This window comes from Arcanobacterium bovis (assembly GCF_004331995.1).
Classification (GTDB): Bacteria; Actinomycetota; Actinomycetes; order Actinomycetales; family Actinomycetaceae; genus Arcanobacterium_A; species Arcanobacterium_A bovis.
On the sequence record NZ_SJDT01000001.1, the window covers coordinates 403,701 to 460,220 of the forward strand.

Annotated in this window: 50 protein-coding genes, 3 tRNA genes and 1 pseudogene (1 of these 54 cut by a window edge); 31 read left to right on the forward strand and 23 right to left on the reverse strand. The window is 52.3% G+C overall.

The window, feature by feature from the left end:
- Positions 1-698, reverse strand: partial view of a prephenate dehydratase gene (pheA, locus tag EZJ44_RS01690; RefSeq protein WP_131279473.1) — the 5' portion only. Its footprint begins 301 nt before the window's first position; only the first 698 of its 999 coding nucleotides appear in the window; the start codon lies at positions 696-698; its stop codon lies beyond the left edge, outside the window.
- 263 nt (positions 699-961) lie between these two features.
- Between pheA and EZJ44_RS01695 the strand changes: the two genes are divergently transcribed.
- Positions 962-3,298 carry a hypothetical protein gene (locus tag EZJ44_RS01695; protein ID WP_131279475.1) on the forward strand — a complete coding sequence of 779 codons (2,337 nt, stop codon included), beginning with the start codon at positions 962-964 and terminating at the stop codon, positions 3,296-3,298.
- Between the two features lie 74 nt (positions 3,299-3,372).
- Here the strand turns inward: EZJ44_RS01695 and EZJ44_RS01700 are convergent, their stop codons facing one another.
- The 3 genes from EZJ44_RS01700 to upp all read right to left on the reverse strand — a co-directional run bounded on the left by EZJ44_RS01700 (position 3,373) and on the right by upp (position 5,942).
- Positions 3,373-4,158: a glycosyltransferase family 2 protein gene (locus EZJ44_RS01700; RefSeq protein ID WP_241658546.1), complete on the reverse strand. Its 786-nt coding sequence runs from the start codon at positions 4,156-4,158 to the stop codon at positions 3,373-3,375.
- Positions 4,159-4,325: 167 nt separating this feature from the next.
- The gene (locus tag EZJ44_RS01705) at positions 4,326-5,183 is read right to left on the reverse strand and encodes a DUF5926 family protein (RefSeq protein ID WP_131279477.1); all 858 of its coding nucleotides are present in this window, start codon (positions 5,181-5,183) and stop codon (positions 4,326-4,328) included.
- 120 nt (positions 5,184-5,303) lie between these two features.
- On the reverse strand, positions 5,304-5,942 hold the full coding sequence (gene upp / locus EZJ44_RS01710; RefSeq protein WP_131279479.1) for a uracil phosphoribosyltransferase: 639 nt from the start codon (positions 5,940-5,942) through the stop codon (positions 5,304-5,306).
- Positions 5,943-5,991: 49 nt separating this feature from the next.
- On the opposite strand from upp, the gene tadA reads away from it, so the two are divergent.
- The 3 genes from tadA (at position 5,992) to EZJ44_RS01725 (ending at position 7,780) form a co-directional block, all read left to right on the forward strand.
- Entirely contained in the window at positions 5,992-6,483 is a 492-nt protein-coding gene (gene tadA / locus EZJ44_RS01715; RefSeq protein ID WP_241658547.1) for a tRNA adenosine(34) deaminase TadA, read from the forward strand.
- Between the two features lie 34 nt (positions 6,484-6,517).
- A tRNA-Ser gene (locus EZJ44_RS01720) sits at positions 6,518-6,606 on the forward strand.
- Positions 6,607-7,036: 430 nt separating this feature from the next.
- Positions 7,037-7,780: a CPBP family intramembrane glutamic endopeptidase gene (locus EZJ44_RS01725; RefSeq protein ID WP_131279481.1), complete on the forward strand. Its 744-nt coding sequence runs from the start codon at positions 7,037-7,039 to the stop codon at positions 7,778-7,780.
- A gap of 129 nt (positions 7,781-7,909) precedes the next feature.
- Here the strand turns inward: EZJ44_RS01725 and gndA are convergent, their stop codons facing one another.
- From gndA to EZJ44_RS01735, 3 genes and pseudogenes are all read right to left on the reverse strand, one after another.
- On the reverse strand, positions 7,910-9,379 hold the full coding sequence (gndA, locus tag EZJ44_RS01730) for an NADP-dependent phosphogluconate dehydrogenase (RefSeq protein ID WP_206661831.1): 1,470 nt from the start codon (positions 9,377-9,379) through the stop codon (positions 7,910-7,912).
- A gap of 75 nt (positions 9,380-9,454) precedes the next feature.
- Positions 9,455-9,934 (reverse strand): annotated as a pseudogene (locus EZJ44_RS08815) (gluconokinase); the annotation flags it as partial.
- 36 nt (positions 9,935-9,970) lie between these two features.
- Positions 9,971-11,407: a GntP family permease gene (locus EZJ44_RS01735; RefSeq protein WP_131279483.1), complete on the reverse strand. Its 1,437-nt coding sequence runs from the start codon at positions 11,405-11,407 to the stop codon at positions 9,971-9,973.
- A gap of 277 nt (positions 11,408-11,684) precedes the next feature.
- On the opposite strand from EZJ44_RS01735, the gene EZJ44_RS01740 reads away from it, so the two are divergent.
- From EZJ44_RS01740 to EZJ44_RS01750, 3 genes are all read left to right on the forward strand, one after another.
- Positions 11,685-12,434 carry a FadR/GntR family transcriptional regulator gene (locus tag EZJ44_RS01740; protein WP_131279485.1) on the forward strand — a complete coding sequence of 250 codons (750 nt, stop codon included), beginning with the start codon at positions 11,685-11,687 and terminating at the stop codon, positions 12,432-12,434.
- A 63-nt stretch (positions 12,435-12,497) separates the two neighbouring features.
- On the forward strand, positions 12,498-12,764 hold the full coding sequence (locus tag EZJ44_RS01745; protein WP_131279487.1) for a MoaD/ThiS family protein: 267 nt from the start codon (positions 12,498-12,500) through the stop codon (positions 12,762-12,764).
- A 2-nt stretch (positions 12,765-12,766) separates the two neighbouring features.
- The gene (locus tag EZJ44_RS01750; protein WP_206661828.1) at positions 12,767-13,552 is read left to right on the forward strand and encodes a HesA/MoeB/ThiF family protein; all 786 of its coding nucleotides are present in this window, start codon (positions 12,767-12,769) and stop codon (positions 13,550-13,552) included.
- Here the strand turns inward: EZJ44_RS01750 and EZJ44_RS01755 are convergent.
- Positions 13,536-15,542 carry an ATP-binding cassette domain-containing protein gene (locus tag EZJ44_RS01755; protein WP_131279491.1) on the reverse strand — a complete coding sequence of 669 codons (2,007 nt, stop codon included), beginning with the start codon at positions 15,540-15,542 and terminating at the stop codon, positions 13,536-13,538. The genes EZJ44_RS01750 and EZJ44_RS01755 overlap by 17 nt on opposite strands.
- Positions 15,543-15,575: 33 nt before the next feature.
- Positions 15,576-16,361 carry a molybdate ABC transporter substrate-binding protein gene (gene modA, locus EZJ44_RS01760; protein ID WP_165496070.1) on the reverse strand — a complete coding sequence of 262 codons (786 nt, stop codon included), beginning with the start codon at positions 16,359-16,361 and terminating at the stop codon, positions 15,576-15,578.
- A 267-nt stretch (positions 16,362-16,628) separates the two neighbouring features.
- Between modA and EZJ44_RS01765 the strand changes: the two genes are divergently transcribed.
- Positions 16,629-17,129 carry a MogA/MoaB family molybdenum cofactor biosynthesis protein gene (locus EZJ44_RS01765; RefSeq protein WP_131279495.1) on the forward strand — a complete coding sequence of 167 codons (501 nt, stop codon included), beginning with the start codon at positions 16,629-16,631 and terminating at the stop codon, positions 17,127-17,129.
- Positions 17,130-17,213: 84 nt separating this feature from the next.
- Here EZJ44_RS01765 and EZJ44_RS01770 read toward each other — a convergent pair whose 3' ends face one another.
- On the reverse strand, positions 17,214-18,494 hold the full coding sequence (locus EZJ44_RS01770; protein WP_131279497.1) for a molybdopterin molybdotransferase MoeA: 1,281 nt from the start codon (positions 18,492-18,494) through the stop codon (positions 17,214-17,216).
- Between the two features lie 90 nt (positions 18,495-18,584).
- Positions 18,585-19,097 carry a cyclic pyranopterin monophosphate synthase MoaC gene (moaC, locus tag EZJ44_RS01775; protein ID WP_465251206.1) on the reverse strand — a complete coding sequence of 171 codons (513 nt, stop codon included), beginning with the start codon at positions 19,095-19,097 and terminating at the stop codon, positions 18,585-18,587.
- A 67-nt stretch (positions 19,098-19,164) separates the two neighbouring features.
- On the opposite strand from moaC, the gene EZJ44_RS01780 reads away from it, so the two are divergent.
- Positions 19,165-19,599 (forward strand): molybdenum cofactor biosynthesis protein MoaE, encoded by a 435-nt coding sequence (locus EZJ44_RS01780; RefSeq protein WP_131279499.1) that lies wholly within the window; start codon positions 19,165-19,167, stop codon positions 19,597-19,599.
- Positions 19,600-19,621: 22 nt separating this feature from the next.
- Here EZJ44_RS01780 and moaA read toward each other — a convergent pair whose 3' ends face one another.
- On the reverse strand, positions 19,622-20,659 hold the full coding sequence (gene moaA, locus EZJ44_RS01785) for a GTP 3',8-cyclase MoaA (protein WP_206661829.1): 1,038 nt from the start codon (positions 20,657-20,659) through the stop codon (positions 19,622-19,624).
- Between the two features lie 551 nt (positions 20,660-21,210).
- Here moaA and EZJ44_RS01790 point away from each other — a divergent pair.
- Positions 21,211-21,894 (forward strand): helix-turn-helix transcriptional regulator, encoded by a 684-nt coding sequence (locus EZJ44_RS01790; RefSeq protein WP_131279503.1) that lies wholly within the window; start codon positions 21,211-21,213, stop codon positions 21,892-21,894.
- 86 nt (positions 21,895-21,980) lie between these two features.
- Positions 21,981-24,356, forward strand: coding sequence for an HAD-IC family P-type ATPase (locus tag EZJ44_RS01795; protein ID WP_131279505.1), 2,376 nt, complete (start codon positions 21,981-21,983; stop codon positions 24,354-24,356).
- 429 nt (positions 24,357-24,785) lie between these two features.
- Here EZJ44_RS01795 and EZJ44_RS01800 read toward each other — a convergent pair whose 3' ends face one another.
- From EZJ44_RS01800 to EZJ44_RS01825, 6 genes are all read right to left on the reverse strand, one after another.
- Positions 24,786-25,052 carry a GlsB/YeaQ/YmgE family stress response membrane protein gene (locus EZJ44_RS01800; protein ID WP_131279507.1) on the reverse strand — a complete coding sequence of 89 codons (267 nt, stop codon included), beginning with the start codon at positions 25,050-25,052 and terminating at the stop codon, positions 24,786-24,788.
- Between the two features lie 288 nt (positions 25,053-25,340).
- Positions 25,341-26,210, reverse strand: a complete 870-nt coding sequence (locus EZJ44_RS01805) for an electron transfer flavoprotein subunit alpha/FixB family protein (RefSeq protein WP_131279509.1) — start codon at positions 26,208-26,210, stop codon at positions 25,341-25,343.
- Between the two features lie 2 nt (positions 26,211-26,212).
- Entirely contained in the window at positions 26,213-26,977 is a 765-nt protein-coding gene (locus tag EZJ44_RS01810) for an electron transfer flavoprotein subunit beta/FixA family protein (RefSeq protein WP_131279511.1), read from the reverse strand.
- A 152-nt stretch (positions 26,978-27,129) separates the two neighbouring features.
- Positions 27,130-27,203, reverse strand: a tRNA-Pro gene (locus tag EZJ44_RS01815).
- A gap of 64 nt (positions 27,204-27,267) precedes the next feature.
- On the reverse strand, positions 27,268-28,311 hold the full coding sequence (locus tag EZJ44_RS01820) for a metallophosphoesterase (RefSeq protein WP_131279513.1): 1,044 nt from the start codon (positions 28,309-28,311) through the stop codon (positions 27,268-27,270).
- A complete protein-coding gene (locus EZJ44_RS01825; RefSeq protein WP_131279515.1) occupies positions 28,308-30,725 on the reverse strand; it encodes a penicillin-binding protein in 2,418 nt (805 codons plus the stop codon). The genes EZJ44_RS01820 and EZJ44_RS01825 overlap by 4 nt, the downstream gene beginning before the upstream one ends.
- A 288-nt stretch (positions 30,726-31,013) precedes the next feature.
- On the opposite strand from EZJ44_RS01825, the gene EZJ44_RS01830 reads away from it, so the two are divergent.
- From EZJ44_RS01830 to EZJ44_RS01835, 3 genes are all read left to right on the forward strand, one after another.
- Complete coding sequence (locus tag EZJ44_RS01830) at positions 31,014-31,340, forward strand: WhiB family transcriptional regulator (RefSeq protein ID WP_131279517.1); 327 nt, start codon at positions 31,014-31,016, stop codon at positions 31,338-31,340.
- 154 nt (positions 31,341-31,494) lie between these two features.
- Entirely contained in the window at positions 31,495-31,653 is a 159-nt protein-coding gene (locus tag EZJ44_RS08680) for a Sp36 family protein (protein ID WP_165496071.1), read from the forward strand.
- On the forward strand, positions 31,646-32,104 hold the full coding sequence (locus EZJ44_RS01835) for a RidA family protein (protein ID WP_131279519.1): 459 nt from the start codon (positions 31,646-31,648) through the stop codon (positions 32,102-32,104). Before EZJ44_RS08680 ends, EZJ44_RS01835 begins: the two co-directional genes overlap by 8 nt.
- Positions 32,105-32,343: 239 nt before the next feature.
- On the opposite strand, the gene EZJ44_RS01840 is transcribed toward EZJ44_RS01835, so the two are convergent.
- Complete coding sequence (locus EZJ44_RS01840) at positions 32,344-33,021, reverse strand: Crp/Fnr family transcriptional regulator (protein ID WP_131279521.1); 678 nt, start codon at positions 33,019-33,021, stop codon at positions 32,344-32,346.
- 206 nt (positions 33,022-33,227) lie between these two features.
- Between EZJ44_RS01840 and nth the strand changes: the two genes are divergently transcribed.
- Positions 33,228-33,926 (forward strand): endonuclease III, encoded by a 699-nt coding sequence (nth, locus tag EZJ44_RS01845; RefSeq protein ID WP_131279523.1) that lies wholly within the window; start codon positions 33,228-33,230, stop codon positions 33,924-33,926.
- 82 nt (positions 33,927-34,008) lie between these two features.
- On the opposite strand, the gene EZJ44_RS01850 is transcribed toward nth, so the two are convergent.
- Together EZJ44_RS01850 and EZJ44_RS01855 are read right to left on the reverse strand one after the other, a co-directional pair.
- Complete coding sequence (locus EZJ44_RS01850; protein WP_131279525.1) at positions 34,009-34,923, reverse strand: alpha/beta fold hydrolase; 915 nt, start codon at positions 34,921-34,923, stop codon at positions 34,009-34,011.
- Positions 34,920-36,212 (reverse strand): hypothetical protein, encoded by a 1,293-nt coding sequence (locus EZJ44_RS01855; RefSeq protein ID WP_131279527.1) that lies wholly within the window; start codon positions 36,210-36,212, stop codon positions 34,920-34,922. Before EZJ44_RS01855 ends, EZJ44_RS01850 begins: the two co-directional genes overlap by 4 nt.
- Positions 36,213-36,373: 161 nt before the next feature.
- Between EZJ44_RS01855 and EZJ44_RS01860 the strand changes: the two genes are divergently transcribed.
- From EZJ44_RS01860 to EZJ44_RS01890, 7 genes are all read left to right on the forward strand, one after another.
- Positions 36,374-37,411: a cellulose synthase operon protein YhjQ/BcsQ gene (locus tag EZJ44_RS01860; RefSeq protein ID WP_131279529.1), complete on the forward strand. Its 1,038-nt coding sequence runs from the start codon at positions 36,374-36,376 to the stop codon at positions 37,409-37,411.
- Positions 37,408-38,667 (forward strand): TadA family conjugal transfer-associated ATPase, encoded by a 1,260-nt coding sequence (locus EZJ44_RS01865; protein ID WP_131279531.1) that lies wholly within the window; start codon positions 37,408-37,410, stop codon positions 38,665-38,667. Before EZJ44_RS01860 ends, EZJ44_RS01865 begins: the two co-directional genes overlap by 4 nt.
- A gap of 5 nt (positions 38,668-38,672) precedes the next feature.
- Positions 38,673-39,377 (forward strand): type II secretion system F family protein, encoded by a 705-nt coding sequence (locus EZJ44_RS01870; RefSeq protein ID WP_131279533.1) that lies wholly within the window; start codon positions 38,673-38,675, stop codon positions 39,375-39,377.
- Positions 39,374-39,991 carry a type II secretion system F family protein gene (locus tag EZJ44_RS08895; RefSeq protein ID WP_241658548.1) on the forward strand — a complete coding sequence of 206 codons (618 nt, stop codon included), beginning with the start codon at positions 39,374-39,376 and terminating at the stop codon, positions 39,989-39,991. The genes EZJ44_RS01870 and EZJ44_RS08895 overlap by 4 nt, the downstream gene beginning before the upstream one ends.
- Before the next feature lie 259 nt (positions 39,992-40,250).
- Positions 40,251-40,445, forward strand: coding sequence for a DUF4244 domain-containing protein (locus tag EZJ44_RS01880; protein ID WP_241658549.1), 195 nt, complete (start codon positions 40,251-40,253; stop codon positions 40,443-40,445).
- A gap of 99 nt (positions 40,446-40,544) precedes the next feature.
- Entirely contained in the window at positions 40,545-40,907 is a 363-nt protein-coding gene (locus EZJ44_RS01885; RefSeq protein WP_165496072.1) for a TadE family protein, read from the forward strand.
- Positions 40,907-41,305, forward strand: a complete 399-nt coding sequence (locus EZJ44_RS01890; RefSeq protein ID WP_131279537.1) for an Rv3654c family TadE-like protein — start codon at positions 40,907-40,909, stop codon at positions 41,303-41,305. The genes EZJ44_RS01885 and EZJ44_RS01890 overlap by 1 nt, the downstream gene beginning before the upstream one ends.
- Here EZJ44_RS01890 and EZJ44_RS01895 read toward each other — a convergent pair.
- Positions 41,283-43,721: a DEAD/DEAH box helicase gene (locus EZJ44_RS01895; protein WP_165496073.1), complete on the reverse strand. Its 2,439-nt coding sequence runs from the start codon at positions 43,719-43,721 to the stop codon at positions 41,283-41,285. The two genes, EZJ44_RS01890 and EZJ44_RS01895, sit on opposite strands and share 23 nt — an antisense overlap.
- Positions 43,722-43,864: 143 nt before the next feature.
- Here EZJ44_RS01895 and topA point away from each other — a divergent pair, with 143 nt between their 5' ends.
- From topA to EZJ44_RS01920, 5 genes are all read left to right on the forward strand, one after another.
- Positions 43,865-46,696, forward strand: a complete 2,832-nt coding sequence (gene topA, locus EZJ44_RS01900; RefSeq protein ID WP_131279541.1) for a type I DNA topoisomerase — start codon at positions 43,865-43,867, stop codon at positions 46,694-46,696.
- A gap of 5 nt (positions 46,697-46,701) precedes the next feature.
- Positions 46,702-47,307, forward strand: a complete 606-nt coding sequence (tmk, locus tag EZJ44_RS01905; protein ID WP_131279543.1) for a dTMP kinase — start codon at positions 46,702-46,704, stop codon at positions 47,305-47,307.
- Positions 47,304-48,539, forward strand: coding sequence for a DNA polymerase III subunit delta' (locus EZJ44_RS01910; protein WP_131279545.1), 1,236 nt, complete (start codon positions 47,304-47,306; stop codon positions 48,537-48,539). The genes tmk and EZJ44_RS01910 overlap by 4 nt, the downstream gene beginning before the upstream one ends.
- A 117-nt stretch (positions 48,540-48,656) precedes the next feature.
- Positions 48,657-50,204: an alpha/beta hydrolase gene (locus EZJ44_RS01915; RefSeq protein ID WP_165496074.1), complete on the forward strand. Its 1,548-nt coding sequence runs from the start codon at positions 48,657-48,659 to the stop codon at positions 50,202-50,204.
- Positions 50,205-50,500: 296 nt separating this feature from the next.
- A tRNA-Thr gene (locus EZJ44_RS01920) sits at positions 50,501-50,573 on the forward strand.
- Here the strand turns inward: EZJ44_RS01920 and EZJ44_RS09010 are convergent.
- Positions 50,529-50,870: a helix-turn-helix domain-containing protein gene (locus tag EZJ44_RS09010; RefSeq protein WP_131279607.1), complete on the reverse strand. Its 342-nt coding sequence runs from the start codon at positions 50,868-50,870 to the stop codon at positions 50,529-50,531. The genes EZJ44_RS01920 and EZJ44_RS09010 overlap by 45 nt on opposite strands.
- 121 nt (positions 50,871-50,991) lie before the next feature.
- On the opposite strand from EZJ44_RS09010, the gene EZJ44_RS01930 reads away from it, so the two are divergent.
- The 4 genes from EZJ44_RS01930 to EZJ44_RS01945 all read left to right on the forward strand — a co-directional run bounded on the left by EZJ44_RS01930 (position 50,992) and on the right by EZJ44_RS01945 (position 56,290).
- A complete protein-coding gene (locus EZJ44_RS01930) occupies positions 50,992-51,228 on the forward strand; it encodes a helix-turn-helix domain-containing protein (protein ID WP_131279549.1) in 237 nt (78 codons plus the stop codon).
- Between the two features lie 276 nt (positions 51,229-51,504).
- Positions 51,505-52,803, forward strand: coding sequence for a hypothetical protein (locus EZJ44_RS01935; RefSeq protein WP_131279551.1), 1,299 nt, complete (start codon positions 51,505-51,507; stop codon positions 52,801-52,803).
- Between the two features lie 122 nt (positions 52,804-52,925).
- Positions 52,926-53,924 (forward strand): hypothetical protein, encoded by a 999-nt coding sequence (locus tag EZJ44_RS01940; protein ID WP_131279553.1) that lies wholly within the window; start codon positions 52,926-52,928, stop codon positions 53,922-53,924.
- A gap of 89 nt (positions 53,925-54,013) precedes the next feature.
- Complete coding sequence (locus EZJ44_RS01945) at positions 54,014-56,290, forward strand: VaFE repeat-containing surface-anchored protein (protein WP_131279555.1); 2,277 nt, start codon at positions 54,014-54,016, stop codon at positions 56,288-56,290.
- The last annotated feature ends 230 nt before the right edge of the window (positions 56,291-56,520 follow it).

Here is a 56,520-nt window from a genome sequence, read left to right on the forward strand (position 1 = left end):
TCGAGCAGCGTAAGCAAAGCACCAGCTTCATCTGTAGGTAGCTGCACCATCAAAGTCGTTTTATCAGATCCGGTACGCGGCGGCACTGCGCCAGCCGCGCCTATCATCACGAAGCGAGTGACGGCGTCGGGATTATCGGCCACATCCGCACTCAACACCTCGAGACCATACTGTTGCGCTGCGAGAGGTGAGACGAGCGTGGCGTCGTATGCGGCGTCGTCGTAAGGAAGCGTGAGGCCTTTGGCACCTGCTGCGGTTGACGTCGCCGGAAGATGGACGACGTCGGGCAGGTGGGTGAGGAGCCAGTTTCGGCACTGCGTCCAGGCGGCGTTGTGAGTGGAGAGCCGCTTAATGCCCGCAAGCTTCGTTCCAGGGCGAACAGCGAGCACGAAGGAAATCTGTTGCAGTACTTCGGCACCGATAATCAGGTCGGCGCTTTGTGCGAGGGTGTCGAGAGTTGCGTTGATGCCACCTTCGACCGAATTTTCAATAGGGACGACGGCGAAATCAGCCTCGCCCTCGCGCACCATTTTTATTGCGCGGGGAGCGTCAATTGCAGGAATATGCGTGGTATTGGAGTCCTCAGGAGCGATGGCATTGAGCGCCTGCTGGCAAAAAGTGCCGCGCGGACCGAGAAATGCGAAACGGGTTGGGCTGGTTGTGGCAGCCGCGTGCGCCGATGTAGTTACGCCATCCATATATTCTCCTCACAGTGCTTAGCTTTTTACCACTGTAATGCTTTTAGAAACGAAGCGCTCCCAGTGAATACTATGCGGAAAGTGAATGAGATCGGGAAACAGTAGTTGAGTATCGTAGGATTGGATTGGGAAATATGATCCAAGTGTGCGTATTAAACTGCAAAGCTACCTTCGTGGTTGACAATGCCGCAGCTAGATTATGATGTTTTCCACCAAAGCCTGTTTTCCGCTTAGAAATCCGCTTAGAAAGTAGACTCCCGCACGTGAGCCAACCAATACTTAGCCGAAAATCGCCAGCAATGCTCCTTATTGCTGTTGTAGTAGCAATTTGTGCGATTTTTGGTGCGCTATTATTGCGCCCGACGAGCGAAACTCAAGCTTTGAGCGCGGCGAGCAATACTAAAGGTTCGAAAGAAGCAAACCACTCGCCCGTCGTCTTCATCGGTTTTTCTGGTGTGCAGTGGTCCTACGTCAATCCGCAAACCACGCCTCACCTCGCCGAATTTGCCGGTAAAGCCGCGAGCGCAAACAATGTTGTGCGCACGCTCGATACAACTACTTGCCCTGACGACGGCTGGCTCACCGTTAATACTGGTATGCGCACTACCTCGGCGCGTGCGAATGGCGATTCGTGTGCGCTTCTTCCTGAGCCTAAAGCCACTGGTCAATTAGGGCGTACACTGGCGATTAGCAACTGGGCTGATTACGTTGGCGCAAATGAGTCAAATGCCTACAATCCGACACTTGGATTATTTGGCAAGCAGCTTAAGAGCGCTGGAAAACGTGTTGCAGCGGTAGGCACAGGCGCTGCTCTTGCTGTAGCAGACGAATCTGGGCAGGTAACTGGCGATTATTTCCCGCGTGTGGAAGATATGAAGGCGCCGTTGTCGCAGTATGACATCGTAGTTGTGGATCTCGGCGACGCCCGCCACCCTGATTGGCCACTCGGTCAGGAAAATCATGCCGAAGCGGGATCTGAGCTTAAAGCTGCTTTTTCCCAGCCTCAACAAGCTCCCGAGCAGCTCATGGCCAGCGTGAAGCAGATTGACAAAGCTTTGGGAACCGTTCTTGCCAAGATCGATCCGGCCGCTACCGTGCTGATTGCCTCTGTTGCCGACTCAGATCAGATCACCGCGCAAATGCAATATTTCGCGGTGCGCACGCCACAGACGGAGCAGACTGGTGCCGGCGCGCTTGCTCATGCCAGTTCAACCCGCCAACCAGGAATTGTCCAGCTCACCGACGTATTGCCGACCTTAGGCAAGCTATTGGCACTGCCTAATATATCGAGCCTCACCGGTAGCCCGATCCGCTTCGCTATCGACGACCGTTCTGCGCAAGAACGCCTCACCTACTTCACCGATGTTGAGGCACGCGCGACGGCAGTTCGCCCTGCTGTAGGGCCTTTTTATATTTTGTTTTCGGCAATATCGTTGTTGTTCATTTCCGTAGCGCTATTTTATGTGCGACGCCGGAGCTCACGTTCAACAAAGCTTGCTAACGAGATTCAACCATCATCAGAAGAACCAAGCGAAACGGCACCGGAACTGGGAGCACGACGCTGGCGCGCGCCGTCGTTTGTTGCGTTCGGATTGCTTATAGTTGCGGCACTGCCGATTTCCACGTTCTTGCTCAATTTAGTCCCGTGGTGGCGCCTCCCCCATGCTCACATATTTTTGATCTTATTCGTGGTGCTTCTGGCCGCGTTGCTAGGAACAATCGCTTTATTCATCACGAAAAGGGATCTTTGTGCTGGTTCGTTCTGTATCGCTGCTGTTACCACAGTGGTTCTGAGCGTTGATGCGGTGCTGGGTTCGCCTTTGCATTTTTCTTCGATCATGGGTGACCAACCGCAGTCCGGCGGACGTTTTTACGGCTTAAGCAACGCACCATTTGTACTTTTCGCCACCTCGATATTGTTCATTACCGGGTATTTGTTTGAAAAAATGCGTGCCCGCTCAGCGCCGTCATGGATACGAATTGCGGTGCTGTTATCTATCGGATTTTTTGCCGTGGTAATCGACGGCGCGCCAAGTATTGGCGCTGATTTTGGCGGACCTCCGGCATTGTTTGTAGCTTTTGTGCTGATTGCGTTCTTAGAGGCACAGCGGAGAATGAGTTGGGTCTCCTTGCTGCTCATTGGCGGCGCCGGACTCGCTGGCATGTTCGGTATTTCCTACCTCGATTGGCGTCAACCGGAGGAGGACTGGTCACATTTTGGCCGATTCTTTGATTCGATCGTATCCGGCGACGTTTTTAAGGTGATCGCTCGAAAATTCGAATGGATGACGACGTCGGCGCCAACTTTCGTGTGGATTATTGTGATTCCGTTGGTGCTGGTTGGCGTATGGTTTGCAGTGCGGCACCGCTCAGGCATTGCTTCTCTCATCCGCCCAGATAGCGTAGATGCCGGTGGCGCTATGACTAATGCGGCTGAACGCTCCGCCATTTCCGCCGACCTGTGGATAGCTTTTATGGCTACCGTCGCCATGGTGTTTGTTGGATTGTTGATTAATGATTCTGGACTCGTGCTACCAATGATGGGAATTTTCTTTGGCGGCCCACTATGGTTGGTACCGGCAGTGAGCGCACGGCGCTAACTTGTGCAACTAAGCTAGCACGCCCGCAAGCAAGCGTAACCTGCCAGGATCACGCAGCGCTTCGCGATGCCCGATTAATTCTCCTGGTAGGAGTTATAGGGCTCGCCCGCGATGCTTGGCTTAGAATTGCGCTGTGATTTGCTAACTCCAACTCGTCGCAATTTGCGGCTATTTACAGCAAGCAGCACATCTTTATACTGCATAGCGCGGTGAATCTGCCCTGAGAGGTCGTTTGCCGTCGCACGATGCTTAAGATTACACGGCACTTCTTGTACTGTGAAACCTGCCGTGAGGAGGTCGATGGTCATACCCACTTCGACACCCCATCCGGTGGCTAGCGGCTGAACAGCGTCAAAAGCAGCACGCGTGATGCACCGCTGACCAGAGAGCGGCTGCTGTGGTGACCACCCAGTAAGTTTTTCAATCGCCTTGCGCCCAAGACCCGTCACAAACCCATGACCTCCCGCGCCTGCCTGCGGTGGTAAATATGCGATTGTGCAGTCCACATTACCAGTGAGAATCGGATCGATCAGCGGTGCACATTCAGCGGCGGAGTCACCCAAATCGGCATCTAAAAACAGCAACGCACGTGGCGGCGCACCCTTGGCGTCACGCATTCCAGCCACCGACGCACCTGTGCCCATCGCGGAAGCTTTTCCGCGGTTATGGGAATGTCGCACCACTGTGGCGCCTGCAGCGCGTGCCACCTTCTGCGTATCGTCCTCGGAACCGTCGTCGACGACGATCACCAAATCAACTCGTGGAAGCGCCCAAGCAGCGCGAATAGTTGCACCTATTCTTTCGGACTCGTCTTTTGCAGGGATGACGACGGCGATGCGCTGGTTTTCTTGTACGTTCACACATCAAATTATACGGATTTTGCAAAGAGTTTCCCTAAAATGTGCAAGGTTTCGCAATTGGAGAATGGAAACTCACATATTACCGCTGCGGGTGACTGGGTAATAACAATGGCAGGCGACGCGACTAACGTGCACCTGCCATTGTTATTGTTTATCTATGTGATCGATTAGCGAAGAGTTACTTGACGAGAAACGATGCCGGCCTTTGCACGGCGCTCATCTGGTGTCAAAGCTGCACTCGAATCGATCTCGGCCGTCAACACTTTGTCGAACTCAGCCATTGGCTGTGAAAGTTCGCTGGCTTCAGTTCCTGGCTCCAGCTCAAACACCGGAATAAGCAGACCTTGCGCCCGGAATGCACCTACGAACCGTGCGCCGTCAAAAGTAAGTTCACGGCGAGTTTGCAAGCGAGCCAAGGCGTTAAGAATCGAATCTTCGTCCTCTTTGCGTACCCAACGTACAAATTCGCGCTGCATACGAGTCCAGAACGCACCTTCCACTCCCTCTACCAGCGCAGTTGGAATGATCTGGTCTTTAGTCTGCTTAATCGCCTCAGCCACATCTGGCTTAGAAGCTTCGTCTTCACCAATCCAGAAACCAAAATCTTCTTCGAGTTGCAGCTTTGATTCGAAGCTCAGATCCAAAATATCTTGCAGACGCGAGCCAGGCTCAGGCTGTTCCGTCTGGTTGAAAGTCTCGCCATTTTCCAGCTCAAGACCCCACAAGATTCGATCTGCAATATCAGTGGACGCAGCACCAGAACTCATTACCGTCTGCGCAGCCACCAGCAGTTTTCCATCCGAACGACGAATAGCTCCCACCATTTGTGGCAACATCGTGACCAGCAAAATCTCTTCCGCTCCGTGCTCCTCAGTGGTTCGCACTGGCAGTGTTGCTGCCGGAATGATCTCACTCATGGCCACGAGATCAGCTTCGAAAGGTAGCCCCTCAAAAGGACGATCCACAAATTGCACGCGAGCGCGCTTTGGCTTGTTTTCCTTAATACGACGGCTCTTCTTACCCATATCTACTCCATAAATAGTCAAATTAAAAACGATTAGTCCACTGCGCACCTAGTCGTCGACGCTGCTGATCCGCAGTGCTGCGAGTGCGCGCCCTGCCAGGCGCCCGCTACCAGTCCGCTATCAGTCCACCACACCGTAAAGACGATCGCCGGCGTCACCCAATCCTGGCACAATGAAGCCTTTTTCGTTGAGATGATCATCTACTGCGGCAACGATGATCTTCACATCTCCCCGATCCCCGATATGCTCTTCAAGCGTCTTTAGACCTTCAGGAGCAGCAAGAATACAGATCGCGGTAACGTCCTTCGCTCCACGTTCGATGAGATAATCGATAGCTGCAATGAGCGTATGACCAGTGGCAAGCATCGGATCAAGCACGAAACACTGACGATCGGTGAGGTCATCAGGCAAACGGTTGGCGTACGTGATCGCCTCAAGCGTCTCTTCGTCACGCTTCAGTCCAAGGAAGCCGACCTCCGCCGTCGGCATCAGACGCGTCATACCCTCAAGCATGCCGAGACCTGCGCGCAGAATCGGAACCACGATCGGACGTGGTTTCGAGAGCTTAGCGGCCGTCATCGGCGCTACCGGGGTGTTAATAGCTTTGGGCGTGATCGATACGTTGCGCGTGGATTCGTATGCGAGCAGCATAATCAGCTCTTCAACGAGCTGGCGAAACACTGGCGACGGCGTATTTTCGTCACGAAGCACAGTCAGTTTATGGGTTACGAGAGGATGGTCAATCACCTGAAGTTTCATACCTTAAATGTACCGTGTTCTAGGCCGCTAAGGGTAATACCATAGAGATATGTTTGAAAATGAATCCAAGCTCATGGCATATGCTATGACTCTCGCAGAACGCGCCGCACAGCTTGGCGACGTGCCGGTGGGCGCCGTCGTCGTCGATAGCAATGGCCTGGTGGTGGGCGAGGGGTTCAATACTCGCGAGGCCGACGCCGATCCGGTAGGTCACGCTGAAGTCAATGCGTTACGAGCTGCGGCGACGACGCTCGGAGGGTGGAATCTCAGTGGCTGTACGCTTGTGGTCACCTTGGAGCCGTGTACGATGTGTGCCGGTGCGATTATAAATTCGCGCATTTCGCGTGTGGTTTTTGGCGCTTGGGACGCGAAGGCTGGTGCGGCAGGTAGTGTGCGCGACGTGTTGAGGGACGCACGTTTGCCGCACAGGGTTGAAGTGATTGGTGGAGTATGTGAGACGCAGACCAGCGACCAGGTAAAAGATTGGTTCCAACAGACGTTGCGTGTGAAGTCGATAGCATCTGAGATGCCAGAGTTGTAGATTGCGGGAAATTACCGATAGGATTACAAGCCGAGGTGACGTGTCCGAGCGGCCGAAGGTGCAGCACTCGAAATGCTGTGTAGTTAATAGCTACCGTGGGTTCAAATCCCACCGTCACCGCCATTTTCCCTCAGAATACCGCTGTGTTCTGAGGGAATTTTTGTATCTCTGTAAGCCCTACGCTCATGGGCTAGTGGCGAGCTGTCGAGTAAGGACTCGGGGTTAGATGCAAAAAGTTTTGACTCGAGTAAGTTTGGCATTATTCTCTTTTAATGGTTACTCAGCTTGTGCTACCAAGATTCTGTATTTCATTGACGCACACTATTGCGGTTATCGATGTGGGCGATCACACTTAGTAAGCTTGACAAGTGATGAAGCACCGATAGACATTAGCTCTTATGTGGAACTGTCCACCCCTCATCAATGCGACATCTAGCTCACCATAAAACATGAGTATGTGAGTATATGAACAAGTTCATTATAACAGTTTCTTGACATCTACGATGAGTTCTAATAACTCTATATATAGGCGTTTTCAGACGAAAGGTTCATTATGGATAAGATTTCATCACGACCGTATATTGTAGTGCTTGCCCTTTACGCACTTTTCGAAATCTCAGTATTGGCATATGCAAAATATGGCTTAGGTGCGACTTATGGAAGCAAAGAGTTTATTCATGCAATCTTTGTACCACATGCAATCATGGCAGTTGTTTTAATAGCTTACAGCTACTTCAGCCGTGACGGTTACCAGCTTCCTAATCCATCACAGCCGCTCGGATGGAAACTTATTTTGATTTCTTTAGTTCCTACAGTGATTGTTGGCGGATACGTGATTATATCTCAGGCATCTGCTACCAAGGCGTTCATCGTTCCTTTTATGGCGATGCTTGCCGTGGGCATTTCAGAAGAACTGACTTTTCGTAAGATCGTGATCACGTCCTTACTGAAAGACGTTTCTCCTGCTCACACAATCCTCGTAAGTGCTGTAATATTTTCGGCACTTCACGCGTTTAACCTCATCGCGGGCCAGACACTAAAAAGCACTTTCACCCAACTATTGATGACGTTCCTTGCCGGACTTGTATACGGCGTGTTCTATATGTACACGAAGAATATTACAGTGATGATTCTTCTACACTGGTGGTGGGATTACATCCTCATTTCTGGCGCGATCAAACCTGAATCTCCGTGGTCAATGCTGGTATCAGCAATGCCACTCATTGAACTGATCGCGATGGGCATCATTCTGTACAAATACAAAGAACTTCGAACAACAGAATACTTGACAAAGTAATCGACATCATAGACCAAAAAATGGGGCGGTTTCGCAAACATCGCAACATATCGAGAAGTTGCGCCAACCGCCCCAAAATTCGGCACTGATCAATACACGGTACTTAATGATCAATGATCGCTAAAGCGATCACCACTCTTCGTGGAATACCCCGTCTTTATCTACCCGCTTAAAGCCATGCGACCCAAAGCAATCACGCTGTGCTTGGATAAGTGCTGTGGGAAGCCGATCACTTCGCAATGAATCAAGATAACTTAACGTTGCGTACAATGCCGGCGCAGGAACACCAGCCGATACAGCCAGTTCCGTGACGATTCGCAACGAACTAAGATATTCATCAATCACACCTCTAAACAGTGGCGAAGCGAGCAATAGATCAAGTTCAGGCTCTTGCGAAAATGCGTCGCTTATCTTTTCCAGCAATTCCGCGCGAATGATACAGCCAGCACGCCAATTAAGTGCCACCTGCGCTTTGTTAATATCCCAGCCGTATTCGAGCGATCCGGCATCAATGATCGAGAATCCCTGCGAATACGAGGCGATTTTTCCTAAATACAGGGCACGTCGCACGTGTTCAATCATTTCTTCGAAATCGCCAACAGTGCCACTACTGTTTTCGCTCCAACGCTGGCTATCAGTATCGCCGCCCATAATATTGCGCTGCGCATTGCGGGAGCGGTATGGAACAGCCGATAGTACCCGAGCTTGCACCGCTTCAATGAGAATACTTGCCGGAACACCTAACTCAAGAGCGATTTGCGCCGTCCACAAACCGGTTCCCTTTTGACCGGCAGCATCATCAATAACATCCACAAGTGGAACTCCTGGCGAATCCTCACGGATCAGGATATCGGCAGTTATTTCAGTCAAATATGAGTTCAACTCACCTTGATTCCATTCAGCGAAGATCTCGCCGATACTAGGAGCAGACATCCCTAACCCACTGCGTAGGAGCGCGTAAGCTTCAGAAATTAGCTGCATGTCGGCGTATTCAATTCCGTTATGGAGCGTTTTCACGAAATGTCCAGCACCGTTTTCACCTACGTGTGCGCAACAAGGTGCACCGTCGTCGGCCTTTGCCGCAATGCTTTCAAACATCGCGCCAAGTCGTGCGTATGCGTGGGCAGAACCGCCTACCATAAGTGCTGGTCCTAACAGAGCACCCTGTTGTCCGCCAGACGTCCCGCACCCAACAAAATGAAGACCAGCATGGGCAAAGTGTTCTTGACGCCTACATGTGTCACCAAAGTGCGAGTTACCCATATCAACGATTACGTCACCAGGAGAGAAATATGCTGCTAAACTCGCTGACACTGAATCAACAGCTTGCCCAGCAGTCACCATAAGCATTGCAACACGAGGCGTCTTTAACTCAGCTGCAAAATCCTCTACTGCGGTAGCTTCAATAAAATCCCCCTCATCACCAAAATCGGCAAGAAATTGTTGAGTTACAGAGGAATCAATATTCGTTACGGCTACTGTATATCCTTTGCGAGCGAGATTTCGTGCGAGAGCTGCGCCCATGACCCCAAGACCATACACGCCAATATCCGCACGTGCCGGATGTGAGGACGACCCACGCTTCTCAACAGACAGCATGTGATCGCGTATTTTTGTCAGCCCGCCATATTCTTGCCAGTCCTGTGCCAAAAAAGCTTCAATTTCAGAAGCGATATTCTGCGGAGTCGCTGCAATATCACATATATGCCCAAGTTCGTCAGCCGCAAGAGGTTCAAGAGTAGCAAATTGTGAGTCAAGCAGGCCTACCGGCATGAAATGATCAGTCCGAGCGGCGAGACGACGCGCCAAAAGGTCACGATCGCCGTCGAGATGCATGAACACAACTCGCGTACCACCCTGGCGAAGAACGTCACGATAGTTTTTTTTCAACGCCGAACAGGTAACAATCGTGCTTTCACCACACGATTCTTTGTCCTGCATCCACGTGCGGAGAGATTCCAGCCACGGCCAGCGGTCATCATCAGTAAGGGGAACACCTGATGCCATTTTGCTGATATTTGCTTGCGGGTGGAAATCGTCCGCTTCAGCAACAGCCCATCCGAGCCGATCACTCAAAATACCAGCGACTGTGGTTTTGCCCGAGCCACTTACGCCCATAATGATCACGTGGATTGGTTCGCGAGTTGTGTTCATAGTCTTTCTTCAATCAATCGATAGCAGTTATGCCATTCATGCAAACACATACAGTAGCGCTACGAGCGCAAATCCAACGACGGATTCGAGCGTCTGCTGCACTGTCCATGTGCGAAGAGTGGTTTTCACATCCATGCCAAGGAGACGACCAACAAGCCAGAATCCAGAATCGTTGACATGCGAGGCAAACACAGATCCAGCCGAAGCAGCAAGCACGATACAGGCAACGCCAAGATCGCTTAGTCCAGCATCTGCGACTGCAGGTGCCATCAAAGAGATCGACGTAATGAGCGCAACCGTTGCGGAACCCTGGGCGAGACGCAACGCTACCGATACAAGATAGGTGGCTAGCAACAATGGAATACCGAGGTTATTCATAGTATCGGATAGCGCACCACCAATTCCTGATGTACGCAACACGCCACCGAACATGCCACCCGCTCCGGTGACTAGGATAACTGAGCAAACTGGACCAAGAGCCGAATCCATAATCTTCTCAAGTCCAATACGGTCTGTACCGATATAACGACCCAACAAAATAATGGCAATGAAAGTTGAGATCAACAATGCAATTGGAGTTTGACCGATTTGTAGAAGCACTTCAACAAAGGCTGACGTCGGCGCTTTAGTGTTTGTCTCAGCTTTGGTTACCACACCATCGATTACGCCAGACTGTACTAGGGCGTTCACGCCAGTATTCAACGAGATCAATAGTGCAGGCAGTACGAGTGTGAAAATAACGGTGCCTACTGGTGGAAACGTCTTTGGTAGATCAGCATCATCAATCGTTCCAAACAAGTTCGGGAACTTGAAATTCGTATGTTTGGCACAGTAACGCCCCCAAAGAACACCGGAAACGTAGAACGATGGGATAGCTACGACGATACCAAGCACCATCACAAGCCCCATGTTCGCCTGAACAATTGTGCCAGCGCCGACCGGACCCGGATGTGGCGGAAGGAATACATGCATCACGGAGAACGCCGCTGCCGAAGGAATTGCGTAGAGTAAAATGTTCCCGCCAAGTCGGTGTGCAACAGCAAAGATAACTGGCAGCATCACAATAAATCCGGCATCAAAGAAAATTGGGAAGCCAAGGATAAGTGATGCCACACCAAGCGCAAGAGGTGCACGCTGCTCTCCGAAGATACGCACCATAGAGTCAGCCAGAACTTTCGCACCGCCGGAAGCTTCAACCAGCTTTCCGAGCATTGCACCAATTCCAACAAGGAGCGCAACAGATCCCAAAGTGGACGAGAATCCATTGGTGAGAGTTGATAGTAGTTGTGAAGCAGGAATACCAGCAGCAACCGCCGTTAATAAGCTCACAACAATAAGGGTTAGAAATGCATGCAGGCGGAGCAGGATTACAGAGACGAGGATCAGCACAATTGCTGCTACAGCAATCAGTAGCAACGGCCCTGCGCTCATCGTTTGTACCCAAGGCTCAGCCGCAAGAAGAATCGGTTTCATACGTTATCTCCATATGTGAGTTGATTTAGGTGCCTAATTTAATTCGCCTGTCCATTCAGGAGAATTCGCTCAGATGAATGTTTTTCATCTCAACAAAGGAACCTAACTAACCACTGCCTTGTGATTAGTTAAGACTAATCTAGTCTAAAGGTATTACTTTTAACAAGCAATAAAAATATCTTTTTGACACGCAGGTATCTTCTGCACCGAAATAGTCAATGCAATAGCCACCAAAGTACTATCAGTAGCAGCATAAAAATGCTAGTGTTTAGGAATTATGGATACACCCGGATCGCGACATAGAGGCATACTGGAAATAGTTGGTCCACGTATCGCCAACGGAATTCTCCCAGCAGGCTCGGTGATGACTTTAGCCGACTTAGAAGCGGAGTTTGAGTGCTCACGTACCGTAGCACGCGACGTACAGCGCTCACTGGAAGAATGCGGTCTCACCGTGGCGCAACGTCGTCGTGGCTTAATTGTTCAACCAATGCAATATTGGAACGTGTTCCATCCTGACGTAATCAGATGGCGTCTTTCCGGTGAAGGTCGCGAGCGCCAAATGGAATCGCTAACAGATCTGCGAATGGCAATTGAAACGAGAGCCGTTGCGCTTGCTGCCAAATATGCGTCTCGTGATGAGCGCACAGAGATTCTTAAAGCGGGCTTGAAAGTAGTGGAACTCGGCTTAGAGAGTGCGGGACCGGAGTTTATGGAGTGGGACATTCGTTTCCATCGCCTAATCCTCAAGGCCTGCGGGAACGAAATGTTCGCTGCTCTATCTACTGTGATTGAATCAGTGCTCACATGGCGTACTCAACTTAATCTCATGCCACCAGTACCGGAGCCCCGCGCCATTCACAATCACGAACAAATAGCGCGGGCCATTTACGCGGGTGACGCTGACGCTGCAGTCGCTGCGATGCGCGATTTAGTAGACGAAGTTCAAGAAGCATTCGCATCTCATATGCCTAATGTATTACGTTCAGCAACCACTGCAACACCACTCCCGCCACCCGCAGAATAATTTCCCCACAACGGCATTTTCCAAGTAGTCTAGCTACCGATTATTCTTCCTGTAAGGAGCCGTATGAACATTAAAATAAGATATTTTGCTTCCGCCGCCGCCGCGGCCGGAATTACCGAGGACACCTACGCTCTGGCTGAAAATTCCACAATCGCCACTTTGATTGACGCAATCACCACAAAGCACGCATCGCTACCCAACGGAAGCGATCTCGTGCGTATCCTCGGTTTCAGCTCTTTTCTTCTCGATGGGCGCCACGCAAGCAGCGAAACTATCATTCCTGCTGGTAGCGTCTCTATCGACGTTCTCCCACCTTTCGCAGGAGGCTGATCGTGAAGCCACTCGTTGATGTGGGCGCTGAACTAACGCCCGCCCAAAAGGAGCGCTTCGCTCGCCACCTCGTGCTTGCTGAACTGGGCGAAGAGGGGCAGCGTCGCCTCTGCAACGCTCGCGTGCTCATGGTTGGAGCTGGTGGTTTAGGTTCACCCGCTCTTCTCTACCTGACCGCGGCAGGTATCGGCACAATTGGCATTGTGGACGACGACGTCGTCTCACTATCAAATCTGCAACGGCAAGTGATCCATTCCAACGCCGCAATTGGCGAGCCAAAAGTCAGCAGCGCCAAGCGACGCCTGCTCGAATTGGATCCGAGCCTCACGATAAACACCTACCAACTACGGCTTGACGATTCCAATGTAGATGCCATCCTCGCAGATTACGACATTGTAGTGGAAGGAACCGACAACCAAAAAGTGCGTTTTGTTATTTCGGATGCGGCTGCACGTGCGCAAAAACCGATGGTCTGGGCTTCTGTACAGCGCTGGCAAGCTCAAGTATCGGTGTTTTGGAGTGGCAAGAGCGCCGTCGAACACGGAATGCCAGCTCCGAACGGTATCACCTTGCGCGACGTATTTCCCCACGAAGCGCCAGTCGATGCCATTCCAAGCGGCGTGGAAATCGGATTACTGGGCGCACTACCTGGTCAAACAGGCGTGATTGAGGCTATCGAAGCTATTAAAATCATCACTGGCATCGGAACACCGCTCGTAGGCCGAATCAAATTCATCGACCTCCTCCACGCCACTGACGTAGACATCCCGATCAGTCCCGCGCAGTAATTCTCACCTGCGTCGCTTTGACTTCGGCAGTCACTTCCTTACCTTCGTGCAGGTCAAGTTGCACCATTGCCGACGCCGTCACCAAGGCTTTTATTGCATGCGCGCCGTCGATAAGCACCGATACCAGCGCAGTCGCGTGCTGCATCTGAATGCGCGTGACGATGCCGTTCCACGAGTTGCGTGGAGAACCACCAGTTTTGTGTGCATGAAGCGCGACTGCCGCAGGATCGAAAATTGCTGCCGCTATAGCACCTTGCGAAACTATGTCGTCAACGTCAGTGCTATGCACAGCGAGTGTGGACGTGACGCGCACAGCCTCGTCGAAATACTCTCCTACCAGCAAATTTACTCCCAAGAATGAGGCCACAAATTCATTGGGAGGATTGTTGATAATGGAGTCGATGGGAGCACAGGCAACGAGTCTGCCCTGCTCAAGCACAGCAATATCATCGGCAAGCGACACCACATCAAGCAGTTCGTGGGTAATCAACACAGCACCGAGCCCCTGGCGCGTGCGCTGGTGAATAATATTTCGCAAAATCGATTGGGCTTGGAAATCGATACCCGCAAAGGGTTCGTCGAGAACGAGTAGATCTGGACGCACTGCCAGTGCCTGGGCAAGCGCAATCCGCTGGGCTTGCCCACCCGAGAGTTCATGCGGCGCGAAATCAGCAAAATCCGCCATTCCCACCGCTACGAGCTCTTGCCGCGCTATGTCTAACGCCTGCTGCGGAGTTTTCCCCTGGCAACGCGGCCCAAACGCCACATTATGCAGCACCGACATATGCGGAAAAAGCGCCGGATTTTGCTGCAGAAAACCGATCTTTGCCTGAATCTGCGAACGGCATCGGCTTCCCAGTTTATTACTCGGTAAATCACCTGCTAAAAAGCGGGCTGTGGTAGATTTCCCAGCACCGTTCGGGCCAATAAGTGCCAGAACTTTGTGTGTGCTTGATGCGATCTCCATGTCAATGTTCCAGTCGGGCACATCTACGCGAATTTTCCATGGCTGAGCAGGCTGAGCAGGCCGCACGTAATGTTCATGCTGCTCTTGACGTTCAGACCGCATTTGCTGTTCAGGCGGCAGCACAGGCCATGAGGGCTGTAGTTGTGGCAACACCGAACGCTCGGCAGGCACAGCAGCGGCAGCGTCGTCGTCCAAAATCTGCGCAGCTACACTGGCAGACCTGCGAAAACGACGCGAACCATAAGATTCGAGCGCATTGGTAACCAAGGTGAGCAGCAGCGCAATACTGATGAGCACCATCGAAAGCGCAAGCGCCGTGTCCACGTTCACCTCACGCTGAAGATAAACTTCCAATGGCAATGTGCGAGTAATGCCCTGCATTGAACCTGCGAATGTGATTGTAGCGCCAAATTCGCCGAGGCTCCGAGCCGCGGCCAACGCCGCTCCTGCCAGCAAAGATGGCATGAGTAAGGGCACAGTAATACGCGAAAACTGCCGCCACCGGCTCGCGCCAAGGTGATGGGCTCTGCGCTCGTAGGCAGTACCCTGAGTTTTCACCGCCGCCTCAACGGTTACGATCAAAAACGGCATCGACACAAAGGTTTGAGCAAGCACAACTGCGCAGGTAGTATAGGGTATCGAGATTCCAAACGCAGAAAGCGAACCGCCAAGAATACCATTGCGTCCAAAAGTGGTGAGTAGCGCAATTCCAGCTACCACCGGCGGCATCACCAGAGGAACCGTAACAAGAGCGCGCAACACGGCAAGCCACCACGGCAATTTCCCCTGCTCACCGGCCCGTCCAAAAACTAGCGCAAGCGGAAAGCCCAGCCCAACACTCAGGAGCGTCGAAGCCGCGCACGTAAGAAGCGAAAGTTCAATCGCGTCTTGAGCCGCGCCGCTTTGGAGCACTGTAAAGAAGCTACTCCACGGGATCCGCACGGCTATCGCCACGAGCGGGAGGCTGAGAAAGACGACAGCGATCATCGCCGGCGCGAGAAGCCATCGTGGGAGAAAACGCATGAATATCCTTATTTTTCGGATTCAGAATGATCTTCACAAATTCTTCGCTGGCACGAAGCCGTACTTGTGAAGAATTTCTTGCCCTGCTGGAGATTTTACGGCATCAACAAAAGCTTGCGCAGCCGCAGATTCAGAGCTGTTTTTCAATGTAGCAAGCATGTACGTGGTAGAAACGCTAGCAGCTTCGGGCACTTCCACGATTTTCACTTTCTCGCCCGCAAGCTGCGCATCCGTGCGATAGACGAACCCGGCGTCGGCCTCTGCGGACTCAACTTTTGTGCGCACGCCCGTCACGCTTTGTTCCTCAGAAACCGGCTCCAAGGAAACCTTAAGGCGCTCCTCAAGTTTCTTCGTAGTTTTACCACAAGGCACCTGAGCAGCGCATATCACCAGTTTAGTGCCGCGAAGATCGGCAATCGACGCCACGTGCGCCGGATTATTGGCCGGCACGATCAAACTGAGCGAATTGCTGGCGAATTTCTCAGGGGTATTCACGAAATCGGATACTTTCGCCATATTTCCCTCGTCGGCCGAGGCAAATACCTGAGCCGGCGCTCCATTCTTGATCTGCTCAGCCAGCGCAGACGAGCCATCGAAAGAAAAAGTTACCTTCACCTGCGGAGATTCTTTAGCGAGCACTTTCTCGGCGATTTCTGGAAACGCCGCATTCAGGGAAGCTGCGGCAAATACCGTAATTTCTTCAGTGTTTGCGTTCGAATACGAGCCAGAACGCTCCTGTTTAGCGTTGTTTGCTTTTTCGCCCGACGTCGTTCCCTCACCGTGCGTCTGTGACGCGCTAGAACAAGCCCCAAGCAGCATACTTGCCACTATTGCAAACCCAATCACCAAGAATTGCGTTCGCTTAGAATGTAGACGGCAGCGTTGAGTCATGGCATGCATATCTTTCTTGAGGTTAATCTTTCTGCGCGGTGGTCGGTATTTGCAGGTAGCTTTGCCCTGCAAACTCCGACTATCCTCCAGCTTATGAGCACAATCGCAAAATGCCAATTAAAATTTTTCACCTCCAAGCAATACTTAGGTTAAGATATTCTCAAAGAATTATCTTGAAATAGTAAAGAGGAAGTAATGAGCGCCAAGAAAATTACCGCCGCCGTCATCACGATCTCCGACCGTTCCGCTGCCGGTTTACGTGACGATATCTCTGGCCCGCTCGCGGTAAACCTCCTGAAAAATGCCGGAGTAGACGTTCTCTACACCGGAGTGACTCGCGACGACGTGCGCTCCATTGCCGAAGAAGTGCAAACGGCCGCAATCCACGAGGTCGACCTAGTATTTACAACTGGCGGAACAGGCATTGCGCCGCAAGACTTCACAGCGCGCGCCATGGACACCCTACTGCGCTTCGATATTCCTGGCATTGCGGAAGCGATTCGCTACGAGGGGTGGAAACGTGGCGTGCATGGCGCTGCTCTGTCCCGCGGACGAGCGGGAGTACTGGTCACAGGTCTGCACCGAGTCTTAGTGGTAAACGCTCCCGGCTCACCAAATGGCGTTAAAGACGCCCTTAACGTGCTTCTACCAATGCTCGAACACACCGTGTCTCAGATGCACGGCGACGATCACTGAGTCCGCTACCACGGACGGGTGCGCAGGGTTCCGCACCGCGGATGAATTACCCAGGTTCGCACTATGCTTGAATCCCTACGTTCACTACCAGCGCTTCACGCCCATAAGCTGGATGTTTACCAGATCTCCTTGAGCAACGTGATCAACGTCTGCCTCCACTACCGCGAGCGCATCCGCTTGCGCCAACGAAGCCACCAAATGCGATCCTGAACCGAGCGCATGGATCGGCGTAATCTCCAGCTCGCCCCGAGAACACGTCAACTTTCCCGGCAAATATTGCCGCCTACCTGCTGGTGACTTCCACGACGCACCGGCACGAGCCGAGAGGAGCTCTGGTTGTTCACTCACCTCTTTACCCAACAGCTTCGCAATCGTAGGGGCCACAAATAACGCGAAAGAAACCGCAACCGACACGGGATTTCCCGGCAGACTCAGCACGCCGACGTCGTCACCCGAATCTCCGCGATAAATCCCGTGACCTTGTGGTTTGCCTGGCTGCATGGCAACTTTTTCGAACGTGAAGCCGTGGGCCTGTCCAAATTCTTTGACCGGATCAAAAGCTCCCATCGAAACTCCACCGGACGTAACGATCAGATCGGCGTCTTGAGCAGCTAATTCAAGCGTTTGAGCGAAACTGCGGGCAGTATCTCCCGAGCGATACACGCCCACCACCTGGGCTCCTGCCGCCTGCGCCAAATGGGAAATGAGTACCGAATTAGAATCTGGAATCTGCCCAAATTCCGGAACAACTCCCGGATCCACAAGCTCAGAACCAGTAGAAATAACCGCAACTCGCGGCTGACGCACCACGCTCACACGCGTTTGCCCGATCGACACGAGAGTAGAAATCGCGAGCGCATTCAACGTGTTGCCGGCTTTCAACACAGTGTCACCCACCCGCACATCCTCGCCAGCAAAGCGGACGTTTTGCCCGGCAGTAGGCTTAACACCAATCGTCACCTGCGCCGGCGCTTCCGATGCACCGCGCGGAGCTTCCGTATCTTCAATCTTGACGACGGCGTCCGCCCAGCTTGGAACCGGCGCACCAGTCATAATTCGCGCAGCCATAGCGTCGATCGCACCATCGCCAGCATCGCTACTAGAAACGCCGTCGATCTCCCGCGTACCAGCCGCAATATCGCGAACCACCCGCAACACGTAGGGCGGCCCACCTGAAAAATCCACTGTACGCACAGCAAATCCGTCCATTGCCGAGTTATTAAAGGGTGGCACGTTGAGCTGAGCCGTAACGTCTTGAGCCAAGGTTCGGTCCACCGCTTCATGAAAATCAACTGTTACAGCTGGTAATGCGTGTGGTTGAAGATTACGAATAACAAGCTGGAGATACTCTTCAGGGCTGAGCATAGATTACCTAGAACTTTCTAGAATTTAGCGAAGGCTTAATTGACTTAGCATCACACTAAGTTTGATGTATTTCGTGCGATTTTGAAGCATCTAGTCCGCTTGCGAGCCGGGCGCGGCACTCTCATAACCAGGACGCACCCAATCGCCTGAACGGCCTCCCGATTTATGGGTGATCACGCATTCACTGATCACCGCCGAGCGATCCACGCCTTTGACCATATCAATTACCGCGAGCGCCGCAATCGTGGCTGCTGTGAGTGCTTCCATTTCTACGCCAGTTCGATCAGCATTACGCACGCAAGTAGTGATGAGCACGTGATCGCTATGCAGCGTCACATCCACCTCGGCACCATGCACTCCAATGGTATGAGCAAGCGGCAGGAGGTCCGGCACCTTTTTCGCTGCCGAAATACCGGCAATTCGGGCGACGGCGAGCACGTCACCTTTAGGAACGCTTCCGTTACGCAGCGCTTCGAGCACGGTTTCAGAGCACAGCACTTTGGCTTGGGCACGCGCAGCACGCACAGTAGGTTGTTTTTCGGTAACGTCCACCATCCACACTTTGCCTGCTGAATCAAGGTGCGTAAGTTTAATATCGTTCATAATTCCTCCTAAATCCATGCTAGTGTGTCTTGAAGATTTTGAAGAATTCTCAGCACGGTAGGAGATCATGGTAAACGCCACTTCACAGATCCGCGGCACGGGAGTGTCCGAAGTCGCCCTCAACACTGCTGCTATTGCCGCCTTGGTGGACAGCGACGCAGCAGGTGCGTGCGTCGTCTTTGAAGGCAAAGTTCGCAATCACGACGACGGTCGCGGCGTTACCGGTATCGAATACAGTTGCCACCCAACAGCCGAGCAGGTGATTGCGCAGGTAGCACAGGAGATCGTGGAGCGCCACCCACAAGTACAAGTAGCGCTCTATCACCGCGTAGGCGTGCTCAATATTGGTGATTTAGCAATGGTAGCTGCGGTTTCGAGTGCCCACCGGCAGGAATCTTTCGCTGCAATCGTCGATATTGTAGACACCATCAAAGAAAAGTTACCCGTGTGGAAGCGCCAAGTTTTCACCGACGACACCGACGAGTGGGTCGGTTCCGCCTGATTGTTGGTTTCGCTTCCGCTGGCTATCCCCCGATTTCGGACATATACCGCTGAGGCTGTACAAAACTGGGATCGTCAATACCATGACCCGGTTTTTTCAAAGCCATGGCATCGCGCCACAGAGCTGCGATTTCGTCGTCAGTAGTACCAGCACGTAGCGGCGTGCGCAGATCGGTTTCCACGTTCCCAAAGAGGCACGTGCGCATTTGCCCATCGGCAGTGAGTCGAGTGCGATCACAGGTTCCGCAGAAGGGGTGAGTTACTGAGGCAATAATTCCAACCTGACCCGCGGGATGATCGGCACTCCCTGCAACGTTCCAAAGTCGAGCAGGAGAATGAGGACCGTGCTGGGCGGGAGTCAACTCAAATTTCTGCGAAAAAATCTCAAGGATTTCTTCTTCTGGCACCATATTGCTGCGCGACCATGTTTCTCGTGGCCCTAAAGGCATCTGCTCAATAATACGCAACTGTAATCCGCGGCGCAGAGCAAAGAGGAGGAGGTCGTTCAACCCGTCCTCATTTGCGCCCCGCAAAGCCACGGCGTTCAGTTTGACGGGCGTCAAACCAGCGTCAAGTGCTACATCAATACCACGGAAAACGTCTGCAAGCCTATCACGATGCGCGATATGCGCGTATGTCTGCGGCTCAATGGAATCAAGCGAAATATTCACGCGGTTCAGACCTGCCGCTGCGAGTGCGTGAGCGTGTTTGTCCAGGCTGAGTGCGTTAGTGGTGAGGGCAAGATCCGGCGCAGTGCCATCAACTGTTTCTAATCCGTGCGCGAAAGCAATAATGGCATCCAAATTTTTGCGCAAAAGTGGCTCGCCACCAGTAAAACGGATTTTATTAATTCCAAGCAGCTCAACAGCGATTTTTACAAGACGGTTTACTTCATCGTTGGTGAGCGTTTCTTCGGTAGGTAACCAAGAAAGGCCTTCCGGTGGCATACAGTATGAGCAACGCAGATTGCACCGATCCGTAAGAGAGATTCGCAAATCGTGTGCAGTTCTACCCCATGAATCACGGAGTTCATAGGTGGGTGCTGAAACTGAACTGCGCACGAAAATCCTTTCAAGGAAAAATTTAGGGTAAAGCTGGAAACTTATCTCAACTAGCCGCTGTTAACACAACACATATAACTCTATAATAGCCGTGAACCACTAAACCTAGCGCCAATCACAGTTGAAATATAATTTATTCCACCTCAAACAGCGACGATTGTCGACAGCATTCACATTTACGACCATATAACCGTGTATACCCACTATGTATAGAAAATCACTTAAGAGATAATTACAGGAACACGGTAGCAAAAAGTCGCCAAAAATACTTTAATCTTTAATTAAAGGACTCATTTCGTAAATCAGAAAATTTCTAAAATACCCACCCAGAGCCGCTTATTATTTGCATAATTATTCAAATCAAAATATTGTCAGAACGGTTGGTGCCGCTGGTAAATATTGTACAAATATCAACACTGCACCACGAAATATGAAATGTTTGTGAATAGTTTGGTATGTTCAATTTGTTGGGTTTGTCGGTTTAATGAGAAATGGTGTCAATGATGAGAGTGAATCCCCCAAAAAGTTCGGGTGTTTTATGTAACGCGATTATGAATCTTTCACCCGCTCATCAAGCAATGTTGAAATATCTTTCAACCTTTCTTGAACCGCTATCTATTGCCGAAATTGCCGAGATGCAAGGACTGCATCAAAATTCGGTGCGTGAGAGCATTGATGCACTCGTAGCGGCTGGTCTAGTTGAGCGTAGCAAGATTGAGACGACGGGGCGTGGTCGCCCTGCATGGGCATATTACACAACAGCCCCTGAGCATGAAGTCATCACCGATGCCTACTTAACAAAGTTCGTGCGCGGTATCTGTGAAATGCTGAAAGAGTGCGCACCCGATCCAGAGAAAAAAGCGTATGAGATGGGTATGGAATGGGCTTCCGATCTCAAACCACACGTCGAAAACTTCCTCGATGATATCGGCGTCTCATTTGATGATGTGAAAAAGTTTGACGATACACAGTTGCTAGGAGTAGTGCGTCTACTCGCATCTGCAGCAGGACATGACGCAGTTGTCAAACCCAATACACAACACACAATCCAAATGCGTGCATGCCCATTTGTGGATATTGATGGAAGTATCGATCCAATCATGTGCGAGATGCATCGTGGGCAACTTGACGGATTTTTGTGCGTTGCCTCCGATAATTCCAAAAAAATGGTTCTATCCCCAGCAGTACGTCCGGGAATTTGTGAAATTGAGTTGCTAGTCAGCGAAGAAGCTTAATGACAAGAAATATAAGTTCATGACGTATCTGCCTGATATGCTGTGCATATGCAATGCTAGCGCAGCTAGAAGGGAACAGATACGCCATGAACAATACTGTTCACCAGGCTCAGAATTCGCCTGACACAATCAAGGGTCTTACTGCGGCAGAAGTACAAACACGCATCGAGCATGGCCAGATAAATAAGCTTCCACCCCGCAGTGGCAAGACCGTTGCAAATATTATTCGCGATAACGTTTGCACCCGCATCAATGCGATTTTGGGTGTACTTTTTGTCATGGTTGCCATTACCGGTTCATGGATAAACAGCGCATTCGGCGTGCTTATCGTCGTGAACTCTCTCATTGGAATCGTGCAAGAACTACGTGCCAAGTCCACCTTGGAATCCTTGAGCTTGATCGGCGAAGAGCACCCAATTGTGCTCCGCGACGGCGAAGAACGCGAGGTGACTCAAGAAGAGCTCGTGTTGGACGACGTCGTCGTTGTGAAAGCTGGCAACCAGATCGTGGTGGACGGCAAAGTGCTCGCGGCGGACTATCTAGCTGTTGACGAATCGATGCTCACCGGGGAATCTGATCCGGTGGTCAAGGAGCCAGGAGACCCTATAGTCTCAGGCTCATTTGTGGTGGTAGGAACTGGAAAGTTCCGGGTATCGAAGGTAGGAGCGGAGTCGTATGCGGCGCAAATTGCAACCCAGGCATCGAAATTCACGCTTCACAAGTCTCAGCTGCAAGCTGGTATCGATTCGATCCTCAAATACATCACGCTGATCCTTATACCAGTGGGAATCTTGACCATCATCGCGCAGATGCGTCAGGACGGCCCGGCAGATTGGCGTGAAGTAATTCTTGCGATCACCGGTGCGCTGGTGCCCATGGTTCCAGAAGGACTCATTCTCATCACGTCCACTGCCTTTGCTTTGGGCGTGATTCGCCTAGGCAAGCGCAAATGTTTGGTTCAAGAGCTTCCGGCTATTGAAGGTCTAGCACGCGTGGACGTGGTTTGTGCCGACAAAACTGGCACACTCACCGAGAATACGCTCGAATTTTCGCAGATTGTAGCGTTGGCTGATACTAACACTGAGGCTTATCGCGAGGCTCTTGCCCAGCTCGCCTGGGCAGACCCCGATCCGAATGCCACCACACAAGCTCTGTGCGACGCCTTCAAAAAGCCAGCTCATGCGTGGCACGTACACGAGCGCAAGCCTTTTAGCTCAGCCGATAAATGGGCTGGTATTTCTTTCCAGTACGACGACGCCGTACACAGTTTCGTTTTTGGCGCGCCGGACGTACTCGATCCGAACGCACAGGCGGGAAATCAGGCAGAACAGTTCGGTAATAAAGGTCTACGTGTGCTGATGTTTGGCATAGTGAACAAGCCTTTTGCCGACGTCGATGTGGCACGCGACGTTACCCCACTCGCCCTGGTGCTCTTCGATCAAAAGCTGCGCGACGACGTCCCCGATACATTGGCTTACTTTGCCGAGCAGGAAGTAAATCTCAAGATCATCTCCGGCGATAATGCCAAGTCGGTTGCCGCAGTAACACGCAGGCTCGGCGTCAATGTGGGAGAAACGGTAGACGCTCGCACGCTCACGGATCCGGCGTCGTTCGGAGAAACCGTGGAAAACGCACAGGTGTTTGGGCGCGTGACTCCCGCACAGAAACGAGAAATGGTGCGTGCGCTCCAAGAACGCGGGCACACCGTGGCAATGACGGGCGACGGCGTCAATGACGTACTAGCCCTGAAAGATTCCGATATTGGCGTTGCGATGGGAACGGGATCGTCGGCGGCACGTTCCGTTGCGAAGATCGTATTGCTCGACAATAAGTTTGCTACCTTGCCTTATGTAGTGGGTGAGGGTCGGCGGGTGATCGGAAATATTGAGCGAGTTGCCAACCTGTTCTTAACAAAAACGATCTACTCGGTGCTCATTGCAACGCTTGTGCTGCTTTCGAATGTTCCGTTCCCGTTCCAGCCGATTCATGTGTCGATTACAGGGTGGTTTACCATCGGTATTCCTGCCTTCTTCTTGGCATTACCTCCGAACAATCAGCGAGCGCGTGACGGCTTTGTGAGGCGAGTATTGAGCTTTGCTGCCCCTGCAGGCGTGATTGTTGGCTTGTGCGCCTTTACTGCCTATATGGTGGCATCCGGTGGGCATGTACCGGCGCGTCATATACAAGAATCCACCGCAGCTTTGGTGGCGCTTATTGTGCCGGCAACCTGGGTGGTGGCACTCATTGCACGCCCCTGGAATTGGTGGAAGATACTTCTTCTTACCTTGCCACTGGTAGCCTATTCAATTATTTTCACTTGCGAGTTCACACAGCGGCTCTTCATACTCGACTCCTCAAATGAGATGATGATGCTCACTGGTTTGGGTATCGGCTTCATAGGGGCAATCTGCGTAGAGGTCCTGTGGCACCTGGTGGGTAAGAAAAACTACGTACAGGAGTAGGCTTTCTCGCCGTTTCGTGGATCAAGCAAGATTGAGCGCAAGCAAGCATGTGCCACCTTGTGACGCACACAACATTATTGTAATGTTCGGCGAATTAGAGCCAAAAAATATGCTTCACACGCACTAAAAATCGGATTCCCAGCCTTTTCTCAGAAAGACTTGCGGGTAATCCAAGAATGGGTGCTCATACTAGATATTGACGACGGCGAGAGTGACGAATCTTGCTCCGAGGGTTTTCTCCCGTCGTTGCGTGTATGAGTGCAAAGTGAGAACTGGCGGTTCAGCTTTTGGAAGTAGTGCCCCAAAAGCATCAGAATCGCCACTCCCCAAAAGAGGGGCAGCCGAATTGCGTGGGTGGCTGCCCCTCTTTCTCGTTTGTATTAAGTTATGATCCGATAACTATCGATTGATGGGTTATCGTTTTTTCGATTATCGATTCGAACCAGAACGCACGCCGAGGTAAATCGAAATTGCAACGATTGCACAGAGTGTCGATACTGCCCAGCGAATCCAGTCAATTCCACCAGTATCTGCCGGGTAACCGAAAAGTTGCAGCACTACGTTTGCAACTACTACACCCAATGCACCAAGGAGCATCGTGGCCAGAATCGAAATATTCTGATTGCCCTTCATGAATAGACGGGCAAGAGCGCCAATAACAAGTCCAAAGATGAGGGTACCAATAATGTTCAGCATATTGCTTCCTTCGTTTTCCAGACATCCCGAAAGATGTTTGGGGCTAGAGGACTTCTCTAGCTCACACTTCATGCCATTGCCGTTCCATAGGCGGCACTTACACACGGGTGCTTTAGTTACACAATAAAACGATCTGGTACTAAAGACCTAAATTTTCAGCTGTGGGAGAGAATTTTTGGGGGTTTTGGGTGCTTTTTGCGCCCAAAACCCCCAGTAATGTCAACTTTTGACGAGTGTGTGTGGCTTGTGAATCAGTACATCACAAAGCCATAAACTAGTATTTTATGGCTAGAGTGAAGCTTGCAGAGCTGGCACTACTTCATACAGATCGCCGATAATGCCGTAGTCCGCTTCTTGGAAAATAGGTGCTTGCGGATCCTCATTTATCGCCACAATAATCTTCGAGTCGCGGATACCGCCAGCGTGATGAATCTGCCCCGACACACCAATCGCAAGATAAAGCTCTGCTGCAATGGTCTGACCAGTCAAACCAATATAGGAATCAAACCAACCATGCCCTTCCGCCAGCGGACGAGTAGCCCCCACCTGCGCACCAATCGCTTCGGCGAGTTCGCTAATCATCGCAAGGTCTTTTTCCTCTGCAATGCCGCGCCCTACACCAATCACACGGTCGGCTCGCGAAAGATCTGCCGACGACGCCACAATCGGTTGCGTTTCCAGCACTGAAACCCCATCCCATGGAGTAAGTTCCAGCATCTCAACAACTGCATTTCCACCGTCAGGAATTTCACCAGCAGGAAGCGTCAAAGCGACTGGCCCTTGCACGGAAACTGTTTCATGAGCCAAACCTGCTACCAGCACAGTTGCACTGCGAGAAGAATTGTCCCAGGCGATTGCCGAAGAAATCCACGTGCCGTTCATAGCTGCCGTTGCAGCCGCGGCAAGCGATCGCTCAGGAGCGAAATCAGCTGCCAAAACTGTTTGTGCACCCTGCTCAGCGAGCCATGCACCCACCGCTTGAGCGTACATTTCTGCCACCGTATTGGTGCGGACATGCACAATTTTTACAACCGGAGCTTGTGCGAGCGCCGCGGCGAGCGCGTCGTCGCCAACGATCAGCAAGTTTGCATCCTGCCCGGCAGCAGCAAGCACTGAAGAAATACTTGCAGAACTACTTGCAATAACCCAAACACTCATGCTCACAACACTCCTTCGCTACGCAGCGCAGCCACCAATTCTTTAGCAGCGTCAGCAGAGTCAAAAATAATATGCTTACGCTCGCGAGTTGCTGGCTTCTCGGTGCCCGTCACCTCAGCGACACCAGCTGATACTTCGATTTCCAGCTCCGCCAAGTCCACTTTTTCAACCGGCTTCTTGCGAGCCGCCATAATGTCTTTCATACCGATCAACGGGATTGACGAGGCATCGGTAGTGACAGAAAGAACCGCTGCACCGTTCAGTTTAAGCACTTGGTGTGCACCCTGGAAGTGGCGCGTGACTTTGAGGCCGTCGTCAAGCGGAGAAATCTCGCTCACATCGGCGAAAGCGGGTATTCCCAAGTAGGCCGCGAGAAGGGCTGGAACTGAACGTCCGCCCACATCCGCCGAGGAATCACCAGCAATAATCAGATCTACGTCACCAATCCGGCGCACAAGACCAGCCAAAACACGTGCGTAGGTATCGGCCGACGCCGCAGCCAAAGTTTCGTCCGCCACCACAACGAGCTGATCAAGTCCGCGAGCTGCTGCTGCTTGCGTCGCTTTCGGCGTCGCCGCACTCACATCGCCTGCTGTAATACCGATGAGTTCAGCGCCAGTGGCATCAGCCAATAGTCGCGCAACTCGCATCGCAACCGGATCGTACTCCGAAATCGCACGCTTATTTCCCCAGGTAACAACGCCTTCATTAGAAACAGAAGCGTCTTGTGGGTTCGGCGCCCATTTATAAGCAACCACAATTTTCATCTATTTGCCCTCTCATTCGCGCCATATCATTGTCTAATACGGTGGCAATAAATGGAATGTACATAAGAAAATGGAGACGAATCACAAACTGCGAAACGCCTCCACCAACTGCCTGTGAAAACTTCTCGTGAAGCAATCTACGCCAGTCTGAGTCGGGGTGGCGGGATTTGAACCCACGGCCTCTTCGTCCCGAACGAAGCGCGCTACCAAGCTGCGCCACACCCCGAAATGATTTCCTAAGAAACCATGCAACTTCTCCATAATATCCGAAAACATCGAGATAGTGGAAATTAGAGACTTATAACATCCATTTGGATTACTTCTGGCGCGCAGAAAGTGCGAAATGGAGTAAATGGCGAGGTACCTAGCCCAGCTGAAACCTGCACCAAAGAAGTCTGGGGCTCTTCGTCGCAATTCCAACCAATGATTGCACCGTCCCCACGTACCGGCGCTTTATCTTCCAGTGGCCAGCGGAAAAGTCCCGAAGCATAGCGATTTGGCAGGTCACAATTCGTGACCAGCGCATGATGGCCTGGCAAACATACCTGACCACCATGCGTGTGACCAGCAAAGATAAGGTGGCATCCGTCGTCATGCATCGTATCCAAAACATGGGCGTAAGGAGCGTGAGTTACACCGATACGGATCGTTCGCCGTCCACGCGCAGTATCTGAATCTGACGACGCCGCAGGGAATGCATCGCGCCGAATATGCGGATCGTCCACACCCACGAGGTCTATACTCCACGTTCCGATGGATACCTGGGTGCGAGAATTATTGAGATTCACCCAACCCAATTCTTCCAACCGTGCCGTTAATTTGGCAGTTGGGAGCGAGGCAGGAGGCTCTTTCGCTCCTGACTTCTTTGAGCCTGAATCTTCCGAGGAATTACGCCACAAGTAGCGGAACGGATTTTTCAACTTCGGCGCATGGTAGTCGTTCGAACCAAAGACGAATACTCCCGGCACGCCTTTGAAAATCGAAAGCGCGTCAATGAGCGGATCAACTGCACTACCTTGAGAAATGAGATCACCGGTAATCACAATCAGATCCGGTGCCTGCACGTCCAAATCCCGCAAGAAAGCAATTCGCTTCGCCTGGCGAGTCATCAAATGCACATCGGAAATATGAAGAATGCGCAATGTGTCGGACGCAATCCGCGATTCACGCACAGCGCGCGCTTCGTCGTCGGCCGTGGCAATCTGCGTCGAACCATCAGGAAGCAATACGCTGCGGCGTCGTAAACGATAGGCATGTGCGTTAATAATCGAGCCTACGCACACTCCCGCGCCTAAAACGAAAGGTGCTGCCCACAGAAACGGCTTTAGCTTCACGGCTTAGGGCCTTGTGAGACGACGATATCGATTGAAGCGCCTGGCGTTATCGCAGTTCCAGGTGCTGGGTTCGTAGCCACCACGGTGTTCTTGGGTTTGTCGGACCATGCGCCCGACGCCGTCACCTTGTAGCCCGCAGCACGCAAAGCCTTTGCCGCCTGGTTCATTTCCTGACCCACCACGTTAGGAACTCCAACAGGTTGATTTTGCTGGTCAGGAGTTTGCTCTTGCGCCTTCTTAGCCGGATCTTCTTCAACAGTTGTAGTCACTGGAGCGGAAGGCGACTTGAAGGATTCATGCGGCTTTCCTGCAAGGAATGCGTTATTGAAGTCGGCAAAGGCAGATGCCGCCACGGTGCCACCATAAAGAACACTGTAGCGCCGGCCATTGACCACCACATTGAGCATCGGCTCGTTGCCAGACATATGCCCAGTCCATACTGCTGTAGCTAGCTGCGGCGTGTAGCCCACAAACCATGCATGGTAAGCGTTGTTCGCCGTACCCGTCTTACCCGCTACTGGGCGTCCACCGGCGAGACGTGCACCGGTACCACTTCCGTAACGAGCAGAAATAACTTGCTGAAGCACTGCCGTGGTGCGACGCGCAACTTCAGCTTCAATAGTTTGGCGGCAACTTGGATCTTGCTTGGCAAGCGTTTTTCCACTGCGATCTTTGATCTCAGTGAAGGAAATCGGCGTGCACATCTTTCCGTCAGCAGCGAGCGTTGCCACTGCATTTGCCATCGAAAGCGGGGTTACCGTGTTCGTTCCAAGGATCATACTGGGGTTAGGTACGAGCGGAAGCGGTTCGCCTTCTTTTGCACCGAGTTGAGCCAGTTCAGCGGCATCCTTTGCGGTAGCAAGGGAGCCACGCTCAACACCCATATCTTTTGCGATCTTGGTGATGTCACACAGATCAAGCTGAGTTGCCATTGCGGCGAAACCTGCATTCAACGACCTTGCCGTGGTTTCAGCGACGCTACGCATACCGCCGCCTTCGCCTTCGTTGTTCTTTGGCCCGAAGGATCCCGTTGCGCTCGGCATACAGGAAATCTTCCACGCCGATGCAGGGTAGGTTTGCTCAGAAGTATTTACCTGGTCAGACGCACTCTTTCCAGCGTTAAACCACTGTGCGAGCGTGAAAATCTTGAACGTTGATCCAGCTTGAAAGCCTCCGCCGCCACCGCGCAGGCGGCCCACGTTAAGGTTGAGCTTAGTGGCATGGGGATCTTCTTTAGAAGCGTCACCATAATTGGTGTTTTGCACCATTGCGAGGATTTTTCCTGTGCCAGGCTCGATAGCGCTCAACGAACCTTGAATCGCTGAAGGATCATTGACCGGCAGGTTAGCTGTGAGAGATTGGTAAGCGTTCGCCTGGGCTTTCGGATCAAGGGTGGTAGTGATCTCAAGACCACCGCGGTACAGCAAGCGAACACGCTCATCGCGCGATTTCCCAAAGCTCGAAGAGTTGAGGACGTCGTTCACAACCGTTTCGCAGAAATACGCTGCGTTACCTGCCGCGGCGCAACCATTTGGAGTGGGCGTAACGTGAAGCATTTGCTGAATCGGGACGGCGATTGCGGCGTCGCGCTGTTCTTTGGTGATGTAACCAAGGCGAGCCATCTGGCTCAACACAACATCACGACGGGCTTTGGCATCCTCAGGATTTTTGATGGGATTCCAGCGGTTCGGCGCTTGGGTGATTCCGGCAAGCATTGCAGCTTGTTCGAGCGTTACTTGGCTGGCAGGAACGGAGAAGAAGTAGCGAGAAGCTGCCTCAACACCCCACTGGGATGGACCGAATTGGGCGATATTGAGGTATCCGGTGAGGATTTCATCTTTCGTACGCTGGCGTTCGATCGCGATGGCATAGCGCGCTTCGTTGAGTTTTCGAGTAATCGTGGTGGCAGTAGCTTGGTTGATCTGTTCGGCGTCGTTAGCGATGCGCCCCTCTTCTATCAGGGCGTTCTTCACATACTGCTGGGTAATAGACGATCCACCGGCAAGATTGCCACCAGTAAAGTTGTTGAGTGCAGCGCCAATAATACCTTGGGCGTCAATGCCGTTGTGCTGCATAAAACGTTCGTCTTCGATAGCGATGACGGCGTTTTTAATCAGTGGCGAAATGCTCTCAGAGTTTACAACGATGCGGTTTTCTGCGTAGAAACGTGCAATTTCTGAACCGTCTGCCGCTCGGATAACCGACTGCTCTGATGGACGCGTGAAGTCAATCTTGGTGGGGAGATCATCGAACAGTGCCAATCCAGCGTTTGCCGCGGTTCCTGCTGAAGCAACCACGGGAATTGCTGTTGCCGCTACAAGTAGACCACCGGTAATGCACAATGCGATGAAAGAGCCTACTACCACGAGCAGCTGCACCGCATTCATGCTTTGATCACGAGAACTTTTTGCCATGTACTTTAGAATACTGCCTTTGGGTGGCTTTTTCGCGTGTCTTAGCTCATTATTAGCGAATCGTTGCCAATCTGGCAGGAACTCTCATGCTCAGGGATGAATACTAGACCGATAATATTTGAGATTGGGAGTCATATATTGTAATACTTTGACATGAAAGCAATGCATTCGCAGGCACAAAGGCTGTGCCTGCCCAGATGTGCGTATTGTGAAATATCTTAGTACACTTAAAGTGATACCAGTCACGTAAGTAGCACTCAGGACTGGTCCGAAAGGAAGAGATCAACAATGACGTTGGTAGACGAAGATCAAACATGGGCAGCTCAAGGTGCTTGCGCAAATGCTGATCCAGACTCACTTTTTGTGCGTGGGTCGGCGCAGCGGCAGGTGCGCCAGCTCTGCTTTAACTGCCCAGTCAGGATAATGTGCCTCGCCGATTCACTGAACTCCCAAATGCTGTTTGGAGTGTGGGGTGGCCTCACCGAGCGTGAACGTCGCGCCATTTTGCGCCGCTACCCAGACGAACAAAACTGGTTGGAACGGCTAACCACTTCGAACGATCAGCTAGCTGTTGAATTGCGGATGGGGCAAATTCCGCGTTTTGCCAGCAGCTAAAAGTGGTTTGGACGGATTGGAAGCTGTTTCAGTTGCTGAAAGCTGTTCAAACAACCAAAAGCTACACCGCCATTTCGAAGTGGGCACACACGGTTGCTGAAAAGCTGGTGCACAGACAGTTGCTGAAAGCTGCCAGCACATCTAGCCTTAAATTATGACTACTTGGGAATATGTAACTGTGCCACTACTGGTTCACAACACAAAAGCAATTCTGGACAACTGGGGAATGGACGGCTGGGAGCTAGTCACTGTTTTGCCTGGTCCAGACGGAACTAATCCAGTTGCCTATATGAAGAGGCCAAAGAATGATTAGCGAGAAACTAAGCGAGCTCGGAATTGAATTACCGCAGGTGGTTGCGCCACTTGCGGCATATACTCCCGCTCAAAAGATCGGAAATACTGTGCGCACATCCGGTCAACTGCCGATGGTTGAGGGAAAATTGCCTCTTACTGGAAAAGTTGGGGCAGAAGTTACTCCCCAGCAGGCGAAAGACCTCGCTCGCATCGCGATTCTTAACGCTCTGGCTGCTGCTTCGTCTGTAGCCGGAGGGATTGATCATATCGAGAAAATTGTTCACGTAACGGGATTCGTAGCCTCGGCTCCAGATTTTACAGGGCAGCCCGGCGTCGTCAACGGCGCATCGGAACTGCTCGGAGATCTTTTTGGCAACGACGGCGTCCACACCCGTTCGGCGATAGGCGTGAGCGTATTGCCACTGGATGCGCCGGTGGAGATCGAGTTAACGGTGCTGGTCAAAGACTGAGTAGCGAAGCAAACTCACGCAATCTTCCGAACATAGATTTTTATAAGTGCCCTAACTTAGGCGATTCTTTCGACATCGCGCCCTATATGCGCGATGTACGTGTCAGAGCCTAAGTTAGGGCATGCGCAACCAGACTCCTCTAATAGTCTAATAGTCGGCTTTTGGTAGTAAATGCAGTGGTGGGCGGGAAGATGTTCCCGCCCACCACAAAGTTAGCCTCGATCAGAGTCGAATATCGTTCAGTGTGCGCGACGCTGGAGTCGAGCAACTTGAATCAGCAGAACTGCACGTCCTTCAAGGCGAATCCAGCCGCGGGAGGTGAAGTCAGCAAGAGACTTATTAACAGTCTCGCGCGAAGCGCCAACGAGATGTGCGAGTTCTTCCTGAGTGAGGTCATGTGCCACGTAGATGCCCTCTGGGGTGCGCTCGCCAAAGCGCTCAGCGAGATCGAGAAGAGCCTTTGCAACACGACCCGGCACATCGGAGAACACCAGATCAGCCATCTGCTGGTTGGTGTTGCGCAAACGCAATGCGAGCTGACGCAGCATCGAGATAGCGAGCTTTGGATGCTCCTCGATGTACTGGCGCATGTCTGCATGCGAGAGAACAAGCAGACGAGTCGGAGCAATCGCAGTAACGGTTGAAGAACGTGGCTCAAGATCGAACAGTGAAAGTTCACCGATAATTTCGCCTGGTCCGAGCACTGCGATGAGGTTCTCGCGACCGTCGTCAGCCGTGTGGGACAGCTTTACTTTTCCATCTGCGACCAAGTAAAGCCGGTCTCCGGAGTCGCCTTCCTGGAAAAGCGATTCTCCACGCTTCAGGGAGGTCTCTGACATGAGGGCAGCTAAGGCCTGGCGGTCTTCGTCGGTGAGACCTTTGAAGAGCTCGACGTTACTAAGAACGTTGGAATCCATCCGAATTCCTTCCTTTACTTTGCGGTTATTGAAAATCTGTACACTATCAGTGTGCACTTGTGGGAGAGGTCATATCAAGTTAAATTGTGCCATGTATTCGATGTTTTAGCATAGGTTCTGCGAAAATTAAGTGATTTTGATTCGGCTTCAGCTCGGTCATTCACAGCAACAGCAACGAAATTACAATTCCGGAAAAGGGGAGCATAATGGCGAAAAAGTCGGCAAAAGAGATATTTCCGCCACGTCCCAGAGCGCTCGCCGCGCGACAACAGGCCGCACGGGAGATTACCGAGCGCTTAGCTGAGCTTTATCCGAACTCACAGTGCGCGCTCGTTCATCGCAACGCATTCGAGCTCCTTTGTGCCACAGTTCTTTCCGCGCAGACCACTGACGCGCGCGTCAACAGCGTAACTCCCGAATTGTTCGAAACGTACCCAGACGCCGTCGCCATGGCTGGTGCCCCGCTGGAGGATCTGGAACGCATCTTGCACCCGCTAGGCTTCTTCCGAGCGAAAGCGAAGTCCCTGCGTGAGCTGTCTATTTCTTTGGTGGAGAAGTACGACGGCGAAGTGCCAGCGCAGCTTGAAAGTCTCGTTACGCTGCGCGGAGTTGGGCGCAAAACGGCAAACGTGGTGCTTGGAAATGCTTTTGACATCCCCGGAATCACTGTTGATACCCACGTCGGAAGGCTGGCACGACGCTGGGGTTGGACCCGTGAAAAAGATCCCGTAGCTGCAGAAATGGACATCGCGAAAGTACTTCCCGGGGAAAATTGGACGCTGATATGCCATCGAATCATCGATCATGGCCGTCAGGTTTGCCATTCACGCAAACCTGCCTGCTATGAATGTGGATTAGCTCAGCTGTGCCCGTCTTTTGACCTGCTCAACGGGATGAATTCCTAACGCAAGAATTGGTACGCGGGTTGGTAGACGCTTCCGTCGGCTCATAGCCAACTCTTAGCCAATTTACGATGAACCAGCCAGTTCACAAGGAATCAAGAAATTCGAGCAAGAGCTGGGTGAACGCTTCCGGTTGTTCTTCAGGAACGAAGTGACCGGCGTCGGGAATCGTGGCACGCTCATAGCGCCCTAGCGCGAACTCGCGATCTTTGTACCAAGCGCGTTTGGGAAGTAAGGGATCAAGATCGCCGCGCACAGCCAACACCGGAATACACACCGGATTGGCCGACTCGCGCAAATATCGTCGACCCGTAAGCGATTGCTGCGCAAGCATAGTCCACCTGAGCTGCGCCAAAGCAACGCTTGCCGCTCCCGGCAAACGCATTGCCTGCGCATAAAGGTCGGCTTGACCCGCTGCTCCACGGTTGTTTGGAGCAGACCATTCCTTGAGGAGGTTCTTCATCGAGGAAGTGCTGGTCAGGCCACGTTGTGAAATCGGCGTGATGAACGATGTGATCGCGTGACGCCAGGCTTTGAACGTGATGTGAGCGCCGAAACGGTGCAAAGTGCGTGGATGTGGCGAGGATACCGTAACTAGCCCACTGAACAGCTGCGGAGCCATCGCCACCGCAGACCACGCCAAACCACCGCCGCGTCCATGCCCCACAAGCACCGCTTTCGAAGCACCCATTGAGCGCACAATCGCAATGAGGTCTTGACTCAAAAGGAGCGAATCTTCCGAATGCGGAGTTTTGTCTGATCCTCCGAATCCGCGCCGGTCAATAGCGATAACCTCGTAGCCAGCAGAAGCGATCTCAGCTACTTGATTGCGCCACGCCCACCAGTATTGTGGAAAACCATGCACGAGGATGACCAGCGGTTTTTCAGCCGAGTGCTCGCCGGCATGCACAACATGAAACTGCGCCCCGTTTGCTTGGATGAGCCGATGCTCCCACGGACCCGGAAGGGTTACGCAGGAATTATCTGCTGGTGAGGTCACTGATTCTGATCCTTTAGCAGCAGTTCACGACGTGCGATGGCGGCGGCTCTAACAGCGCCCCGGCGTCGTGCGCCATGCGCAACTACACCAAGGAAGAGCAGCACAAAACCCAAAATTGCGACGCGACCCGTTGCCAAATCGAGGTTCAAGTGATGCGCTACGTTTGCAGTGAAGGCATTGTAAGAGCCAATAGCTTCATCGACGCGTGCCGCAAAACGTGCCCCGCGCGTTGGCAAGAGAATCGCAATAGTGCCAGCGATGGCAACCAAAGCTCCCAAGACTTGCGCACCGAGCGACGACGCGCGCGCCACGAGGAAGATCACGAGCATCACGACGACGCCGGCAACCAGCTCGCCCAATGCCAAGAAATTCAGCGAACCAGTATCCCACGGATTATTCTTCACCATGCCGAGACGCACGCCTGCGTCCGAAAGCAGATACCAAGCCAGTGGAAGAAGCAACAGTGTTGCGAAAAAGATTCCAATATGTGCTCCCGTGCGCGACTGTGGCTCGTCAGGCACTTCGAGGTATGCGTCGTCGCCTGGATCAGCAGACCAACGAGCCTGCCGATCGCCGTCGTGATCTGGGCCGGCAGCTTGCACGAAACCTTCGCGATTTTCCGCGTATTCAGCATTGACCGCGGTATCCGCGCTGGCATGAGCAGCGTCGGTATTAAGAGCCCCTGCCGCAGCAGTTACAGCCATGCCGCCAGCGGCGAAACCAGTTCCAACAGAAGAAATATTTGCTTCTGCGTCATCTACACCGAGTCCGCTCGTGAAAGTTTCGTCCTGCGCGAGAGCGCGGTTACGGCTCGGACGTGCGGTATCGTCGGCGTCGTCGGCAGAATGAGCCGAGACGACGTCTACCAACGTGGCGTTCTTGCGCTCCTCATCTGGGAGAGCGTTGTAACCTTCAGAGCGCCCCTCAGCTACACGCGAAGAATCCTCTGATGAAGTGAACAGTGGATCAGCGGCGTTACTTGAATCAGCAGGCTGCGCAGTATCGGTGCGCTCGGTGGCCAGCAAGTGCAATTCACTACCTGCTTCGCCAGCAGAATCACCGGTGGACTCTACGTGCTTGCCTTCGGTTTCGTCGTCGGACGCGTCGTCGGCAACGGCAGCGCTGTGCGCAGAAAAAGCTTGATCCCAAGCGACAAGATCCGAATCACCATAGGAAAGTCCGGACTTCTCGGCAGCTTGAACGTCGTCTTGCTCAAGCGGTGCAAGCACGTCATCGTCGTCAAAAGGGCGGCGCGATGCTGAGTTGTATGGATCGGTAGGTGTTGTCACGGTCATCTCCTTGTGAATACTTCTTATTCGAACGCTACTTGTTTTCGTCCGCTTGCAGGAGAAAATGGCACGGCGTGGCGCGAAATTGTGGATAACTTCGGACTTTCCACAGCACTGAATTTTTTGCCGCAACGCATTTATATTTGCGCCACACTTTCCGCATGAATACAAATATGACTACAAATTCAACTCAAACAAATATTGATCTCCATTCGGTTGTGTATATCGGAAACGATACGCAAACATTCGAAGAGCTGCGAAAACTCGCCGATCTTGTGGGAGTGAGCGTAGCGCACGTGTCACGGTCAGATTTTGGCACCGGCGTGCTCCGTTTTTCTTCGATAGGCTGCGAGGACGGTTTCGTCGAAGCAAGTTTTCATGAGTTGTTTGCACCTTATTTTGCGAAAGGTACAGTTCGTCTCAATTGTCGCGACGACGCCGCTGACGTACTCGAGCTTATGGTGGCAGTTGGTTCCACAGTGCGTGGGCGCGTAGTAGGCGTAATCGGCATGCAAGGTGGAAGCGGTGCCTCCACTCTCAGTGCGTTGATTGCCCGTACGCTGGCTCGACGTGAAAACGACGTGTCACTCGTCGATATGGATAGTTCATCAGTTGGTATCGATATGATCCTTTCGCAAGTAGATTCAACTGGGAAACGCTGGGCTGATATACGAGGTCGCGGCGCAGTGCTGGCCGGACGGCTGCGCGACTGCCTCATTCCGTGGCATGGAGTGAGCGTGCTCTCGGCCGATCATCGTGGCGGTGTACCTCTCGATAATGACCAAGGCATCAAAGTGATCGCGGCGCTCGCACAAGTGCATGCTTGGACGGTACTTGATCTACCACGCTCGGTTATCGCTCCTACCAGCCCAGAGGCGACGTGGCTTGAATGGTGCGATTACATTGTTCTGGTTACAAAATCATCAGATCTTGCAGTTGAACAAACACGTATCAAGCTCCAGCATGTAGGACATGGCTGCCCTGTTGCTGTGGTCGTGAGCGAAGCGCGTTCACGCAACCACCTTGCCCACATTGCCCAGACCATCGGATCTGCACGGGTCTACAACCTGCGCCAACAACGCAACTACGCGGGCGATCTTGAACACGGACTCGCTCCCGGAGATAGGTCTCGATCCGGCACAGTGAACGATGTCAAGACACTGTGCGATCGGTTCTTATCAGAAGCGGATGAGTCATGAGATACACCGCAAGCCAGATTCAAGAAGTGCGCAAACGTCTCGCCGCTGGCAGAAGCATGGCAAATGCACTCGAGCCGGTACCCGTGATGTTCACCGAAGAACTTGCACAATTGCACACGCAGGTGCGTCACGAATTAATCGGAGCTGGCCAAACACTTGCTCCGTTGCTGGAGGATCCAGCCACCACAGACGTGCTAGTGAACGGTTCCCACAGTGTTTGGGCAGATCAAGGCAACGGAATGGTTCCAGTTGAGGTATCAGATCCACAACTAAAAACGGAAGACGGCGTTCGTGCACTTGCAGTGCGTCTCGCGGCAAGCTGCGGCCAACGACTCGACGATGCCAGCCCAATTGTGGACGGTACTTTCCCAAGTGGTATTCGCTTACATGCTGTGCTTCCTCCTCTCTCTGCACAAGGAACGTTAATTTCTTTGCGTACCCACAGATCAAAAATTCTCACACTTGACGAACTTGTTGCATCCGGTTCAATTCACTTGCGATTAGAACCTGCAATTCGCGCGATGGTGGACAAGCGCGCGAACGTCATTATTTCTGGTGCTACAGGAGCAGGAAAAACCACATTTCTCAACGCTGCACTCTCGTTAGTCCCCACCGACCAGCGTATTTTGATTATCGAAGAGTCTGCCGAGCTCGCGCCAGTGCATCCACACGTTGTCCACCTGCAAGTTCGCCATGCAAACGTTCAGGGCGTAGGCGAAGTTTCGATGAGTGAGCTGGTGCGAGCTGCAATGCGCATGCGTCCCGACCGAATTGTTCTGGGAGAATGCAGGGGCGCAGAGGTGCTCGACGTCCTCAGCGCCCTCAACACTGGTCATGAGGGAGGTTGGGCGACGATCCACGCGAACTCAGCTATGGATGTGCCCGCGCGGCTCGTTGCGCTGGGCGCGCTCGCGGGAATGAGTGAGACGACGGTAGCGGCGCAAGCGGCGTCGGCTCTCGATGCAGTTGTACACGTCAAACGGGAAGGATCGCGCCGATATATTGCACAAATTTCGGTGCTGGAACGTGTTGGTGGCGAGTTGAAATGTTTCGAAGCATTGAGTTTGACCAGCGCTGATTCGAGACTACGCAGGTTTCCCGCAGCTGAGAAACTGGAAGAACGTCTCGGTTTGACTGAAATTGCATGTGCGGAAAATTCACGTGTGGAGCCCGACCGTGCAGAGCAGCTCGAAAACCGCAGGTCATTCGGAATGGAGAATCCAAGCTCTCCGGCTACAGACACGGACTCGAGGTGAAAATGATGCAAGGTGTAATGCTGTGTTTCCTTGTGTACGTATTTCTTATGCAAGTTCCGTGGGCTGGGAAAATTCCCAAACTGCTACTGAAAACACGAAAAACGAAACGGCAGCACAAAAGGCGCAAACCGGCGTCGGTGGATATGGGCTTGCTGGTAACGGAAGTGTCCACGCGCTTGCGGTGCGGCTCGACCGTCGAGTATGCCTGGAGTCGCACGCTCAGCCATCACCAGTTAATGCCTGCCGATCACGGACGCGATACGACGGTGCTTGATGCCGACGGCATTCCGGTACCGCTGCGTGACATTTTATTCCTGAGCTGGTGGAAGAAACGCCAACGAAAGATTTCTCCAACAGTGATTGACTCCCTGGCAGGCACTTTTGCTGTGTGTCGAATGGGGAGAGCCACCGGCGCCCCAATGGCAGACATCCTTGACGCGTGCGCTGCGGGAATAACAGAAGCAAGTGAGGCGATGTCCGCGCGCAAAATAGCAATGGCAGGCCCGCTCACCTCAGCGCGGATGCTGGCGGCCCTGCCGGTGTTTGGCGTGCTTATCGGATACGTATTAGGGGTAAATTCAATTGATTTTTTACTCCACACATTAGCAGGAAACGTGGCGCTTGGCCTCGGTATTTGTGCTGAGATCGCCGGCATTGCAATCGTGCGACGCATGGTGAAAATGGCGATTTCATCTGGAGGTGAGCGATGATTTTTCTTGCCGCCTTAGCCTTTGCATTTATCATGTGGGCACCGAGATACAACGTAAGACGACGCGGGCGGCGCAGTGCCAAAGCGCCAATCTTGCACGTAGACCAGGCGATTATTTTAGACCTAGCAGCAGCTGCGCTGAACGCGGGAATTTCGATCCCGCGCACGTTAGAAGCATTGCACGTCGCCTTGGGTGGCGACGACGCTCACCAGAGCCGCGGAAGATTCTTAACCAGCTTACAGGGCATTTTTCGATTCGGACCGGCTAGGGGATCAAGGTTCGGACATGCCGCACCGAAGCCGAGAAGCTTACAGGAAGTGGCAAACTCGCTGTTGATGGGCGCGACTTGGGAAGAATCCTGGCAGGATGTACACCCGCGATTTCAGCTACTTGCGACAGCTTTGGAACCTGCATGGAGTGACGGCGCCGCTCCCGTGCCGCTTTTAGAACGCAGTGCGCTCACGTTGCGGCTCACTCGACAGCGTCAGGCAAAGGAAGCCGCAGCACGGCTCGGCTCGCGCCTTGTATTGCCACTTGGCCTGTGCTTTTTGCCCGCATTTATGTTGATCGGGGTGCTTCCGGTGATTGTTTTAACTGCTCAAAATGTGCTGTAACGACAGGAAGACGGCGAACTGCGGGCATTGTTTCGACTGCTTAGGGGGGACGGGGTGGAGCGTGGAAGCTGAGGCTCAGGACGAGTGACATAGGGGCAGAGTTTGTCCACAGCACACAGAAACGTACGAGGCATCCACAGATTTTTACCAGGCACATTTTCAGATTTGTAAATCCGGCATGCTTAAAACGTCTAGACGAAAGCAAGAAGAAACCGGCATTCCCTTTGATAGAGAAAGCCTCCAATGAAAAGGAAAAACAATGACGATCAAAATGTTCAAACACAAGGCAAACAACGCAATCAAGCGTGCTGAAGCTGGAATGGTTACTGCTGAATACGCCGTCGGCACGGTGGCATCTGCAGGAATTGCAGGCATCCTCCTGTGGCTTATCAAGCAGGAATGGTTCCGTGAGCTCATCGCAAGCTTGTTCCGCAATGTGCTTGGCGTGAGTTAGAAAGTGGTGGTTATGTGGCGGGTCGGTTATGTGCTACTGCCCGCCACACAGCCCAATCACCACTATTACAGCGGACGATGGCAGAAAAAGAGGAAAATTATGGAATCAAAAAATGAAGCTGGCATGGTCAGCGTGGAATGGGCATTAACGGTGCCAGCATTTTTGGCTTTGGTGGTGTTTTGTGTGAGCGGAATTTTCCAACTCACCACATTGCCCAAGGTCAATAATGCAGCTCATGAGGCAGCACGCTCGTATTCACTCGGAATGAATGAGAGCGATGTTCGCGAACTTGTGCACTCCAATGCCGGCAATGATGCGCAGCTACGAATTGAACGCGATGGTGAACTTGCTTCTATTGAAGTGACCAAGCCCGGAGAAGGCGTGTTCAAGCTGATAAACATTAATTTTTCTGCCAAGACGAAAATTGTACTTGAACCGCGATTAGCTCAGGGGGAGCCATAATGAGCAGCTATTTTAGCAATCAGACTGTTAAACGGCTGCGCAGTGAGCCAGGCATGGCAACCATATTCGTGGCAATAACTATGGTTGCGGTGGTTATTGTAACGATGTTGATATTCGAGTTTTCCGTGGCAACTGGCAAAGTGATCGAAGTTCGTAATCGAACTGATCTCGCAGCTATTTCTAGCGCACAATTGCTTCTCGACGGAGAGTCCCAAGATGCAGCATGCGCGCGAGCTCAAGAACTGTTGGAGAGCTATACGGTTGAATGCACAGTTCAAGGGCAGAATGTGACACTTACCGTTGAGGCGAAGAATCCTTTTTCTTGGTTAAGCCATACCATCAACGCTCGTGCTACAGCTGGCCCAGTACGGCGTCTTATAGCTTTTTCTCCTGTTTAAGAGCATGAAAGAGCGTATTCATCAAGATTTTTGCCCCTTCTTTTGAGAGAGGAGAATTGTTATTTCCGCACTTCGGTGATTGCACACAGCTCGGACAGCCCATTGTGCACGAGCAGTTCTCGAGTGTGTCGAGAGTGGCAAGTACCCATTCGCCACGGGTATCAAAACCATGGTGAGCCGCTCCAGAACCTCCGGCGACGGCGTCGTGAATAATCACTGTTGGGCATCCTGTTTGTGGGTGAACAGCTGTGGAGAGGCCACCAATATCCCAACGATCACAGGTGGCAAAAAGAGGCAACAAAGCGATCATCGTATGCTCTGCCCCATGCAAAGCGCCTGGTAGCTCAGACGTTTCGAGACCAGCTTCGCGCAACGCCGATTCCTTGAGCGTGAACCACGTTCCTGCTGTTATCAACTCGTGGGTGGGCATCGCCAGATCAACCATACCGAGGTACATGCCGTCCTTTGTGCGCCGCACGTCGTAACCAATCACGCGCGAACGCACCACAACTTGGCCTTTGCACCACGTGCCGATACCAAGCGAAATCTCTTCGTGCGTATCCACGATTTCGACGCTCGTTTCCTCACGCGGATACGTGCGAATGTCTTCTTCGCGGTGGCGATGAACAAGAGCAACATCGCCGTCGCGCCCCTCAACTTTGAAAGGAACACCCTGATGTAAATATATTGCCCCTGGATACACGGTGGTATCGGCTCGTGCGTTATCAACAGTGCCCAACAGGGCGCCGCTTTCTGAGTCGATGATCGACACTGTTGTGCCTTCTCCGCGCAGGTCAACGAGACTGTGTGCCCCAACGCGAAGCGAAGTGTTCCAATACCAACCACTTGGACGGCGTCGGAGCAGATTTTGTTCCACAAGCAAAGTAAAAGCTTCGGAATTTGGCAGCGAAAACACGTCCAGATCGGCCTCTATTAGCGGAAGCTCGGCAGCCGCAGAGCAAAGATGACCAGGAAGAATCCACGGATTCGTGGGATCAAAGACGTTCATCTCGGCAGGTGTTTCGGTGAGCATATTCGGGTGGTCAAGAATGAACTGGTCAAGCGGATTATCACGACCAATAAACACTGCAAGACCGTTTTCACCCGCACGTCCGGCACGTCCGATCTGCTGCTGAAATGAGGCATGAGTGCCTGGCCAACCTGTGACCACCACAGCATCCAGACCCGAGATATCAATGCCAAGTTCCAGTGCTGATGTGCTCGCGAGCGCCCGAATATCTCCGCTCCGAAGCCCCTGCTCAAGCTCGCGTCTTTCTTCGGGAAGATAGCCACCCCGATAGGCGAATACGCTTCCGCTCAGATGCGGCGAGTGCTCGTTGAGGTAGTCATTGGCGAGTTCTGCCACCCGTTCAGTTCCTGGTCGGGAGCGCACAAAAGTCAGCGTTTGGGCGCACTGAGATACGAGTAGCGCCGTGAGGTCTGCCGCTTCGGTATTGGCTGAGCGACGCTTGCTGGGAGCTGGAAGGGAGGTAGTCGCCTCGTCGTCCGATTCCCACTCACGCTCTGATTCCCACCTGCGGTTGGATTCTTGCGCACTGCTGGAACTCTGCTCAGCGCCGTCGTCCTCTACCGGAATCTCTTTGCAACGCACCGTGAGGATGTTTCGCTCGCCACTGGGCGAACCGTCGTCACACACTGGAAAGACGTTCCCAAAGGCTGTGCCGATAAACCGTTGCGCCGTCTCTTCAGGATGCGGCGAGGTAGCAGAAAGAAAGACGACGGTGGGAGAGCTGCCGTATTTGCGTGCCAAGCGCAAAATGCGCCGCAGCACCAAAGCAACATTTGAACCAAAGGAGCCACGATAAGAATGAAATTCGTCTACAACGATAGTGGACAGTCCACGCCACAGCCGTGCCCAAAGCTCTTGGCGCTGCAACATCGCGTGGTGAACAAAGTCGGGATTTGTGAAGATAATGTCGGCGTAGTCGCGTGCCCAAGTGCGCGTCTGCGCATCAGAATCACCGTCCAAACTCGTGAGTGCGATACGCCGATCAATGCGATTCGCTAATGCGGTTAGGCTGTGTTCTTGGTCTACCGCGAGCGCTTTGGTAGGTGAAAGATAAAGAGTGCAGGGGCGGCGTTGAATATTACGCAACGACGTTGCAGTCTTTTCAAAGTCACTGAGCTGGGAAAGCACTGGAATCCAGGCGGCAAGCGATTTTCCAGAACCAGTGCCCGTTGCAACTACCGTATGTTTACCTGCGTGTATTAGCTCGGCAGCCTCTGCTTGATGAATCCAAGGGGATAAAACACCCGTTTCGCCTAAAGCGGCAATAACTGCCGATGAAACCCATTCCGGCCAGGCAGCCGTCCGAGGAGGACGCGCGGGCACCGAAAGCGAACCCGTAATTTGAGAGTCGAGATTCCGAGCAATCACCTCAGGTAGATTAGGCATTTGCAGGCACCTCCAACTCATTAAACTAACGTCTATTATTCTTGCTTTTGTTATTACCTTTTTCATTTCTTGGCAAAATGCGAGTATCTTAGCAATCGTTAGAACGTTCTTGTATAACGGCAACCTAACTTAAGGAAGTCATTGTGACCAAACTGGTAATCGTCGAGTCTCCGGCAAAAGCGCGCACAATCGGAAACTATCTAGGTGCGGACTATGAGGTAGAGGCGAGTATTGGGCATATCCGCGATCTGCCCAAGCCCTCAGATTTACCAGCGGATATGAAAAAAGGACCTTTTGGTAAATTCGCAGTCGATGTAGACGGCGATTTCGAGCCATATTATGTAGTCACGCCTGATAAGAAGAAGAAAGTTACCGAACTTCGCTCACTGCTGAAAAAAGCCGATGAACTCTACCTCGCAACCGATGAGGACCGCGAAGGAGAGGCAATCGCGTGGCATCTGTTAGAAGCCCTCAAACCTAAAGTTCCAGTCAAGCGCATGGTGTTTCATGAGATTACTAAGGAAGCAATCGGACGAGCTCTGGAAAACACCCGCGAGCTTGATACGAAACTTGTTGATGCCCAAGAATCGCGCCGTATCCTTGATCGACTCGTAGGCTACGAAGTTTCACCGCTGCTATGGCGCAAAGTTGCTCCTAGCCTCTCAGCTGGGCGAGTGCAGTCCGTTACCACGCGCATTATCGTTGAGCGGGAACGTGAACGCATGGCGTTTAAGCCTGCTAATTACTGGGATGTTACCGTCTCTCTCGTCAAAGAGGGCGAAGATTTCGAAGCCAAACTCACCTCGATTGACGGCGCACGCATCGCTACCGGAAAAGACTTCGGCGATAACGGCACACTCACCGAGAAGGCCACCTCCGCAGGAGTCCTCACTCTTAACGAGGAACTTGCCCAAGCGCTCGCAAAAGCGCTCGGTAGTGGCGAAGCAACCGTTGCGTCGGTTGAAACGAAACCCTACCGACGTCGTCCAGCAGCTCCTTTCACAACCTCCACTTTGCAGCAGGAAGCCTCCCGAAAACTACGACTAAGCTCGCGCGATACGATGCGTCTCGCGCAGTCGCTGTACGAAAACGGATATATCACTTATATGCGTACAGATTCGGTAAACCTTTCTGAACAGGCAATTTCCGCAGCGCGAGCGCAGATTAAGGAGCTCTATGGTGCGGAATCTTTGCCAAACTCGCCGCGCCACTACGCAACTAAATCAAAAGGCGCCCAGGAAGCCCATGAAGCAATCCGCCCTGCTGGAGACCATTTCCGCACGCCACTTGAAGTGCAAGGGCAGTTGCAGTCACGCGAATACGCACTTTACGAGCTGATTTGGAAGCGTACCGTGGCTTCGCAAATGGCCGATGCCACCGGACTCACCGCTTCGATAAAAATCGTTGCCGACTTGAGCTCAAGCGCCGATACTGAGCTCGCGAAGCTCATGTCCGAGAGCAACGCAGCAGGCAAATCCGCCGAGGAAGCCACGATGTCCGCTTCGGGCACGATCATCACGTTCCCGGGATTCATGGCTGCCTACGAAGAAGGACAAGATACAAAGCGCTACGAGGAGAAGGCCGAATCCCGCTTGCCAGACCTCATCGAAGGCGAGCAGGTGAACAGCGCTGGTGCTAAAGCAGAAGGTCACGACACCGCGCCACCTCCGCGCTACACCGAAGCTTCGCTGGTTAAGACCCTTGAAGAAAAAGGCATCGGGCGTCCGTCCACGTATGCCTCAACGATTTCCACGATCACGGATCGCGGTTACGTGGAGCGTAAAGGCCAAGCGCTTGTGCCTACATGGTTGGCTTTCTCTGTGGTGCGCCTACTAGAAGACAACCTTCCTGAGCTGGTCGATTATGACTTCACGGCCGACATGGAACACGATCTGGACCGGATCGCAGCCGGTGAGCAAGACCGCGTTAAGTACCTCGCGAATTTCTATCGCGGCACGAAAGATGCTTCCGGTTTGCGCGATCAGGTTGGAAGTTTGGGCGATATTGATGCACGCGCCGTCAATACAATCGAGATTGGCGATGGAATCGCAGTTCGTGTGGGGCGTTTTGGTCCTTATCTTGAGGAGACCAACGACGACGGAACGGAAGGCCGGCGCGCATCTGTGCCACCCGGCGTCGCTCCTGATGAGCTGACTGTTGATCGTGCCAAAGAGATCCTCGAGCAGGCTCTCCAGGGCGACCGCGTGCTCGGAAAGCATCCTGACACAGGCTATGAGCTGGTAGTTAAAGATGGACGCTTCGGTCCCTATGTCTGTGAAGTCTTGCCCGACGACGCTGTGCAGCTCACGCCCACCGGCAAAGTGTCGAAAGCAAAACCGAAGCCACAGACGGCGTCGCTGTTCCGATCAATGCAGCCAGACACCGTAACTTTGGATCAGGCAGTACAACTTCTCTCGCTCCCACGCGAAGTAGGCGAGTCTGAAGGCGAGATGATTACTGCGCAAAACGGACGTTATGGTCCGTATCTCAAGCGCGGAAGCGACTCTCGTTCCCTCGAATCGGAAGAGCAGATATTTTCGATAACGCTCGCAGAAGCCGAAGAGATATTCAAGCAGCCTAAAGTGCGTGGACGTGCTGCCGCAAAGCCTCCGTTGGCAGAGTTTGGTAAGGATCTCGTTTCGGGAGGCACGATCGTGCTCAAAGACGGGCGCTTTGGACCTTACGTAACCGACGGCGAAACCAACGCCTCTGTGCCGCGTTCAGAAGACATTAACCAGCTCACAGCCGAGCGTGCGCAAGAATTGCTGGTTGCACGGCGTCTGAAGGTTGCGGAAAATGGCGGCCCGAAGAAACGTAATGCCACTAAGCGCACGGTGAAGGCCGGGACGCGTAAGACAACCAAGAAGACGACGGCGAAAAAGAGCACCACAAAGTCGAGTACCGCTAAGAAGCCGGCTGCCAAAGCTGCTTCCAAAACGACAGCCAAGAAATCAGCTACCGAGAAAGGTAAATAGATAGCATGAGCGGTCTGTTTATTTCTTTCGAAGGAGGCGACGGCGCAGGGAAGTCCACCCAGGTCAGTCGTTTAGCCTCTTGGCTTGAAGCACGAGGTCGTGAGGTTATTTCTACACGCGAACCTGGAGGTACCGAGCTCGGCGCCAAGATTCGCGAGCTACTTTTGCATGGCGACCACGTGGCACCACGCGCTGAGGCATTGCTCTTTGCTGCGGATCGAGCACATCATGTGGAATCGAAGATTCGCCCAGCTCTGGAGCGCGGCGCGGTGGTGATCACAGATCGTTACTTTGATTCCTCGGTTGCCTACCAAGGAGCAGCTCGCGCTCTCGATGCTCAACAAGTGCGCGATCTGTCTATTTGGGCTGTAGAAGGCCTGTTACCACAAGTCACGATTTTGCTTGATGTGCCAGCACAGCGAGGAGCGGCTCGAATCGAAGGCGAACTTGACCGAATGGAGCAAGCCGGCGCCGAATTCCATGAACGAGTGCGCGAAGAATTTTTACGGCTAGCTGAGCGCGAGCCACAACGCTTTGTGGTGATTGACGGAACGCAATCTATCGAGGCAATCGCCGAGCGTGTTCAGGCAGTAGTGGAGCCACTATTGTGAGCGTATTTGACGAGCTTGTAGGCCAGGAAGATGCCATTGCGGAGATAAAGCGGGCGGCTAGCGCTGCGCGTTTGGTGGTTGCGCAAAGCGACGACGACGCACACACAAGTAGCGATATGAACCTCGTTAATGCTTCGGCAATGAGTCATGCCTGGCTTTTTACTGGCCCGCCAGGATCAGGGCGTTCTTGGGCAGCACGAACATTTGCAGCAGCTCTGCTATGCAGCGGAGAGGAGCTCGGATGCGGCGTGTGCGCAGGCTGTCGCGCTGTTCTTGCCAACAATCACCCCGACGTCGAAATTGTGAGCACCGATGTGGTGACGATCAGTGCCGACGAAGTACGCAGCTACGTAACGAACTCCTACCTGGCGCCGTCGTCGGGAAAATGGCGCGTTTTTATCATTGAAGACGCCGATAGGATGCTGTCGCGCACCACAAACGTACTGCTCAAGGCTATCGAAGAGCCAGCACCTCGCACCGTATGGATGCTGTGTACTGCAGCGATTGCGGATGTTCTTCCTACTATTCGTTCTCGGTGCCGCAACGTCAATTTGGTGACGCCGGATGCGCACGACGTCGCACAGTTGCTTGTGAACCGCGACGGGGTTGAGCCGGAAGCTGCCTTGGTAGCCGCGAGAGCAGCACAATCACATATCGGAGTGGCGCGAGCATTAGCAACAGACCCCGAAGCGGGCATGTTGCGCAAGAATACGCTTGAGGCTTTGCTGTCCGTGCGAGGCGTCGGCGATGCGGTGGTGGCAGCGCAGCGACTTTTAGATGAAGAAGCTATGCATGGTCGAGATTCTTCCGCTGGCGGGAAGAAGAAGTCTACAAAGAATTCTGCTGATGATGCGGACGCCGCAGAGCAGGAAAAACTCATGGACGCGCTGGGCCTTGACTCCAAAGGGAGAATACCGGCGTCGGTACGAAGTCAATTGACCACCGACAAGGACAACGCGAAGCGTCGGAAAACACGACGACAGCGAGATATGCTCGATCGAGAACTGATTTATATGCAGTCGTTTTTCCGCGATGTACTCGTAATTCAGCTCGAATCCGGCACTGATTTGGTGAACTCAGACTACGAAGAAAGCATTCGACGTCGGGCGGCAGACACCAACGCTGAACAAACTATTGCGAAGATAGATGCACTGAATCTCGCGCGGGAACGGCTTAACAGTAACGTCGCTCCTTTGCTCGCTATGGAAGCCGCCCTCATATCTGTACGCTGACCAGTGCAAATATTCGCTACCGGCAAAACTTATCCACACCGCGAGATAACGCGAAACTTTTCCACAATTTTGATTTCTTTGATGCGCGCGTAGACGTTTATGACATACCGTAGTTATGTGAATAAGAAACGTTTAGCTGCTGTAATTTTTGCGCTCGGACTTGGTCTTTCGGCTTGTAGTTCAGGTGACTCTCAGAGTGCCAAGGACTCGAAGAAAGGCTCGCCCGATGCCGTCGCCCCAATCGAAGCAAAGATGCCTGAGATTCCTGCTGGTCTGGAAGAATTCTACAATCAGAAGGTTTCGTGGAATAACTGTGGAACCGGACTCGAATGTACCACGTTTAAGGTTCCCTTAAATTATGCGGATCCTAAGGCAAAGACCATTACTATCGCTGCCAAGAAACATAAGGCAGAGGGCAAAGCTATTGGATCGCTGTTCGTTAATCCAGGTGGACCTGGTGGCGACGGTCAAGAAATGGCCGAATCGGCGAGCCAGTTCTTCTCCGATGAAATTTTGAAGAATTTTGATGTGATTGGCTTTGATCCGCGCGGTGTGGGTCAATCAACTCCTGTGGACTGTCTCGACGACGCACAGCTCGCCAAACAGCTAGAAACGTCATACGGCAAAACTCCGGAAGATCGAGCCAAGGCGAAGCAAGCTGCCAGTGCTCTTGCTGCTTCTTGTGGCCAGAAGTCTGGCGATTTGTTGAAATTTGTGGGTACTGAGAGCGCGGCGCGTGATATAGACGTTATGCGGCACGTCCTTGGTGATCCGCGTCTTTACTACGTTGGATATTCGTATGGCACTTCGCTTGGCGGAATGTATGCGGACTTGTTCCCGCAGAACGTAGGTCGGTTGGTGCTAGATGGTGCCGTATCGAGTAATGCCACAAACTTCGACCAAACCGCGGCTCAAGTTAAAGGCTTTGACGATGCTCTCACTGCATACCTCAAGAATTGCATTGCAGGAGAGAATTGTCCGTTCAAGGGATCCGTTGAGGAAGCTCGCAAGCAAATTGCTGGTTTGCTGAATGATTCGTTAGCGAAGCCAATTCCGACGTCGAATCAGGAACGTCCGCTTACTCAAGCAGGATTTATGCTTGGTCTGATAACACCGCTTTACGATGATTCCTCCTGGCCAATGCTGTCGCGCGCATTTGACCAGCTCATCTCAAAGAACGACGGATCGCTGTTCCAACTTTTCTTCGACGCATACAGCGGACGCAAGGGAGATAATTTCACCAATAACTCGGTAGAAGCAAACTGGGCAATCAATTGTGCTGATCAGCCAGCAATGGGTGACGAAGCACAATGGTTGCAGCAAGCCGACAAGCTAGCACAGATTGCGCCTGTATTCGGACCGAGCTATGGATATGACGAAAATATATGTGCTTCCTGGCCTTTCCAACCAAAGGAAAAGCACAAGGCCTATAAGGCTGAGGGCTCGGCGCCTATCGTAGTAGTTGGCACCAAGGGTGATCCCGCCACGCCTTATCAATGGTCGGTTGATTTCGCAAAAGCACTCGATAACAGTGTTCTTGTCACTTATGAAGGTGAAGGACATACTGCTTATGGCCGCTCAACCACCTGTGTGAGCGACCCGATTGACAAGTACCTACTCAATGGCACTACGCCAAAGGATGGGCTCTCCTGCCCTGCTAAATAAAATCACCTAGTGTGGCATGGCTTAGTTGGTTGGGGGGGCGCTTCACGTTTACCTGTGAAGCGCCCCCCAACAACAACCAACAACCAATACAAACCACACTGCGGAATCGAGGAGTTCTTGCAGCAACTCCTCGATCCGTGTCACATAAACAGCTTTTCAATAAACGTTATTGCAGATGTCCGCTCATTTGGCGGAGAATCTATAGGCACCTCAAATGTGATATCTCTATCCAAGGCGCTGGTGCATTTGAAATTTGCCACGGAAATTAGGTAAATTGAGGACGCTGCATTTAGCACGCCACCTTAGCTCAGTCGGCAGAGCGATTCACTCGTAATGAATAGGTCGTGGGTTCGATTCCCACAGGTGGCTCTCATTCGAAGCCCTCGAAGCAACAAGCTCGGGGGCTTTCGCCTTCTCCAGCTCGACTGTTTCATCGGGTAATAAAGCTTCAATAGGAAGATCAAGAAACGCAGCTGTCTTCACTAAATCAGTTGCAGACCAAGAAACTCTTCCGGTTACTTTCCCTGAAATTGAAGCCTTGGTAAGTCCTAGTGCGCCTGCAAGGCTAACTTGGGTATGCCCGCGACGTCGCAGCCACAAGCCAACACGTTCACCAATAATTTCGTCAACGGTCATCGCTCGTAAAAAGGAATCTGTGATTGTCATATATCAAGTTAATCAGAAAGTTTAATTTAAGTCAACAATAACAGCTTGACAAGCTACGTTAAATGGAGTCTACTTATAACGGTAGGTTTAAGGACATTAAACACAAACAGGTAGATGAAATATGTCAGATTTACTTTCGGCTGCGGAAGCGGCTTCTTTACTTCCGGACACTTCAGTGCAGTCACTTCAGCGTTGGGCACGGAATGGGAACATTCCTTCGGTAGTTCTTCCAAGTGGGCGTAGGTTTTTCCGACGTGAAGATATCGAGAAAATTCTTACCCCAGTAGTCACATCTGCTTCTTCTGCTGATGAAGCGTTTGAAGATGTTCCTTTGTTTCGAGAGAGAAACTCGTGGTGAGTTCCAAGGTTTTCCATTTTATTCTTCCTCCACGAGTAGTGATTGTTTGGGGGTCGCACGGACATGATCATGTCCGTGGGGTACAGGAATGTTCGAGCGTTCCTGTACCCAAAATCATTCCCACCACGAGCCTCCTGCCAAAAACGGATGCCGATTATTCCGTGACGCAACAAGGTAATGGTGGGTTTGTTGGTGTCCCGTCCGTCACCAACATAAGCCAGCGTGAGGGCAATAGCCCTCACGCCTGGTTATCTTTACAGAAACAGGTGGAATGTCATGTCTAGTGGCCAAAAGTATTTCACAGTCAAAGCGGGCGGAACATACTTATCAAATCATGTGATTAAGAATGAGGACGTCACCGTTGACGCCCTCGGTCTGCTGGTGATCATGCTTGCGATGCACCCAGCGGCACCGAAAACGCGAGATACATTGATTGGTAGAGGTATGGGACGGCGCCGCGTAGCCGATGCCCTAGCTTGTCTTGAGCGTGCAGGTTTCCGCCACCGCTTCCGCTACCAGGATACGGAACGGCGTTGGCGTTCTATTACGGTGTTATTTGACGCTCCTGTTGATGCTTCAACTGGCTTTAATCATGCTCGCAGTCTAGTCAAGGAAGACGAGATCGTTTGCTGGGCAAATCTCACCGCACAAAACGACGATGGATGCGACATTCAACAAGACTCCCGTGCTGGAGACGAGGCTGGTGGCGTTGGGCGTGTGCGCGCTGGAAACACCAGTCCCGCATCCAGCACGGGTCACCCTGTGGAAAACTCTAATACTGTCGATGTTTCCCCAGTTCATACCGAAGTACCGCTTCCGGTACCTCGGGAAGAAACAACCGAATCTGAACCTGTGGATAACTTTATTTCCGACGAAAAAACATGCCTAGATGTTCGTGCAGGTCACGGGAGTGAAAATAGTGTTTTCCCAGTTGATACCGAGGTACCGGTTACCGACCGTCGGCAAGCGGTACGCTCTATATCTAACGATATAGTCAATAAACCTAAAGGTTTACCTTCCAACCATCCAAGCACTGCTACAGGATCGTTACGGTCAGTGGATGGCGGGAATGGATCTGATGTTGATTGGGATCTTATTCGGGAATGGATTCCGTCATCGTTGATTTCTTTCCTGCCCGCTGGCGCGGGACGGAAAATCATGACGATTATCCATCACGCTCAAACCGATGGCTGGTCGGCATCCTACGTGAAAAGAATACTTGGCTCACAACCGTGGCCACCCGAGGCGAGGAATGCTCCAGGGCTTGTGATTTACCGGCTCAATGACGTTTTAGCTGGCACACGCCCGTTGAGTCGCGAAGAACAGCTGAGCGCGAAGCAGCAGATGTTAGCGGATGCCGAAAAGGATCTGCAAGCCATCATTGACGGCACCAGTGAGCTGACGGCACGTGAGCAATGGATCCGCGTCAATAGCCTGGCAGACAAACCAGACGTTATACGCGTTTTGAATGATCTGTTGTATGAAGCTACCTGGGCGGTTGAGCGGCTGCGCGACGATGAGAGCGGACTTTTCGAAGAAAAGCGACAGTCAGCAAAAATGGCGGGAAGTGGGTGAAATACTAGAACAAACATGAAACGTGATGGAGGTTAGTCCACCACTACTTTCAACCCTCCATGATGGAAGAACTTCACAAAGGTGGACTAACCACCAACAAAACAACGAAACGGACGGAAAACATGAAAACACTTAAAGAAAAAATCACAGACCTTTCCACGAAAACCAAGATCATTATTATCGCTGGCATCGGCATCACGCTAACTCTATCCGGGATACTCATCAATTGGCAGACGAACCGTGCTGAATACGATAAAGCGTTTGATGCTTATTCAGCTGCTCATAAAGATAATAAGAGTCTGATGGAAGCAGCGACCAGACAGCAAGAGGAATGTAAAGCTAATGCGCTTCCTGGTAAAGATGACTGCCAGAGTTTATCTTTGGTGATGGAAAAAGTGAAGAAGCTTTCAGTAGTTGATGATGGGGCATCGCTTGATGATGTGAAATCTTCAACCACAGCTTTGACCGTGTTGAATACTGAGTTGAAAGAGACCACTAGCGCAGCACATGAAAATGTTGTCTCCTCGTCTAATTTGTGGCGTAGCGATAATCTGAAGCCCGAACTACAGTGGTCACATGAAGCTGTTACACGTTCCCGTAACCTGATCAGCGAGTCTGATGGGAAAGTTAGCGATCCGGGGCTTCGCAATAATCTTGCCGCGAAGACGGACGCGCTAGAGAAAATTGTCAAAGAAGTTGAGGCAAAAATAGATCAGCTGCTCGTTGTTGAAGCAAAAGATCAATACGCAGCGTTGTATCAGGCACGTGCCGAGTTGATCGCTGCTGAAGAAGCACTTAAAAATGCTCTCCAGCAGACAATAAATCAACAACAAGCTGCTCAACAGCAAGCTTCACAACCTGCAGCATCTAAATCTTCTGCACCGAGCAAGTCGTCTACTCCTGCCCGCAAAGCGGGTAGCACGAAAACTGGTGGAACAACGTCCACCGGTTCGGGAAAGTCTTCTGGCGGAACCACGGCTCCTTCAACACCACCAGCAACCGGTGGTGGAACATCGACCAGTGGCTCGAGTGGTGGCCAGAACGGCTGGGTAGAAACCGGGAGCGAAGACTTGTGTTCACGGACTGATTCGAACGGAAATTCTTGGAACGTTCCGTGTTGATTTTCCGCTTGTGAGAGCGGATGACGCTATCTGAGTTGAGAGTTAGTTGGCGTCAGTATTTCTCAAAAACAATCGATTGGAGAACAAAATTGAACTCTCATGTTAAACGAAGGGGACGCACCTTTGCAGTCTTTGCACTGTGCGTTGCTCTACTAGGCGGTTACGGGGCAACCCACGTGCCTGCTGCTCATGCTGCTGTGTCTACTACTGATCCGAAAGGATTAGGCCGTATCGGCTACGAGATCGGATCCGGTTCCCAGCTTATCTGGCTTGGTACCCAAGTACCAGGCACACAAACAGGTGGACTTGTCGCTTACTGTATCCAAGGCGGTAAACCGGCTCCGGCATCGGCAGATCAGGTTATCAGTGTGGCGACGTTGGATACTTCGACGCCACGAGTGACCGGTTTGGAACTCACCACACCACAGATGGCTTACTTGCTCGATAAATATAAGGATTCGAAAGATCCCGCCGTACAGTCCGCACTTTCTTTGCTAGTACATGCGAACTTTGAAGAAGACTCTACTGGTTCTACTGTGTATTCTGATCCGTCTGCGCAAAATGTGGTCAGCGATATTCTTTCGATTGTGCGTGCTAATGCTCCGCAAATCGAGACTCAGGCGCAAGCCTATGTGGCAGAAGCTAAGGCCAGTGCGGCAGTAGGCTACCAGCCAGGTGGAGTCACCGGCGAAGCGCAACGGAGAGGTGACCTACACGGGATTGGCGTAACAAACCAAGCCGGAAACTACATTGCAGGAGTGCCAATCACAGTTACCTTGTCAGATAACGCTGTATTTGAGGCGACAGGTTCAAAAACGTGGACTGGTCAAAGTCAGTCTTCCCCACTCACTTTAGGATGGAAGGCAACCGGAAATGGAGTAGTTACTGCTGATTATCGTTATAAGGCTGCCCGTAAGACATTGACGAAGCTGGTAAATGGTCAGGTGCAAGATACTCTGACCTATGGAAACAGGAGCCAAGGTGACCCTGAAGAAATCACGATAGCAGGTCCTTCCTGGACTGTGACCTATGACTTCCAGCCGATGGGCACGTCCCAGCTTGCGAAGATCAGTGACACTGGCTCGTTCACTGACACGTTCGATGCGGTTTCTGACCCTTCCTATGGCGGGGGCAAATGGCTCAACTTGGACGGAAGCCAGACTCCGGTGCCAGTAACCTACACGGCTACTGCCTATTATGTTGGTGATATGCCGCCAGCGCAGACAGCAACGGTGCCTGCGGGTGCTACCAAGATTGGTTCCGTGGATGTGGTCGCGAAGGGTCCAGGGAAACTGACCGCCGATTTCAAAGCAGATAAGCCTGGTTTCGCAACCGTCGTATGGAGCGTGAAGAAATCAGCTCAGCCAGCTGATGTGCAACAGTATATTCACGCTGATTGGGCAGACGCTTACGGTATTCATGCTGAGACCACCTCATACCGTCGCTCGGTTGAAGTTGACTCAACAATGACGATTCGCGAAACCAAGTCGGGCACGTATCTGGTTGATGATCTGTTTGTTACAGGATTTCCGGCTGATCACCCGGATTTCGCGGGGGATGGTTATTTCGCAGCCGATACAAAGGTATTGAAGCAAACGCTGTTGTTTTTCCCTGAAGGTCAGCCCGTTACCGAAGCCAATAAATCCAACGGCGAGGTGATTGCTAGCGTGGATGTTCCTGCCAAGAACGGCTTCTATGCCAGTATTGGCGCAACCGATTTCAAGGTTAAACAAGACGCTGCGGGTAACATTCCTGGCACCTACGTGTTCGTTACCTCTTTTGCTGGTGATGACCGAGTTAAGCCGTTCACGTCCAGTGTTGAGGATAAGCATGAGCAGTTCGCGGTAACGCGAACTATGCCGAAGCTGCAGACCACCGCAACCGACACAGTGGATGGTGATAAGCAGATCAAGGCTGAGCCTAACCAGTCGATTACTGACAAGGTGTGTGATGTGAACAAGACTCTTATTCCTGGCAAGGAATACGAGATTGTCACGACGTTGCATCTTCAAGACGGTACCCCGTTGCTTGATGAGAACGGTAAGCCTGTGACGGTCACGAGCAAGTTCACGCCGAAGACAGCTGATGAGTGCGCAAACGTCACTATCACGTTCGACGCCACCAACCTGGTTGGTAAGAAAGTTGTTGTGTTCGAGGATGTGTTACGTGATGGCCAGACTATTGGTACGCATCATGACCTCAACGACTCGGCTCAGACCGTGACCGTTGTTGATACCCCGAAGCCAGCAGCCCACGCAGCGTTGGCGATCACCGGCTCATCGATGCCTCTAATCGGAGCCGCTTCTGGTTCACTCCTAGCCCTAGGTCTTGGGCTACTCAAGCTACGCCGCAAACAGCTGGCGTAAAGGTGAGCACCGACCAAAAACAATAAATCGGGAAATTTGATTGTTTAAGGCCGGTGCCCGCTGACGGGGGACACAGATAAAGTGTCCAATCTCGAACTGTGTTCCCCGTCTTTCTCTCCTCCTCCATATTGATTTTTCAGCCAGTCACAGGCTGGCCTTACCAACACGAAAGAAGAATCGCCATGAAGACAAGGTTCATGACAGGAACTATTTTAACCACAGCTGTAACA

What these genes read in the sequence shown, in the direction of transcription:
- EZJ44_RS01705 (WP_131279477.1), bottom strand. Translation starts at nt 5,183, where the DNA reads ATGGGTAAGAAGAGCCGTCGTATTAAGGAAAACAAGCCAAAGCGCGCT.
- upp (WP_131279479.1), bottom strand. Translation starts at nt 5,942, where the DNA reads ATGAAACTTCAGGTGATTGACCATCCTCTCGTAACCCATAAACTGACT.
- tadA (WP_241658547.1), top strand. Translation starts at nt 5,992, where the DNA reads ATGTTTGAAAATGAATCCAAGCTCATGGCATATGCTATGACTCTCGCA.
- EZJ44_RS01725 (WP_131279481.1), top strand. Translation starts at nt 7,037, where the DNA reads ATGGATAAGATTTCATCACGACCGTATATTGTAGTGCTTGCCCTTTAC.
- gndA (WP_206661831.1), bottom strand. Translation starts at nt 9,379, where the DNA reads ATGCTGTCTGTTGAGAAGCGTGGGTCGTCCTCACATCCGGCACGTGCG.
- EZJ44_RS01735 (WP_131279483.1), bottom strand. Translation starts at nt 11,407, where the DNA reads ATGAAACCGATTCTTCTTGCGGCTGAGCCTTGGGTACAAACGATGAGC.
- EZJ44_RS01740 (WP_131279485.1), top strand. Translation starts at nt 11,685, where the DNA reads ATGGATACACCCGGATCGCGACATAGAGGCATACTGGAAATAGTTGGT.
- EZJ44_RS01745 (WP_131279487.1), top strand. Translation starts at nt 12,498, where the DNA reads ATGAACATTAAAATAAGATATTTTGCTTCCGCCGCCGCCGCGGCCGGA.
- EZJ44_RS01755 (WP_131279491.1), bottom strand. Translation starts at nt 15,542, where the DNA reads ATGCGTTTTCTCCCACGATGGCTTCTCGCGCCGGCGATGATCGCTGTC.
- modA (WP_165496070.1), bottom strand. Translation starts at nt 16,361, where the DNA reads ATGCTGCTTGGGGCTTGTTCTAGCGCGTCACAGACGCACGGTGAGGGA.
- EZJ44_RS01765 (WP_131279495.1), top strand. Translation starts at nt 16,629, where the DNA reads ATGAGCGCCAAGAAAATTACCGCCGCCGTCATCACGATCTCCGACCGT.
- EZJ44_RS01770 (WP_131279497.1), bottom strand. Translation starts at nt 18,494, where the DNA reads ATGCTCAGCCCTGAAGAGTATCTCCAGCTTGTTATTCGTAATCTTCAA.
- moaC (WP_465251206.1), bottom strand. Translation starts at nt 19,097, where the DNA reads ATGAACGATATTAAACTTACGCACCTTGATTCAGCAGGCAAAGTGTGG.
- EZJ44_RS01780 (WP_131279499.1), top strand. Translation starts at nt 19,165, where the DNA reads ATGGTAAACGCCACTTCACAGATCCGCGGCACGGGAGTGTCCGAAGTC.
- EZJ44_RS01790 (WP_131279503.1), top strand. Translation starts at nt 21,211, where the DNA reads ATGAATCTTTCACCCGCTCATCAAGCAATGTTGAAATATCTTTCAACC.
- EZJ44_RS01795 (WP_131279505.1), top strand. Translation starts at nt 21,981, where the DNA reads ATGAACAATACTGTTCACCAGGCTCAGAATTCGCCTGACACAATCAAG.
- EZJ44_RS01800 (WP_131279507.1), bottom strand. Translation starts at nt 25,052, where the DNA reads ATGCTGAACATTATTGGTACCCTCATCTTTGGACTTGTTATTGGCGCT.
- EZJ44_RS01805 (WP_131279509.1), bottom strand. Translation starts at nt 26,210, where the DNA reads ATGAGTGTTTGGGTTATTGCAAGTAGTTCTGCAAGTATTTCTTCAGTG.
- EZJ44_RS01810 (WP_131279511.1), bottom strand. Translation starts at nt 26,977, where the DNA reads ATGAAAATTGTGGTTGCTTATAAATGGGCGCCGAACCCACAAGACGCT.
- EZJ44_RS01825 (WP_131279515.1), bottom strand. Translation starts at nt 30,725, where the DNA reads ATGGCAAAAAGTTCTCGTGATCAAAGCATGAATGCGGTGCAGCTGCTC.
- EZJ44_RS01830 (WP_131279517.1), top strand. Translation starts at nt 31,014, where the DNA reads ATGACGTTGGTAGACGAAGATCAAACATGGGCAGCTCAAGGTGCTTGC.
- EZJ44_RS08680 (WP_165496071.1), top strand. Translation starts at nt 31,495, where the DNA reads ATGACTACTTGGGAATATGTAACTGTGCCACTACTGGTTCACAACACA.
- EZJ44_RS01835 (WP_131279519.1), top strand. Translation starts at nt 31,646, where the DNA reads ATGATTAGCGAGAAACTAAGCGAGCTCGGAATTGAATTACCGCAGGTG.
- EZJ44_RS01840 (WP_131279521.1), bottom strand. Translation starts at nt 33,021, where the DNA reads ATGGATTCCAACGTTCTTAGTAACGTCGAGCTCTTCAAAGGTCTCACC.
- nth (WP_131279523.1), top strand. Translation starts at nt 33,228, where the DNA reads ATGGCGAAAAAGTCGGCAAAAGAGATATTTCCGCCACGTCCCAGAGCG.
- EZJ44_RS01860 (WP_131279529.1), top strand. Translation starts at nt 36,374, where the DNA reads ATGAATACAAATATGACTACAAATTCAACTCAAACAAATATTGATCTC.
- EZJ44_RS01865 (WP_131279531.1), top strand. Translation starts at nt 37,408, where the DNA reads ATGAGATACACCGCAAGCCAGATTCAAGAAGTGCGCAAACGTCTCGCC.
- EZJ44_RS01870 (WP_131279533.1), top strand. Translation starts at nt 38,673, where the DNA reads ATGCAAGGTGTAATGCTGTGTTTCCTTGTGTACGTATTTCTTATGCAA.
- EZJ44_RS08895 (WP_241658548.1), top strand. Translation starts at nt 39,374, where the DNA reads ATGATTTTTCTTGCCGCCTTAGCCTTTGCATTTATCATGTGGGCACCG.
- EZJ44_RS01880 (WP_241658549.1), top strand. Translation starts at nt 40,251, where the DNA reads ATGACGATCAAAATGTTCAAACACAAGGCAAACAACGCAATCAAGCGT.
- EZJ44_RS01885 (WP_165496072.1), top strand. Translation starts at nt 40,545, where the DNA reads ATGGAATCAAAAAATGAAGCTGGCATGGTCAGCGTGGAATGGGCATTA.
- EZJ44_RS01890 (WP_131279537.1), top strand. Translation starts at nt 40,907, where the DNA reads ATGAGCAGCTATTTTAGCAATCAGACTGTTAAACGGCTGCGCAGTGAG.
- EZJ44_RS01895 (WP_165496073.1), bottom strand. Translation starts at nt 43,721, where the DNA reads ATGCCTAATCTACCTGAGGTGATTGCTCGGAATCTCGACTCTCAAATT.
- tmk (WP_131279543.1), top strand. Translation starts at nt 46,702, where the DNA reads ATGAGCGGTCTGTTTATTTCTTTCGAAGGAGGCGACGGCGCAGGGAAG.
- EZJ44_RS09010 (WP_131279607.1), bottom strand. Translation starts at nt 50,870, where the DNA reads ATGACAATCACAGATTCCTTTTTACGAGCGATGACCGTTGACGAAATT.
- EZJ44_RS01930 (WP_131279549.1), top strand. Translation starts at nt 50,992, where the DNA reads ATGTCAGATTTACTTTCGGCTGCGGAAGCGGCTTCTTTACTTCCGGAC.
- EZJ44_RS01935 (WP_131279551.1), top strand. Translation starts at nt 51,505, where the DNA reads ATGTCTAGTGGCCAAAAGTATTTCACAGTCAAAGCGGGCGGAACATAC.
- EZJ44_RS01940 (WP_131279553.1), top strand. Translation starts at nt 52,926, where the DNA reads ATGAAAACACTTAAAGAAAAAATCACAGACCTTTCCACGAAAACCAAG.